Origin of the sequence: Bacillus sp. Cr_A10 (genome assembly GCF_029222665.1) — a bacterium.
Taxonomy (GTDB): Bacteria; Bacillota; Bacilli; order Bacillales_A; family Planococcaceae; genus Psychrobacillus.
On sequence record NZ_JARHXR010000019.1, the window covers coordinates 115,344 to 173,014 of the forward strand.

64 protein-coding genes (2 of these 64 cut by a window edge) are annotated in these 57,671 nt (G+C 37.6%); 58 read left to right on the forward strand and 6 right to left on the reverse strand.

Going from position 1 to position 57,671, the window contains the following annotated elements:
• The 20 genes from P2Q73_RS16865 to murA form a co-directional block, all read left to right on the forward strand.
• Window positions 1-87, forward strand: the 3' portion of a protein-coding gene (locus tag P2Q73_RS16865) for an L-threonylcarbamoyladenylate synthase (protein ID WP_275789267.1). The gene continues 939 nt to the left of window position 1, outside the view; only the last 87 of its 1,026 coding nucleotides appear in the window; its start codon lies off the left edge, out of view; its stop codon occupies window positions 85-87.
• A 221-nt stretch (window positions 88-308) separates the two neighbouring features.
• Complete coding sequence (locus tag P2Q73_RS16870) at window positions 309-812, forward strand: manganese efflux pump (RefSeq protein WP_053590530.1); 504 nt, start codon at window positions 309-311, stop codon at window positions 810-812.
• 100 nt (window positions 813-912) lie between these two features.
• Window positions 913-1,353, forward strand: a complete 441-nt coding sequence (locus P2Q73_RS16875; RefSeq protein WP_275789270.1) for a low molecular weight protein arginine phosphatase — start codon at window positions 913-915, stop codon at window positions 1,351-1,353.
• Between the two features lie 2 nt (window positions 1,354-1,355).
• Window positions 1,356-2,660, forward strand: coding sequence for a methyl-accepting chemotaxis protein (locus tag P2Q73_RS16880; protein WP_053590528.1), 1,305 nt, complete (start codon window positions 1,356-1,358; stop codon window positions 2,658-2,660).
• A gap of 217 nt (window positions 2,661-2,877) precedes the next feature.
• Window positions 2,878-3,315, forward strand: a complete 438-nt coding sequence (rpiB, locus tag P2Q73_RS16885; RefSeq protein ID WP_053590527.1) for a ribose 5-phosphate isomerase B — start codon at window positions 2,878-2,880, stop codon at window positions 3,313-3,315.
• A 28-nt stretch (window positions 3,316-3,343) separates the two neighbouring features.
• Window positions 3,344-3,889: a TIGR01440 family protein gene (locus tag P2Q73_RS16890; RefSeq protein ID WP_056828050.1), complete on the forward strand. Its 546-nt coding sequence runs from the start codon at window positions 3,344-3,346 to the stop codon at window positions 3,887-3,889.
• Window positions 3,890-3,909: 20 nt separating this feature from the next.
• Complete coding sequence (locus tag P2Q73_RS16895; protein ID WP_275789274.1) at window positions 3,910-5,145, forward strand: serine hydroxymethyltransferase; 1,236 nt, start codon at window positions 3,910-3,912, stop codon at window positions 5,143-5,145.
• Between the two features lie 309 nt (window positions 5,146-5,454).
• Entirely contained in the window at window positions 5,455-6,084 is a 630-nt protein-coding gene (gene upp, locus P2Q73_RS16900) for a uracil phosphoribosyltransferase (RefSeq protein WP_053590524.1), read from the forward strand.
• Between the two features lie 252 nt (window positions 6,085-6,336).
• Window positions 6,337-6,555, forward strand: a complete 219-nt coding sequence (locus P2Q73_RS16905; RefSeq protein WP_053590523.1) for an AtpZ/AtpI family protein — start codon at window positions 6,337-6,339, stop codon at window positions 6,553-6,555.
• A 6-nt stretch (window positions 6,556-6,561) separates the two neighbouring features.
• The gene (locus P2Q73_RS16910) at window positions 6,562-6,930 is read left to right on the forward strand and encodes an ATP synthase subunit I (protein ID WP_053590522.1); all 369 of its coding nucleotides are present in this window, start codon (window positions 6,562-6,564) and stop codon (window positions 6,928-6,930) included.
• A 32-nt stretch (window positions 6,931-6,962) separates the two neighbouring features.
• Window positions 6,963-7,676 (forward strand): F0F1 ATP synthase subunit A, encoded by a 714-nt coding sequence (atpB, locus tag P2Q73_RS16915; RefSeq protein ID WP_053590521.1) that lies wholly within the window; start codon window positions 6,963-6,965, stop codon window positions 7,674-7,676.
• 68 nt (window positions 7,677-7,744) lie between these two features.
• On the forward strand, window positions 7,745-7,969 hold the full coding sequence (gene atpE, locus P2Q73_RS16920) for a F0F1 ATP synthase subunit C (RefSeq protein WP_053590520.1): 225 nt from the start codon (window positions 7,745-7,747) through the stop codon (window positions 7,967-7,969).
• Between the two features lie 130 nt (window positions 7,970-8,099).
• Window positions 8,100-8,627 carry a F0F1 ATP synthase subunit B gene (gene atpF, locus P2Q73_RS16925; protein ID WP_275789284.1) on the forward strand — a complete coding sequence of 176 codons (528 nt, stop codon included), beginning with the start codon at window positions 8,100-8,102 and terminating at the stop codon, window positions 8,625-8,627.
• Window positions 8,624-9,160, forward strand: coding sequence for a F0F1 ATP synthase subunit delta (locus tag P2Q73_RS16930; protein WP_056828046.1), 537 nt, complete (start codon window positions 8,624-8,626; stop codon window positions 9,158-9,160). Before atpF ends, P2Q73_RS16930 begins: the two co-directional genes overlap by 4 nt.
• Window positions 9,161-9,187: 27 nt before the next feature.
• A complete protein-coding gene (gene atpA, locus P2Q73_RS16935) occupies window positions 9,188-10,696 on the forward strand; it encodes a F0F1 ATP synthase subunit alpha (protein WP_053590517.1) in 1,509 nt (502 codons plus the stop codon).
• 44 nt (window positions 10,697-10,740) lie between these two features.
• Complete coding sequence (locus P2Q73_RS16940; RefSeq protein WP_053590516.1) at window positions 10,741-11,601, forward strand: F0F1 ATP synthase subunit gamma; 861 nt, start codon at window positions 10,741-10,743, stop codon at window positions 11,599-11,601.
• 34 nt (window positions 11,602-11,635) lie between these two features.
• A complete protein-coding gene (gene atpD, locus P2Q73_RS16945) occupies window positions 11,636-13,051 on the forward strand; it encodes a F0F1 ATP synthase subunit beta (protein ID WP_053590515.1) in 1,416 nt (471 codons plus the stop codon).
• A 24-nt stretch (window positions 13,052-13,075) separates the two neighbouring features.
• Window positions 13,076-13,480 (forward strand): F0F1 ATP synthase subunit epsilon, encoded by a 405-nt coding sequence (locus tag P2Q73_RS16950; RefSeq protein WP_053590514.1) that lies wholly within the window; start codon window positions 13,076-13,078, stop codon window positions 13,478-13,480.
• A 176-nt stretch (window positions 13,481-13,656) separates the two neighbouring features.
• A complete protein-coding gene (locus tag P2Q73_RS16955) occupies window positions 13,657-13,893 on the forward strand; it encodes a DUF1146 family protein (RefSeq protein ID WP_275789289.1) in 237 nt (78 codons plus the stop codon).
• A 333-nt stretch (window positions 13,894-14,226) separates the two neighbouring features.
• On the forward strand, window positions 14,227-15,522 hold the full coding sequence (gene murA, locus P2Q73_RS16960) for a UDP-N-acetylglucosamine 1-carboxyvinyltransferase (RefSeq protein WP_275789291.1): 1,296 nt from the start codon (window positions 14,227-14,229) through the stop codon (window positions 15,520-15,522).
• Window positions 15,523-15,673: 151 nt separating this feature from the next.
• Here the strand turns inward: murA and P2Q73_RS16965 are convergent, their stop codons facing one another.
• Window positions 15,674-16,627, reverse strand: a complete 954-nt coding sequence (locus P2Q73_RS16965; RefSeq protein WP_275789293.1) for a nuclease-related domain-containing protein — start codon at window positions 16,625-16,627, stop codon at window positions 15,674-15,676.
• Between the two features lie 396 nt (window positions 16,628-17,023).
• On the opposite strand from P2Q73_RS16965, the gene spoIID reads away from it, so the two are divergent.
• From spoIID to P2Q73_RS17025, 12 genes are all read left to right on the forward strand, one after another.
• Window positions 17,024-17,986 carry a stage II sporulation protein D gene (spoIID, locus tag P2Q73_RS16970; RefSeq protein ID WP_275789295.1) on the forward strand — a complete coding sequence of 321 codons (963 nt, stop codon included), beginning with the start codon at window positions 17,024-17,026 and terminating at the stop codon, window positions 17,984-17,986.
• A 10-nt stretch (window positions 17,987-17,996) separates the two neighbouring features.
• Window positions 17,997-18,659 (forward strand): M23 family metallopeptidase, encoded by a 663-nt coding sequence (locus P2Q73_RS16975; RefSeq protein WP_053590509.1) that lies wholly within the window; start codon window positions 17,997-17,999, stop codon window positions 18,657-18,659.
• 255 nt (window positions 18,660-18,914) lie between these two features.
• Entirely contained in the window at window positions 18,915-19,190 is a 276-nt protein-coding gene (locus P2Q73_RS16980; protein ID WP_053590508.1) for a sporulation transcriptional regulator SpoIIID, read from the forward strand.
• A 383-nt stretch (window positions 19,191-19,573) separates the two neighbouring features.
• The gene (gene mreB / locus P2Q73_RS16985) at window positions 19,574-20,566 is read left to right on the forward strand and encodes a rod shape-determining protein (RefSeq protein ID WP_053590507.1); all 993 of its coding nucleotides are present in this window, start codon (window positions 19,574-19,576) and stop codon (window positions 20,564-20,566) included.
• A 39-nt stretch (window positions 20,567-20,605) separates the two neighbouring features.
• Entirely contained in the window at window positions 20,606-21,445 is an 840-nt protein-coding gene (locus P2Q73_RS16990) for a flagellar hook-basal body protein (RefSeq protein WP_275789299.1), read from the forward strand.
• Window positions 21,446-21,536: 91 nt separating this feature from the next.
• On the forward strand, window positions 21,537-22,376 hold the full coding sequence (locus tag P2Q73_RS16995; RefSeq protein WP_056828035.1) for a flagellar hook-basal body protein: 840 nt from the start codon (window positions 21,537-21,539) through the stop codon (window positions 22,374-22,376).
• Between the two features lie 24 nt (window positions 22,377-22,400).
• Entirely contained in the window at window positions 22,401-22,667 is a 267-nt protein-coding gene (locus P2Q73_RS17000) for a DNA-directed RNA polymerase subunit beta (protein ID WP_053590504.1), read from the forward strand.
• Between the two features lie 21 nt (window positions 22,668-22,688).
• Window positions 22,689-23,129, forward strand: a complete 441-nt coding sequence (gene fabZ / locus P2Q73_RS17005; RefSeq protein WP_053590503.1) for a 3-hydroxyacyl-ACP dehydratase FabZ — start codon at window positions 22,689-22,691, stop codon at window positions 23,127-23,129.
• A 153-nt stretch (window positions 23,130-23,282) separates the two neighbouring features.
• Window positions 23,283-23,645 carry a hypothetical protein gene (locus tag P2Q73_RS17010; protein ID WP_275789303.1) on the forward strand — a complete coding sequence of 121 codons (363 nt, stop codon included), beginning with the start codon at window positions 23,283-23,285 and terminating at the stop codon, window positions 23,643-23,645.
• Between the two features lie 125 nt (window positions 23,646-23,770).
• Window positions 23,771-24,115, forward strand: a complete 345-nt coding sequence (locus P2Q73_RS17015) for a hypothetical protein (RefSeq protein WP_275789304.1) — start codon at window positions 23,771-23,773, stop codon at window positions 24,113-24,115.
• A 103-nt stretch (window positions 24,116-24,218) separates the two neighbouring features.
• A complete protein-coding gene (locus P2Q73_RS17020) occupies window positions 24,219-24,617 on the forward strand; it encodes a hypothetical protein (protein ID WP_275789306.1) in 399 nt (132 codons plus the stop codon).
• A gap of 98 nt (window positions 24,618-24,715) precedes the next feature.
• The gene (locus P2Q73_RS17025) at window positions 24,716-25,084 is read left to right on the forward strand and encodes a hypothetical protein (RefSeq protein WP_275789308.1); all 369 of its coding nucleotides are present in this window, start codon (window positions 24,716-24,718) and stop codon (window positions 25,082-25,084) included.
• A 22-nt stretch (window positions 25,085-25,106) separates the two neighbouring features.
• Here P2Q73_RS17025 and P2Q73_RS17030 read toward each other — a convergent pair whose 3' ends face one another.
• Complete coding sequence (locus tag P2Q73_RS17030; protein ID WP_275789310.1) at window positions 25,107-25,547, reverse strand: YwpF family protein; 441 nt, start codon at window positions 25,545-25,547, stop codon at window positions 25,107-25,109.
• Window positions 25,548-25,814: 267 nt separating this feature from the next.
• Here P2Q73_RS17030 and P2Q73_RS17035 point away from each other — a divergent pair, with 267 nt between their 5' ends.
• Complete coding sequence (locus P2Q73_RS17035) at window positions 25,815-26,213, forward strand: single-stranded DNA-binding protein (RefSeq protein ID WP_216598626.1); 399 nt, start codon at window positions 25,815-25,817, stop codon at window positions 26,211-26,213.
• Window positions 26,214-26,299: 86 nt separating this feature from the next.
• On the opposite strand, the gene P2Q73_RS17040 is transcribed toward P2Q73_RS17035, so the two are convergent.
• The 3 genes from P2Q73_RS17040 to P2Q73_RS17050 form a co-directional block, all read right to left on the reverse strand.
• Window positions 26,300-29,014, reverse strand: a complete 2,715-nt coding sequence (locus P2Q73_RS17040) for a DEAD/DEAH box helicase (protein WP_275789313.1) — start codon at window positions 29,012-29,014, stop codon at window positions 26,300-26,302.
• Window positions 29,011-30,591, reverse strand: coding sequence for a hypothetical protein (locus P2Q73_RS17045; RefSeq protein WP_275789315.1), 1,581 nt, complete (start codon window positions 30,589-30,591; stop codon window positions 29,011-29,013). The genes P2Q73_RS17040 and P2Q73_RS17045 overlap by 4 nt, the downstream gene beginning before the upstream one ends.
• A gap of 507 nt (window positions 30,592-31,098) precedes the next feature.
• Window positions 31,099-31,491 (reverse strand): helix-turn-helix domain-containing protein, encoded by a 393-nt coding sequence (locus P2Q73_RS17050; RefSeq protein ID WP_056828016.1) that lies wholly within the window; start codon window positions 31,489-31,491, stop codon window positions 31,099-31,101.
• A gap of 169 nt (window positions 31,492-31,660) precedes the next feature.
• Between P2Q73_RS17050 and P2Q73_RS17055 the strand changes: the two genes are divergently transcribed.
• From P2Q73_RS17055 to P2Q73_RS17140, 18 genes are all read left to right on the forward strand, one after another.
• Window positions 31,661-32,047 carry a hypothetical protein gene (locus P2Q73_RS17055; protein ID WP_056828013.1) on the forward strand — a complete coding sequence of 129 codons (387 nt, stop codon included), beginning with the start codon at window positions 31,661-31,663 and terminating at the stop codon, window positions 32,045-32,047.
• A gap of 129 nt (window positions 32,048-32,176) precedes the next feature.
• A complete protein-coding gene (locus P2Q73_RS17060) occupies window positions 32,177-32,632 on the forward strand; it encodes a hypothetical protein (protein WP_056828011.1) in 456 nt (151 codons plus the stop codon).
• A 438-nt stretch (window positions 32,633-33,070) separates the two neighbouring features.
• Window positions 33,071-33,886, forward strand: a complete 816-nt coding sequence (locus P2Q73_RS17065; protein WP_275789495.1) for a flagellin N-terminal helical domain-containing protein — start codon at window positions 33,071-33,073, stop codon at window positions 33,884-33,886.
• Between the two features lie 323 nt (window positions 33,887-34,209).
• The gene (locus tag P2Q73_RS17070; protein ID WP_275789318.1) at window positions 34,210-35,592 is read left to right on the forward strand and encodes a S41 family peptidase; all 1,383 of its coding nucleotides are present in this window, start codon (window positions 34,210-34,212) and stop codon (window positions 35,590-35,592) included.
• A 15-nt stretch (window positions 35,593-35,607) separates the two neighbouring features.
• Entirely contained in the window at window positions 35,608-36,285 is a 678-nt protein-coding gene (locus P2Q73_RS17075; protein WP_275789320.1) for a hypothetical protein, read from the forward strand.
• The gene (locus P2Q73_RS17080; protein WP_275789322.1) at window positions 36,282-37,541 is read left to right on the forward strand and encodes an efflux RND transporter periplasmic adaptor subunit; all 1,260 of its coding nucleotides are present in this window, start codon (window positions 36,282-36,284) and stop codon (window positions 37,539-37,541) included. Before P2Q73_RS17075 ends, P2Q73_RS17080 begins: the two co-directional genes overlap by 4 nt.
• Before the next feature lie 264 nt (window positions 37,542-37,805).
• On the forward strand, window positions 37,806-38,066 hold the full coding sequence (locus P2Q73_RS17085; RefSeq protein ID WP_275789324.1) for a YhdT family protein: 261 nt from the start codon (window positions 37,806-37,808) through the stop codon (window positions 38,064-38,066).
• Entirely contained in the window at window positions 38,063-39,508 is a 1,446-nt protein-coding gene (gene panF, locus P2Q73_RS17090; protein ID WP_275789327.1) for a sodium/pantothenate symporter, read from the forward strand. Before P2Q73_RS17085 ends, panF begins: the two co-directional genes overlap by 4 nt.
• 15 nt (window positions 39,509-39,523) lie before the next feature.
• Window positions 39,524-40,453 (forward strand): DMT family transporter, encoded by a 930-nt coding sequence (locus P2Q73_RS17095; RefSeq protein WP_275789329.1) that lies wholly within the window; start codon window positions 39,524-39,526, stop codon window positions 40,451-40,453.
• A gap of 180 nt (window positions 40,454-40,633) precedes the next feature.
• The gene (locus P2Q73_RS17100) at window positions 40,634-41,314 is read left to right on the forward strand and encodes a hypothetical protein (protein WP_275789331.1); all 681 of its coding nucleotides are present in this window, start codon (window positions 40,634-40,636) and stop codon (window positions 41,312-41,314) included.
• Window positions 41,315-41,708: 394 nt separating this feature from the next.
• On the forward strand, window positions 41,709-42,467 hold the full coding sequence (gene sigI, locus P2Q73_RS17105) for an RNA polymerase sigma-I factor (RefSeq protein WP_275789333.1): 759 nt from the start codon (window positions 41,709-41,711) through the stop codon (window positions 42,465-42,467).
• Window positions 42,467-43,528, forward strand: coding sequence for an anti-sigma factor domain-containing protein (locus tag P2Q73_RS17110; RefSeq protein WP_275789336.1), 1,062 nt, complete (start codon window positions 42,467-42,469; stop codon window positions 43,526-43,528). The genes sigI and P2Q73_RS17110 overlap by 1 nt, the downstream gene beginning before the upstream one ends.
• A 216-nt stretch (window positions 43,529-43,744) precedes the next feature.
• On the forward strand, window positions 43,745-44,779 hold the full coding sequence (gene argC / locus P2Q73_RS17115) for an N-acetyl-gamma-glutamyl-phosphate reductase (protein ID WP_275789338.1): 1,035 nt from the start codon (window positions 43,745-43,747) through the stop codon (window positions 44,777-44,779).
• 45 nt (window positions 44,780-44,824) lie between these two features.
• Entirely contained in the window at window positions 44,825-46,051 is a 1,227-nt protein-coding gene (argJ, locus tag P2Q73_RS17120; protein ID WP_053590480.1) for a bifunctional glutamate N-acetyltransferase/amino-acid acetyltransferase ArgJ, read from the forward strand.
• Window positions 46,014-46,793, forward strand: a complete 780-nt coding sequence (gene argB, locus P2Q73_RS17125) for an acetylglutamate kinase (RefSeq protein WP_275789341.1) — start codon at window positions 46,014-46,016, stop codon at window positions 46,791-46,793. Before argJ ends, argB begins: the two co-directional genes overlap by 38 nt.
• Window positions 46,790-47,914: an acetylornithine transaminase gene (locus P2Q73_RS17130; protein WP_275789343.1), complete on the forward strand. Its 1,125-nt coding sequence runs from the start codon at window positions 46,790-46,792 to the stop codon at window positions 47,912-47,914. The genes argB and P2Q73_RS17130 overlap by 4 nt, the downstream gene beginning before the upstream one ends.
• A 253-nt stretch (window positions 47,915-48,167) precedes the next feature.
• Window positions 48,168-48,623, forward strand: coding sequence for an SRPBCC family protein (locus tag P2Q73_RS17135; protein WP_275789345.1), 456 nt, complete (start codon window positions 48,168-48,170; stop codon window positions 48,621-48,623).
• Between the two features lie 15 nt (window positions 48,624-48,638).
• On the forward strand, window positions 48,639-49,019 hold the full coding sequence (locus P2Q73_RS17140) for a DUF1761 domain-containing protein (RefSeq protein WP_275789347.1): 381 nt from the start codon (window positions 48,639-48,641) through the stop codon (window positions 49,017-49,019).
• Between the two features lie 91 nt (window positions 49,020-49,110).
• Here the strand turns inward: P2Q73_RS17140 and P2Q73_RS17145 are convergent, their stop codons facing one another.
• Complete coding sequence (locus tag P2Q73_RS17145; RefSeq protein ID WP_275789349.1) at window positions 49,111-49,665, reverse strand: helix-turn-helix domain-containing protein; 555 nt, start codon at window positions 49,663-49,665, stop codon at window positions 49,111-49,113.
• 268 nt (window positions 49,666-49,933) lie between these two features.
• Between P2Q73_RS17145 and P2Q73_RS17150 the strand changes: the two genes are divergently transcribed.
• The 7 genes from P2Q73_RS17150 to P2Q73_RS17180 form a co-directional block, all read left to right on the forward strand.
• On the forward strand, window positions 49,934-50,761 hold the full coding sequence (locus tag P2Q73_RS17150) for a transporter substrate-binding domain-containing protein (protein ID WP_275789352.1): 828 nt from the start codon (window positions 49,934-49,936) through the stop codon (window positions 50,759-50,761).
• A 31-nt stretch (window positions 50,762-50,792) separates the two neighbouring features.
• The gene (locus tag P2Q73_RS17155) at window positions 50,793-51,449 is read left to right on the forward strand and encodes an amino acid ABC transporter permease (protein WP_056827977.1); all 657 of its coding nucleotides are present in this window, start codon (window positions 50,793-50,795) and stop codon (window positions 51,447-51,449) included.
• A 21-nt stretch (window positions 51,450-51,470) separates the two neighbouring features.
• Window positions 51,471-52,199, forward strand: coding sequence for an amino acid ABC transporter ATP-binding protein (locus P2Q73_RS17160; RefSeq protein WP_053590472.1), 729 nt, complete (start codon window positions 51,471-51,473; stop codon window positions 52,197-52,199).
• Window positions 52,200-53,041: 842 nt separating this feature from the next.
• Window positions 53,042-55,081, forward strand: coding sequence for a hypothetical protein (locus tag P2Q73_RS17165; protein ID WP_275789354.1), 2,040 nt, complete (start codon window positions 53,042-53,044; stop codon window positions 55,079-55,081).
• Between the two features lie 452 nt (window positions 55,082-55,533).
• Entirely contained in the window at window positions 55,534-56,052 is a 519-nt protein-coding gene (locus tag P2Q73_RS17170; protein WP_275789356.1) for a tetratricopeptide repeat protein, read from the forward strand.
• Window positions 56,049-57,596, forward strand: a complete 1,548-nt coding sequence (locus P2Q73_RS17175; protein ID WP_275789358.1) for an O-antigen ligase family protein — start codon at window positions 56,049-56,051, stop codon at window positions 57,594-57,596. The genes P2Q73_RS17170 and P2Q73_RS17175 overlap by 4 nt, the downstream gene beginning before the upstream one ends.
• On the forward strand, window positions 57,593-57,671 hold the 5' end (the start) of the coding sequence (locus P2Q73_RS17180; RefSeq protein WP_275789360.1) for a Wzz/FepE/Etk N-terminal domain-containing protein. 842 nt of this gene lie beyond the right edge of the window; 79 of the gene's 921 nt are visible here — the first part of the coding sequence; the start codon lies at window positions 57,593-57,595; the stop codon falls past the right edge of the window. The genes P2Q73_RS17175 and P2Q73_RS17180 overlap by 4 nt, the downstream gene beginning before the upstream one ends.

Genomic DNA, 57,671 nt, shown 5'->3' on the forward strand with positions numbered 1-57,671 from the left:
CTTGTACCAGCTTTTCCTAAACATGGTGTTGGAAGTGCGATTATGAATAGATTAGAAAAGGCTGCTAAAGGTAACTGGTATAGTTAATAATCTCTTTGAATATTAGCGATATAGATGTAGAGGAATAGTTTAAAGACTGTAATGAAAACGCTTGTTAGGCGAGGTGCGGAAGCGAATAGAACTTAAGTTCATTTGCTTACAACGAGTGCTAGCAACGAAGAATGAAAGCATTTCTCATACAGTCTGAGTGTATTCTCTCCTAATAGTTTGCATATAGTTAATTATGCAAATGGACGGGGGAGATTTTTTTGTGGCGTGAAATTTTGGCTGGTGTATTAATGTCTGTGGATGTACTAATATTGTTTTCTCTAGTATCTTATAGAAAACAAGTATTTACTCTAGCTGCATGGGTTGCGGCATTACATATGCTTTTTCCTTTAATCGGTTATTACGCAGGGATTATCGTGCAGAATTATCTTCAGCATGCAAGTCCCTATTTATCTGGAGTTCTTCTTTCATTACTGGGATTACAAATGATTCTTACACAATCTCCAAAGCAAGCTCCTCTTTTATCTCCGTTTCTATTGGCAGTCGTAGCAAGCGTTGATACCTTTTCAGTAAGTATTTCATTTGGTATGCTAAAAGTAGAGAAGTTTATATTCATACTCAGCTCGGGAATTTTTTCATTTTTAGCAGTGTTTATTGCGCAAAATATAATATATAAGTATGCAATTATGAACCGAGCTTTCATCATGAGATTTGCGGGATTGATATTATTAATAATGGGAATTTTAACGTTACAAAATAATTAACCGTATTTTGTTGATTCACACAATATAGTCAAAAATAATCATAAAATTTAAAACAATTATAGGACTTTTTATTATATACTAGAGATGGGGAATTAGTACGATGAATATATTATTTGTTTGCACGGGAAATACGTGTCGTAGTCCAATTGCAGAGGCATTGTTGAAAGAGCGTCATTTAAATGGTGTGGAGGTGCGTTCAGCAGGTATTTATGCGATGGATGGAGGTAATATGTCTTCAAATGGGCAAAAAGTATTGGAGAATGGATCTATCCAGTTTAAACATAAATCATCCGCATTAAATGAACAAATAGTTGACTGGGCAGATATCATATTAACGATGACGGCATCCCATAAACAAGCTATCATCTTTGCATTTCCGCATGCGATATCAAAAGTCTACATGTACACAGAGTACGTAACACCCCAAGCTGTACGTGATGTATCTGATCCATATGGTGGAGACTTGCGTACATATGAAGCTACGTATAGAGAATTGAATGTACTAACGGATGAACTAGTGAAAAAACTTCAGGGGGATTAAGGATGAAAGAAAAAAAGAAGAAGTATGCGTTCGGAATACAAAAGAAGATTGTGCTGTTTGTCACTGTTTTAGCTTTAATTACATATACAACAAGTGCTATTTTTATTAATTTTATACAACCGCTTATCTTTGATACTACTACTAAATCTGTACCTTTTGAGATTGCTATGTACGCTTTAGGTATTTTATGGTCTGGTATATTGGCTTACTTTTTTAGTGGATTACTTATTAAGCCTTTATTTAATCTAGAAAAAGTTGCAAATCTTGCTTCAGAAGGAAAAATTGGGGTGGATGTGGAAGTTCCCAAATCCAAAGATGAGATTCAATCCGTTGCAGTAGCATTTCAGGCGATGCTTGTGAATTTAAGAGAAATGGTTCAAGGCATTGAAAAGAATTTTGAGAAGACAAATAATACTGTTCAACAACTATCAGCGCAATCATCTGTGGCATCGGAGCAAGCAGAAGCAATCGCAAGTACGATTGCACAAATTTCACAAGGTGCAGAACAATCAGCGATAGCAGTACAAGAAACAGCAGAATCTGTAGAAGACGTCAGAACGCTTGCTTCAGAAGTAAATAAACGTGCTGAAAAGTCTTCTGTACAATCTCAGGAAATGATTCATGGACTAGCCCAAACTACGCAAGCTATACAATCGCTTGTAAATGGGATCCAGAAGATTGCTTCTGGTAGTGAGGCAGCATTAGGAAATGTGCACCAATTAGAAGAAAACGCAGGAAAAGTCGAAAGTATTATTCAGTTAGTTGGAGATATCGCTGCTCAAACGAACTTGCTTGCATTAAATGCGTCTATTGAAGCTGCACGTGCGGGGGAGCATGGAAAAGGCTTTGCAGTTGTAGCTGAAGAGGTTCGCAAACTAGCGGATGAAAGTGCTAAGGCGGTACAAGGGATATCTGAGCTTATCCTTGCTATCCAAACGGATGTGCAAACTGTCGTTCAACAAATGACAAATCAAGTAAGCTTTGCTGTAGGTGAAGCGAAGCGTGTTTCTGAGACAAACGAGGCAGTAGAAGGTATGTCCAATAAAATACATGAGATGGCCGAATCAGTAGTAGAAATATCTTCATTGGTTGAAAAGCAGTTAACAAATATTGAAAGTACAGCCCAACAATCACAAGAGGTTGCTGCAATAGCAGAAGAAACATCCGCAGGAGCAGAAGAGGTACGAAGTGCTACTGATGAACAAGCACGTTCTATTGAAGAAATCGATCACTTATCAGTTGATTTGAAGAAACAATCTGAAGAACTATATAATGTAATAAGCCTTTTTGATCGTAATACAAAATAATGTATACATTATGTTCGTATAATGAAAAAACCGAATAATAATGTTATAATAATATTTATTGTTCGTTTTTTGGTGAAGAATATATTGAAATAACAAGTATTTTTAAAAAAATGACAGAAATTCGTCAAAAAATACAATTCACTTCGTGTGAATTGTATTTTTTTGTGCAGAATAATGGTATGATGAGTAGGAATATGAACAGAAAAGAGGGAACGATTTGAAAATAGCGATTTCTTCCGATCACGGCGGTAATAATCTCCGTAAAGAAATTATTCAACAATTAGAAGAGCTTGGACTTTCCTATGAGGATTTCGGTCCAACAAACGATGATTCAGTCGATTATCCTGATTATGCAATGCCGGTAGCAGAAGGTGTGGCAAATGGGAAGTTTGATCGTGGTATATTAATTTGTGGTACAGGTATTGGTATGTCGATTGCGGCGAATAAAGTAAAAGGTATTCGATGTGCATTAGTGCATGATGTATTTTCTGCAAAAGCAACAAGATGTCATAACGACTCTAATGTTCTTGCAATGGGTGAACGTGTAATAGGTCCAGGACTTGCTAGAGAAATCGTAGCTACTTGGCTTGCGCAAGACTTTGAAGGTGGACGTCACGAGCGCCGTGTAGAAAAAATTTCGGCATTAGAGAACTAATTTATAAATAGAAGAAGGCGATTATTAGATGGAAGCAAAAAGTTTGTGGAAACAACAAATAGAACAGCTTCTACTCGAGGTTGAGCAGCAAGCGTTCTTAAAAGAGAATGATCTATTTGTTATTGGCTGTTCAACTTCGGAAATTATCGGTGAGAAAATTGGTACTGCTGGTGGCTTAGAGGTAGCAGAGGTTTTATATGAACCTTTGCGTGCTTTTGCTGATCGAAATAAGGTTCATTTAGCATTTCAAGGTTGTGAACATATAAATCGAGCAATAACAATGGAAAGAGAAACCCAGCTTCTCTATCGATTACCAGAAGTTTCGGTTATTCCAGTTGTTCGTGCAGGTGGCTCTATGTCTGCCTATGCGTACACTCAATTTCAAGACCCTGTAGTTGTCGAGCATGTACAAGCACATGCCGGCATTGACATAGGACAAACGCTTATTGGTATGCAATTGAAACCTGTTGCTGTTCCGATTCGCGTGTCCACAAAGCATATTGGGGAAGCGATCGTTACGATTGCGAGAACACGTCCAAAGCTAATTGGCGGAGAACGTGCATTTTACGGATGATATTGGAGGAGGAACTAAGAGTGGAAAAGATTTTAGCACAAGATCCAGCGGTACATGAAGCTATGCTGGCAGAGAAAAAACGTCAACAAGCAAATATTGAGTTAATTGCATCAGAAAACTTTGTATCAGAAGCAGTTATGGAAGCGCAAGGCTCTGTACTGACAAATAAATATGCAGAAGGCTACCCAGGTAAACGCTACTATGGTGGCTGTGAGCATGTGGATGTAGTGGAAAATATCGCTCGTGATCGATTAAAAGAAATTTTTGGAGCTGAGCATGCAAATGTTCAACCACATTCAGGTTCTCAAGCGAATATGGCAGTATATATGACTGCGTTACAACCAGGGGACACAATTTTAGGTATGAATCTTTCCCATGGTGGTCACTTAACGCACGGTTCTCCAGTTAACTTTAGTGGAATTCAATATAACTTCATCGATTATGGTGTGGATAAAGAAACAGAAACGATCGACTATGAAAATGTTCGTGCGATTGCATTAGAACATAAGCCTAAAATGATCGTAGCTGGAGCAAGTGCGTATTCACGTACGATCGACTTTGCTATATTCCGTGAAATTGCTGATGAAGTAGGAGCTTACTTGTTTGTAGATATGGCACATATCGCAGGTTTAGTAGCAGCTGGACTTCATCCGAATCCAGTTCCATATGCACATTTCGTTACATCGACGACACATAAAACATTACGTGGACCACGTGGTGGATTAATCTTAACAACTGAAGAGTTCGCTAAGAAAATTGATAAAACAATTTTCCCTGGAATTCAAGGTGGACCATTAATGCATGTAATTGCTGCAAAAGCTGTAGCATTTGGGGAAGCTCAAAAACCTGAATTTAAAGAGTATCAAGCACAAGTGATTGCAAATGCTAAAACTCTTGCAGATAGCTTAACTGCAGAAGGTATACGCATTGTTTCTGGTGGAACTGATAATCACGTTATGCTATTAGACGTTTCTGTTTTAGATTTAACAGGTAAGGTAGCGGAGCATGTACTTGATGAGGTTGGAATTACAGTAAATAAAAACACGATTCCATTTGATACATCTAGTCCTTTCATTACATCAGGAGTTCGCATTGGTACTCCAGCAGTTACATCACGTGGATTCAAAGAAGAAGAAATGAAAGAAATCGCTTCAATCATTGCAAAACTTCTGAAAAACCATGAAGACGAAGCTGTACTTAAAGAATCTAAAGAACGTGTTTCTACATTAACAGCAAAATTCCCATTATACAATTAATAGTTTAGTATATGAAGGCTACTTTTCTTTGGAAAAGTAGCCTTTTCCGTTGTATACTGTCTAACCTTTCATTTCAACTTGTAAAATGGATGTTCTTATATTTTATTTTTGAATGAATTTAAAAAAAGACTATTGGGCAATATGTGAGGAGTGGGAAAATGAACAAAGGCAATCAATGACAATATATTTACAATCCTATGTTGGCTTAAAATAGACGCAATATTAAGAACGTAGGATTACTAGTATGTAACCATATTCTTTTGTTATAATTAGTAGAATTGCAAATAAAACGAGAAGGAGATACGCCATATGCCAAAAGTATTTGTATTTGATCATCCACTCATTCAACACAAACTTACATATATCCGTGATGTAAACACTGGAACTAAAGAGTTTCGTGAACTTGTAGACGAGGTTGCGACACTCATGGCGTTTGAGATTACACGTGATTTACCATTAGAGGAGACAGAAGTGGAAACTCCTGTACAAAAAACAAAATCAAAAGTACTTGCTGGTAAGAAAATAGGGATTGTTCCTATTCTGCGTGCAGGTATTGGAATGATTGATGGAATCTTGAAACTCATACCAGCTGCGAAGGTTGGACATGTTGGTCTTTATCGAGATCCAGAAACATTGCAACCTGTTGAATATTATGTAAAGCTTCCCGCAGATGTTGCAGAACGTGATTTCATCCTTGTAGATCCGATGCTTGCAACTGGAGGTTCCGCAATTGAAGCAGTTAACTCTTTGAAAAAGCGTGGTGCAACAAGCATTAAATTTATGTGTCTGATTGCTGCTCCAGAGGGTGTAGAAGCATTGAAAAAAGCTCATCCAGATGTAGATATTTATATTGCAGCTTTAGATGAAAAGCTAAATGACCATGGCTATATTGTTCCAGGGTTAGGCGATGCAGGAGACAGACTATTCGGTACGAAGTAATTGGGTAAATAGAATCATTTATCGTTTTTTAAGAAAAAGAAGTAAATTGACTCTATTAAATTTGTCGATAAGATGTCAATTGTGAAGTATATGTGAAGAATTTCACTACTTCTAATTGACATCAAATTGCCCCTATTGTATGCTTACAAAGGATATCAATGATAGGGGTTTCATGCTCGAAACACTTGTCGTATCAACTTTCTACTAGTTTCACAGTTTTTACTTAAATAGGAAAAACGTGAGGACTCTTTTATGCGTCGAAATAGACGTCCGTTACAAGGGATAGCGATGTATTCTGCGATTCTCTCACAGCTTGTAGGTTCTATCTTAATAGGTATATTCACAGGAATGTGGATAGACGATACTTTTAGAACCACTCCAGTATTTTTAGTAATATGTTTACTCGCTGGCCTTACGGTTGGTGTGTTCGCCATTATTACTACCATTCGAAAATATGATTCAGGAGACTGAAGACCCATGCAGGAAATGCAACGTATTTATACGAAGCAGAAAAAGTACATATTTTTTTTGCTCGGAGCATGTGCGCTAGGTTGGGGATTTACCCCATATTCGCCAATTTTTGCGGGCTTAGCACTAGGTTCTTTATTTGGTCTGTATAATTTCTGGATTCTAGTACGTAGAATGGAGAAATTTGATCGAGTGTTGACAAATGGAAAAGGACGAGCAGGTCTCGGCACAACTTTTCGCTTCGCATCAGGCGTTGCAGCTGTTGCAATTGCCCTTGCCCTTCCAGAGTACATACATCTGATCAGCACAGTTATCGGATTAATGATTCCCTATGTTCTACTAATAGTAGAAAGAATTGTGTTTCATGCAAGACATTAACTATGAGATTGTGAAAGAGAGGTGAATGAATCGTGGAACATGCAAATCCAACGTTCAAGTTTTTAGGACTGTATGGAAACTGGTCAAACATTTTAATGCTTGCGGTAACTACACTTATCGTTTTCTTAATTGCTTATATTGCGACAAGAAACTTAAAAATGAAACCGACTGGTATGCAGAACTTCATGGAATGGATTATGGATTTTGTGAAGGGGATTATTAAAAGTAACTTCGACTGGAAAACAGGTGGGCGTTTCCATGTACTTGGGATTACACTAATTATGTTTATTGCAGTAGCAAACGTATTAGGTCTTCCATTTGCCATCACGTATGATGGGGTACTTTGGTGGAAATCTCCAACAGCAGACCCAACCATCACCATGACATTATCCGTTATGATCATCGTTTTAACGCACTACTACGGAATTCAAATGAAAGGTTTTAAACAATATAATGTTGATACTTATTTAAAACCACTTCCATTTTTATTTCCATTAAAAATTATTGAAGAATTCGCAAATACGTTGACACTTGGTCTTCGTCTTTACGGTAATATCTATGCGGGGGAAGTTCTTTTAGGACTGATCGCAGGATTAGCAACTTCTAGTATTTTCGGCTTTGTTGGAGCAATTATTCCAGCAATGGCATGGCAAGGTTTCTCCCTATTTATAGGTGGGATCCAAGCATTCATTTTCGTTATGTTAACAATGGTTTATATGTCACATAAAGTGTCGTCAGACCATTAATATAACTGTTTAGGAAACTAGGCAGAAATAAATAAAAAAAAACAACATTCCAAGGAGGAAATTACACAATGGTAGGTTCAGTTGGTCTTTTAGCAGCAGCTATAGCAATCGGTTTAGGTGCACTTGGTGCAGGTATCGGTAACGGTTTAATCGTTTCAAAAACAGTAGAAGGTATTGCTCGTCAACCAGAAGCACGTGGAGCTTTACAAACAGTTATGTTCATCGGGGTAGCATTAGTTGAGGCGATTCCAATTATCGCAGCAGTTATCGCTTTCATCGTATTAAACAAATAAGAACCACTTACAAAATCTATAATGGCGGGTTTTTATCCGCCATTCTCTTTATGAATTAGAAAACAATAAATACATTTATACATTATAGAAGCAAGATCTCTTATTAGCGTTTGAAAGGAGTGAAACAATCGTGTCTTTTGATTACCTTGTACTTGGTGCTGAAGCAGCCCATAGTGGTTTTAACACTTGGGATATCTTTGCTACATTATTCTTCTTTATTTTACTTCTTGTACTTTTAAAGAAAGTAGCTTGGGGTCCATTAATGGGGATTATGACTCAACGTGAAGAATTAATCGCAAGTGAAATTGAAGCAGCTGAATCTAGCCGCCAAGAATCAGAACGATTACTGGAAGAACAACGTGACTTACTTAAAGAAGCACGCACGGAAGCACTAGCGATTGTAGAAAATGCGAAAAAGCAAGGCGAAGCGTCTCGTGAAGAAATTATCACAACTGCTCGTTCTGAAGCAGCGCGTTTAAAAGAATCTGCTATCCGTGAAATCGATACAGAAAAAGAAAGAGCGATTGCGGCAGTACGACAAGAAGTAGTTTCACTTTCTGTACTTGCAGCGTCCAAAGTTCTTGAAAAAGAAGTTTCGGAAGAAGATAATCGTGCGCTAATCGAGGCAACGATTGCGAAGGCAGGCGAAGTTAATTGAGTAAATCAACTGCAGCACAGCGTTACGCAATCGCATTGTTTGAACTAGCACAACAAAAAAACGAGCTTCAATCAGTAGAAAATGATTTACGTGAACTTAAAGTTGTCTGGAATGGCAATAAAGATTTGAAAACTCTATTCACATCTCCAAAGCTTTCTTTAGACAAGAAAAAAGACTTGATTCGTGAAGTTTTTGCTAATGCAAATCCTATCGTTATCAATACACTTTTAGTGCTAATTGATAAAAAGAGATTAAACGAAGTTTCAGACATTATTTCTGAATTTATGACACTTTCGAACGAAGCACAAGGTATTGCAGAAGCGAAAGTATATACTACACGTGATTTAACAGAAGAAGAACGTGCAAGCGTTTCATCTGTATTTGCAAAAAATGTAGGTAAACAATCTTTACGTATTCAAAACATTGTAGATCCATCTATTATTGGTGGAATTCGTGTTCAAATCGGAAACCGCATTTACGATAGCACTCTAAGTACTAAATTAGATCGCTTAAAACGTAACTTGATCGGTTAATATTATGAATTTTGAGAGGTGACATACATGAGCATCAAAGCTGAAGAAATCAGTGTCTTGATTAAACAGCAGATTGAGAATTATGAATCTGAGATGAAAGTTAGCGACGTTGGTACAGTAATCACAATTGGTGACGGTATCGCGCGTGCTCATGGCCTCGACAACGTCATGGCTGGAGAGCTTTTAGAATTCTCAACTGGTGTTTTAGGTATGGCACAAAACTTGGAAGCGAACAACGTTGGTATCGTTATCCTTGGACCATACACAGACATCAAAGAAGGCGATGAAGTACGTCGAACAGGCCGTATTATGGAAGTTCCTGTTGGTAAAGAATTGATTGGCCGCGTTGTCAATCCACTTGGCCAACCAGTTGACGGACAAGGTCCTATTGCAACTACAAAAACTCGTCCAATCGAAAGTCCTGCACAAGGGGTTATGGCACGTAAATCTGTACATGAGCCACTTCAAACAGGTATAAAAGCGATTGACGCTCTTGTACCAATCGGACGTGGACAACGTGAGTTAATCATCGGTGACCGTCAAACAGGTAAAACATCTGTTGCGATTGATACAATCCTTAACCAAGCAGACCAAGATATGATTTGTATCTATGTTGCTATCGGTCAAAAAGAATCGACTGTACGTAACGTAGTAGAAACACTTCGTAAAAAAGGTGCTTTAGATTACACAATCGTTGTAACTGCATCTGCATCTGCACCAGCTCCATTATTATACCTAGCACCTTATGCTGGTGTAACTATGGCAGAAGAATTCATGTTCGAAGGTAAGCACGTACTGATCGTTTATGATGATCTATCTAAACAAGCTGCTGCATACCGCGAACTTTCATTACTTCTTAAACGTCCTCCAGGTCGTGAAGCATATCCAGGGGATGTATTCTACTTACACAGCCGTCTACTTGAGCGTGCTGCGAAGTTAAATGAAACTTTAGGTGCAGGTTCAATCACTGCATTACCATTCGTTGAAACACAAGCGGGAGATATCTCTGCTTACATTCCAACAAACGTAATCTCGATTACAGATGGTCAAATTTTCTTACAATCTGATTTATTCTTCTCTGGTGTACGTCCAGCGATCAACGCTGGTTTATCCGTATCCCGTGTAGGTGGATCAGCTCAAATTAAAGCAATGAAGAGTGTTGCGGGTACACTACGTCTTGACTTAGCTGCTTACCGTGAGCTTGAAGCATTTGCTCAATTCGGTTCAGATCTTGACGCTGCAACTCAAGCGAAACTTAACCGTGGTGTTCGTACAGTAGAAGTATTAAAACAAGACTTGAACTCTCCTATTAAAGTAGAAAAACAAGTTATGATTTTATATGCTCTAACACGTGGCCATTTAGATGATATCCCAGTTAAAGATATCAGTCGCTTTGAAGCAGAGTTATATAGCTGGTTAGATACAAACCACACAAACGTTTTAGATCATATTCGCACGACTAAAGCTCTTCCTTCAGATGAAGATATGAACAATGCTATTTCTGCATTCAAAAAAACTTTCGCAATATCTGAATAATATCTTTGTCGATGTGAAAAAAACAATAAGGTGGTGAAATACCAGTGGCATCATTACGCGACATTAAAAGCAAAATTACGTCAACTAAGAAAACAAGTCAAATTACAAAAGCTATGCAAATGGTTTCTGCTTCTAAGTTGAACCGTGCGGAGGAGAATGCAAAAGCATATGTTCCTTACATGGGTAAAATTCAAGAGGTAGTCGGTGCAATTGCTTCAGGTACAAGTGATAGTGGACATCCAATGTTAACTACCCGTCCTGTTAAAAAGACTGCATATCTTGTCATCACTTCTGATCGTGGTTTAGCTGGAGCTTACAACAGTAACGTTATTCGAGCTGTTGCCAATGCAATAGCACAACGTCACGCTTCAAAAGATGAGTATGTAATTCTGGCAATTGGTCGTATGGGACGTGACTTCTTCGTAAAACGTGGTTCTAATGTAATCGGGGAAGTTATAGGTTTACCTGACCAACCAGCTTTTTCTGATATTAAAGAAATTGCGCGCAGAGCTGTTGGTATGTTCACGGATGGTACATATGATGAACTTTATATGTACTATAACCACTTTGTCAGTGCCATCTCCAGTGAAGTAACGGAGAAAAAGGTACTGCCACTTACGGATATTGCAGTAGAAAAAGGCACAACTGCTTCTTATGAATTTGAACCTTCAAGTGAGGCGATTCTAGAAGTGTTACTTCCTCAATATGCGGAAAGCCTAATTTTCGGTGCATTACTCGACGGTAAAGCAAGTGAACATGCTTCGCGTATGTCTGCGATGAAATCCGCGACAGATAACGCAACTGATTTGATTAGTAACTTAACATTAGTATATAACCGAGCACGTCAAGCTGCGATAACGCAAGAGATTACGGAAATTGTCGGCGGTGCATCGGCTCTAGAATAGGTAAAGAAAGAAAGTAAGACAGGAGGGAACAGTAGTGAACAAAGGACAAGTACTACAAGTAATGGGTCCAGTTGTTGACGTAAAGTTTGACAACGGCCACTTACCAGCTATCTATAATGCATTGACTGTAGCTATTGAACGTCCAAACGAAGCTCCTACTACGTTAACGTTAGAAGTAGCTTTACACTTAGGGGATGATTCTGTTCGCACAATCGCAATGTCATCTACTGACGGACTTAAACGTGGTGCAGAGGTAATAGATGCTGGTGCAGCAATTTCTGTTCCGGTTGGTAATGTAACTTTAGGACGCGTATTTAACGTTCTTGGTGATGTAATTGACTTAGGAGAAGAAATTCCGACTGAAGAGCGTCGTGATCCAATTCACCGTCAAGCACCAACATTTGAAAATCTTTCAACAGAAGTTGAAATTCTTGAAACAGGTATCAAAGTAGTAGACCTTTTAGCTCCATATATCAAAGGTGGTAAAATCGGTCTATTCGGTGGTGCCGGAGTAGGGAAAACAGTTCTTATTCAAGAACTTATCAACAACATTGCTCAAGAACATGGTGGTATTTCGGTATTCGCTGGTGTTGGAGAGCGTACACGTGAAGGAAATGACTTATTCCACGAGATGAGCGATTCTGGCGTTATTAAGAAAACAGCAATGGTATTCGGTCAAATGAATGAGCCACCTGGTGCACGTATGCGTGTAGCTTTAACTGGTCTTACAATGGCTGAATATTTCCGTGATGAGCAAGGTGCAGACGTACTTTTATTCATCGACAATATCTTCCGTTTCACTCAAGCGGGTTCTGAGGTTTCGGCTCTTTTAGGTCGTATGCCATCAGCAGCTGGTTACCAACCAACGCTTGCTACTGAAATGGGTCAATTACAAGAGCGTATCACGTCTACAAATACTGGTTCTGTTACATCTATCCAAGCGATTTATGTACCTGCCGATGACTATACGGATCCAGCTCCAGCAACAACTTTCGCTCACTTAGATGCGACAACAAACTTAGAACGTAAATTATCTGAGATGGGTATTTACCCAGCGGTTGATCCGTTAGCTTCTTCTTCTCGTGCGCTTTCACCTGAAATCGTAGGACAAGAGCATTATGATGTAGCACGTCAAGTGCAATATACATTACAACGCTACAGAGAGCTTCAAGATATTATCGCGATCTTAGGTATGGATGAATTAGGGGACGAAGACAAGTTGGTAGTAAACCGCGCACGTCGTATTCAGTTCTACCTATCTCAAAACTTCCATGTTGCAGAACAATTTACAGGTCAAAAAGGTTCTTATGTTCCAGTTAAAGAAACTGTTGAAGGATTCAAACAAATTCTTGAAGGAAAATATGACCATTTACCAGAAGATGCTTTCCGTCTAGTGGGACGCATTGAAGAAGTTGTAGAAAAAGCGAAAAGCATGGGCGTAGAAGTATAATAATTCGGACCAGGAGGAAAAAATATGAAGACACTTATAGTCAATATTGTCACTCCCGACGGCCCGGTATACGATTCTGAAGTAGACATGATTATCGCTAAAACAGCATCTGGTGAAATCGGTATTTTACCTGGCCATATTCCAATGGTTGCGCCACTTGTAATCGGTGCAGTTAAATTGAAAAAAGATGGAAAATCAGAGTATGTAGCAGTAAACGGTGGATTTGTTGAAGTTCGACCTGAAAAGGTAACGATTTTAGCTCAATCTGCTGAAGTTGCTTCAGATATCGATGTAACTCGTGCAAAAGAAGCGGTGAAACGTGCAGAAGAACGTCTTCAACATAAGCAAGATTCAACTGATTTCAATCGTGCTGAACTTGCTTTGAAACGTGCGATGAATCGTATCAACGTTTATGAGGGTAACATTTAAACCTTATTATTTCTGTGATAAATAAGGACTGCCTCCGGTGAATGTCACGGATTTTATTTATCGTGCAGGCAATTTTGATTTTAACTGATTTAACAAGCGGGCAGAACTAGTTCTGTCCGTTTTTTTCTTATAGGGCTACTTTGCTACTAATCTAGTTTAAATGTAGGAGGACGGAAATGTTTTTATTAAATGGCCAACAGGCAATCATTGCTATCTTAGCAAATATATTTTTTATCGGTATATCATTTTATGCACTTCAAGCAATTATGATTGAAAAGGTAATTAAAAAAAATAAAGTTTTCCAGGCACAGCTGTTATTTATTTTAATAAGTATAATGATCGGTTCAACTGTTGCTAATTTTTTCTTAAATCTAACGAATTGGTCAAATCAATTGCCATTTCTATTTAATTAATGGAAAAAGATTCTTTATGCTCATGCAAATAATGGAGTAGTTTGTATGAGCATGTAGAATCTCCTCTTATTTCCTGGGAAATATTTTGTCGATTAGGTTTTATGTGAAACACACTGGGGTAATTTAAGATTATCTACACGAAAAGACTGGGTATAACGTATACTATAGCAATGAAAATGAACTAAATTAGCAGTAGAAAATAGTGTTTTTGATGCTTGTATATACTCGAAATTCGTTGTATGATGTATATTGTTTTGTAATTCCTAATAATGACATCATACATATTTTCGATTATATATGAGCAAATGAGGATAAGAACGCGGAGGGAAAGAAGTGGATAAAATCGTTGTTAAGGGCGGTCAAACTTTAAAAGGAAATGTAAGAGTGGAAGGCGCGAAAAATGCTGTTCTACCAGTTCTTGCTGCTGCTTTACTTGCCACCAAAGGACAAAATGTAATCAAAGATGTACCTACACTAGCAGACGTTTTGACAATTAATGAAGTGTTAAAAAGTTTAAATACACAAGTTATATACAATCCAGAACTAAATCAAGTAATAATTGATTCTCAAGAGAGACTTTCAAGTGAAGCACAATTTGAGTATGTGCGTAAAATGCGTGCATCTATACTTGTAATGGGTCCAATTTTAGCGCGCAATGGTTTTGCACGCGTTGCTCTTCCAGGTGGTTGTGCAATAGGCTCACGCCCTATTGATCAGCATTTAAAAGGCTTTGAGGCGATGGGCGCTGAAATTTCGTTCGGACATGGCTTTGTAGAAGCAAAAACAAATGGACGCTTACAAGGTGCAAAAATCTATTTAGACGTACCGAGCGTAGGAGCAACAGAAAATATTATGACTGCTGCAGCGCTTGCTGAAGGCATCACGATTATCGAAAATGCTGCTAAAGAGCCGGAAATTGTCGATTTAGCTAACTTCATCAACGAAATGGGTGGAAGTGTCAAAGGTGCCGGTACAGATACAATACGTATTGAAGGTGTATCTGAATTACACGGAACAGAGCACCATATCATCCCAGATCGTATTGAAGCAGGAACATTCATGGTTGCAGCTGCAATTACAAAAGGCGATGTGCTAATCGAAAATGCTGTACCTGAGCATATGACAGCACTAATTTCTAAATTGCAAGAAATGGGCGTTGAAGTAACTGAAGAAAATCAAGGCTTACGTATACGTTCTTCAGAACCATTAAAATCAGTTGATATTAAAACAATGCCACATCCTGGTTTCCCTACAGATATGCAATCACAAATGATGGCATTGATGATGACTGCTCATGGAACAGGAATCATTACAGAAACTGTATTTGAAAACCGTTTTATGCATGTGGAAGAATTCCGACGGATGAATGGCAACATGAAAATCGAAGGACGTTCCGTAATTATGGAATCACCATCTAATTTACAAGGTGCAGAAGTCGCAGCAACGGACTTACGCGCAGCAGCAGCACTTATTATCGCTGGTCTTGTAGCTGAAGGTATTACACGTGTAACTGAACTTTATCACTTAGACCGTGGCTACGTTGATTTCGACAAAAAACTTGCAGCACTTGGTGCGGATATTGAAAGAATCGGTACCGAAAGCCCAGAGAAAGCAATTCAACTTGTATAATATATGTAAAGCACTGTGCATTCATACATGCATGGTGCTTTTTTTGTCGAAGGATATTTTTGGTCTTGTTTACTTAGGATATGGTTGCTAATATAGTGGAATTGGTCTCGACTTTGAGTTATTTTGTCTCGAAGTGCTAAAAAATGGATTTTCATTTAGGGGATCTAATGCTATATTTAGTATTTCTGGATTGACCAGTTTTTATTAGCATCGTGTTTTTTAATATTCTTGTAGCTTGATGTTTGTTATCGAGTTTTAAAAATTGCTGGCATTCTTTGTTAGACATCGTATTTTTGTAAATCAAAAAATAGTCTTTCAAGGCTTTTTCATGTGCATTTCTTTGATAGTTTTTGCATTTAGGGCAAAACCAATTGTGCTGCACTTTTTTCATTCCAATTAAGTTGCAATTACTGCACTCGACCCCATGAATGATTGAATCAGGATTAATGGAGAAGTATTTAATTAATGGAAATGGCCGAAATTCCTTATGTGCATTCAAAATATAGTTTTTAATAAGATCTAGTTCATTATTTGAGAGGAATGGCCTTTCAATATTCATTTCTCTTAAATAAGGTTTGATTTGTTTTCGTGTTAATATGGTTGTTTTTGATGGAGAGGCTTGGATATGGCTTGTTGAGAATGCAAATACAATTGCTCCGAAGACTGGCAGGGGAATATTATTTTTTTGGAAAACAAGGTTCAGTTGATATTCATATTCCTCTAATTGTAATGAGGGACAATCAAATACATTGATTTTTCCATTTTCAAGCCGCCGAACAAGCTGTGAAGGATTTGTTGTGAATGTTAATTCTCCCTTTAGGTTTTTTACTTCAAGAATCAACGCGTAATAGGGTGAAATAATAAGAATGTCTAATTGAATTAGAGATTCGGAAAGTAGTGAAATATTGTGGAATGCATAGAACCTGTAAGGCAACTTTACTTGTTCAAGGAAACGCATCACTGCTTCTTCTCCAATGTCTCCAGCAGTTTTCTGTAGTATTTCTTCTTGAATATTTAAGTACTTTGGATGATTTTTTTTCAATCTCTTTTTTAGTGATTGTAATGCTACCATGTATGGTGTTGTGGAATATTTTTTTGCTATCAAATTATCACCTCAAATTAAGATTATCATATTTTCTATAGAGTGCATAATTCCCATTTTAGTATGTGTTTTTGGTCAGTTTTAGCATTTTTTGACTCCAAAATTCAATTTTGGGATAATATATCGTTCCAAAATCAAATTCTTGTTTAGCATGAAATAAAAAATTATTTTCTATCTCATTAAGCTAGCTCTTTACTCAGAGAAATGGTCTCGGATATCGCCAAATTGGTCTCGTTCTGTTTGGAGATAGTCTCGAGTTTATGTAAAATAGTCTCGTTCAACGCACAATTAATCTCGAAGTGCCACATTACGTTATTTAATGTTAAATAATTCCTTCATAAGTTTCCCTATTAAAACTACTTGTTCATTTTCCCTCTCTGTCTAGCATATAGTACCTCTATGAAACAAAACATACTCTTATTATTCATTGTCATATGCCTCCTGTTACTACCGTTCTTATTAATCAAAGAAAAGCATGACTCAAAATCACCACCTGCATTGGAACTAGATTTTGAAATTGAATGTCCAATACTAATCGAAGTGAAAGGGGAACAACAGAAGATTCCTCTCGAAACGTACGTTTTAGGAGTTGTAGCTGCGGAAATGCCTATTTCCTTTCATGAAGAGGCTTTAAAAGCACAATCTATCGCTGCTCGGACGTATGTGTTACGCGAGACGAATTATGGGGAAACACCTATTGAAAAAACGGTGCAAAAACAAGTGTATGTAAGCGAAGAAGAACGAAAGAAAAAATGGGGATCTTCCTTTGAGGAATATGAGGAAAAACTCCGTAACGTCGTCGCTTCTACCGAAGGAGAAATCATTGTTTATAAGGATCAGCTGATCACGGCTATGTTCTTTTCGACTAGTAATGGACAAACAGAGAGTGCGGAAAATTATAGTGGGTATGCGATTCCGTACTTAGTTTCTGTACCAAGTGAAGAGGAAGAGCTGTTTGCGCCAAATGTAAATAAGCAATTCGAGTATACAAAGAAGGAATGGGCAAATGCTTTTGGATTAAAATGGTCTGAAAGTATAGCGAAAACATTTCAAGTGACGAAGACAGATTCTAATCGCGTAGAGTCGGTACAAATAAACGGTAAAACGTGGACAGGCCGTGAAGTTCGTACATTACTCGGACTCCCCTCTACGGATTTTAAAGTTACATTCAAGAATGATAAGGTGATAGTAGATACGGTCGGATATGGGCATGGAGTAGGAATGAGCCAGTACGGTGCAGAGGTGCTGGCACACGATTCTGTAGGTGCACATGACATTCTTCTTCACTATTATAAAGGAACAGAAATAAAAAGTTTTTCAACGTGTTTAAAATCTCCTTCAAATGCAAATAATAGCAATTGAGGTGATGAAAATGAGAGAAGAACAATCAAACAAGCCTTCTCAGAAGAATAAAAATCCGAAGAAACCGTGGTTTTGGCCACTAATTTATGCGGGGTTTTCGGTAGCATTCGTAGGAATGATTTGGGGGTATAACGTGTTTGTTGACACGGATACAGCAGGAGAGTCCAAATGGACCGATGCTAGTAAGGATCCTGATAAAGTAACTATCGAAACGAATGCACAAGCAGAATCTATGAAATATCCTTTCAAAGAAACTTTGTTGGATAGCATGGAAGTCGTACAGCACTATTATGACATGGAAGCAGATGAAGCGACACGTGAAAAATCATTACTCGTGTTCAATCAAACCTATGTAGCGAATACGGGTGTATCCCTGTCGATGAATGGAGAACCATTCGAAGTAGTTGCAGCAATGAGTGGAAAAGTAGAAGCAGTCAATGTAGATCCTTTTGTAGGAGATGAAATCGTCTTATCTCATGCAAATGGTATGCAAACAAAATATCGCTCTGTCACTGGCATTCTAGTAAAAGTAGGAGATGTTGTGGAGCAAGGACAAGCACTTGCAACTTCATCTGAAAATGAATGGAACCCTACTGCAGGTGTTCACTTGCAATTTGAGGTTTATAACGAAGAGGGTATCCTAGTCAATCCGGAATCATTACTAGCGTTTTAAACATTATTTATTTAAATTTTAGCGTGAATATGCTGAAATATGGAATTCCGGTGACGCCTGAGTTCCAAGCATCCAGTGGACTTAAAGCCTCCAATGGATGTACAGATTTCGTTTGGACTACATTGAATAAATTCGATGTAGTCTTTTCTGCGTTTTGCAGAAGTAACACCTTAAGTCGAATTTGAAATTCATAAAAACCGATACGAATGCATAAAGTGATGAAAAGTGTTCCTTTACTAACGAAAGGAAGAGTTAGTGCACGAAACGATACGTCATAGATGCATACGTTTAGGGGAAATGGTAATTGAAACAAAGAAAACTGTCCGTGCCATCGCGAGCACGACCGGTCACTCTAAAAGCACTGTTCATAAGGATTTGACGGAGAGGCTCCATTTAGTGGATCCGCAATTGGCGAAAGAAGTCAAAGAAATACTTGCGTATCATAAATCGGTCAGGCATTTACGCGGTGGAGAGGCAACGAAACGAAAATGGAAAACAAAAAAGGAAGATGGGAAAGGTCGTGATTTGTAATAAATCACGGCTTTTTTCTTTTAAAATAGTTGCCTTTTGCTACTCTTTTTTATGAGCAATGTTCTCGAATGGAGGATAATTGGTCTCTGTTTAAACGAAATTGGTCTTGTTTTCTCATTCTGTAAAATTCTTTTTTTTGCCCTTCTGAATGGAATGGTTAAATAGAAAATAATACCGTTACTCAAATGATATAGAACTAGTTATAAAGTTCTAGTATATTACTCCATTTACTGAAAAAAAAAACAAAAAGAAGGAAAATAGTAAGGGTTTATTTGTCAATAAAAAAAGTGTTTTTATGACAAAACTATGATAAAATTATAAGTTAGAGACGTATGGAATTATACATATAAAATGGTTTAGATAGGGAAGGAGAAACATTGTTAATGTTTGCGAAGGATATAGGAATCGACTTAGGAACAGCGAACGTATTAATTCATGTAAAGGGTAAAGGGATTGTTTTAAATGAACCATCCGTAGTTGCTATAGATAAAAGCTCAAACAAAGTGCTTGCAGTTGGAGAAGAAGCACGTCAAATGGTGGGCAGAACACCAGGGAATATTGTTGCTATTCGCCCACTAAAAGATGGAGTAATTGCTGATTTTGACGTGACAGAAGCAATGCTTAAGCATTTTATTAACAAATTAAACGTAAAAGGATTTCTATCTAAGCCTCGCATTTTAATTTGTTGTCCTACTAACATTACAAGTGTAGAACAAAAAGCAATTCGAGAAGCAGCAGAAAAATCGGGCGGTAAAAAAGTATACTTGGAAGAGGAACCTAAAGTTGCAGCAATTGGAGCAGGAATGGATATTTTCCAACCAAGCGGTAATATGGTTGTCGATATCGGTGGAGGTACTACAGATGTTGCAGTACTTTCAATGGGAGACATCGTTACTTCTGAATCTATTAAAATTGCCGGAGATGTTTTTGACAACGACATCCTTCAATATATAAAAAAAGAGTACAAGCTTTTAATAGGGGAACGTACAGCGGAAAACATAAAAATTACGATAGGTACTGTATTTCCAAATAGTCGTAATGAAGAGATGGATATTCGTGGACGTGATATGGTAACTGGTCTTCCAAGAACCATTACCATTCGTTCAGAAGAAATTGAAAAAGCATTACGCGAATCAGTTTCTGTTATTGTACAAGCAGCGAAAAATGTTTTAGAAAAGACACCGCCTGAATTATCGGCCGATATAATTGACCGTGGCGTAATCATTACTGGTGGGGGAGCACTTTTACATGGAATGGATCATCTTCTTGTAGAAGAATTGAAAGTGCCAGTATTTATAGCAGAGAGCCCTATGGATTGTGTAGCGATAGGCACGGGAATCATGTTAGATAATATTGATAGAATCTCAAGAAGATAACTGGCTGGTTCTGCAGCTGGACAAAGAGGAGGCATTCTAATGTTTCGTGGATTTCATACAGTTGCATCTGGAATGATTGCGCAACAGCGTAGAACGGAATTACTGACAAATAATATGGCAAACGCAAATACGCCTGGATATAAAGCGGATCAATCAGCGATTAGATCATTTCCTGAAATGTTTTTATCCAAATTAGGTCCTTCCAATATTCCAACGGATGCTCCTATCAACGGAAAGTATGCTACAGGTGTTGGAGCAGTAGGTACTGGTGTTTATATGCAAGAAACAATCGCTTTGATGCAGCAAGGTCAGCTGCAAGAAACGGGCTTGAATACGGATATTTCTTTGATTGATGGTTTACTACCAGAAGATGCAGAAACGGGTCAATCAGGTGCCATTTTTTATCGCTTACAGCATCCAGTGGAAGGAGAAGCATACACTCGCAATGGGAGCCTCACATTAGATGCAGAAGGATTTTTAACAAATCCTCAAGGTCTGTATGTTCTTGATTCAAATGGGCAACGTATTCAGCTTCAAAATGACGATTTTCGTGTTGCTGGTGATGGGCAGATTTATGTAGATGATGCCGCAATCGGGCAAATAGGTGTTTCTTTTTCCACCCAACCAGAAACGTTGATCAAACAAGACAATGGTTTATTTAAAACTGCGGATGGCACAGACTTGCCTTCAGCTTACGATACGGAAAACGTTAGTTTTTCGATGCAACAAGGATATATTGAACGTTCCAACGTAGATACTGCTAAAACAATGACGGAAATGTTAACAGCATACCGAGCTTTTGAAGCAAATCAAAAAGTACTTCAAGCATACGACCAAAGCATGCAAAAAGCAGTCAATGAAGTAGGACGGGTAAATTAGAAATACTTAAGGCAGCAGAAGCCGGAAGCTAGACAGTAACAATATAGAAAAATTTATTCTTCTTTCTAAATTTAAGAGGAGGCACCCATAGATGTTACGTACAATGGTTACAGCTACGAATACAATGTCACAGCTTCAAAGTCAAATGGACATTATTGGAAACAACCTTGCGAACTCCAATACGCATGGCTATAAAGCGAAAGATGTAAAATTTCAAGAGCTATTATACCAACAATTTAACAATGACAAGTTGGACAAAGTAGATCGTCAATCACCAGTAGGAATCCGTTATGGTGTTGGAGCATCACTTGCGCAGGCATCCATGAACTGGAAGCAAGGAAGTCTCCAATCTACGGGACGTGATTTAGATTTTGCTTTTCAGGAACCAAAGCAATATTTTAATGTTTTAATGCCAGATGGAGAAAATGGCCAACAGACGGCTTATACTCGTCAAGGTGCATTTTATGTTTCGCCAATGGAAAATGGTAACTTAATGCTCGTTACAGGAGATGGTTATCCTGTGGCTGATGCAGCTGGACAAGCAATTACTATTCCAGATAACGTTTCAAGTTTTTCTGTAAACGAGTCTGGTGTACTAACAGCAAATTATCCAGATGGTTCTACTGTCCAAAGAGAATTAGCTGTTTCTGTTTTACAAAAACCACAGTTAATGGAACAGCTTTCTGAGACGTACATTGCATTGCCGAACAATTTGGCAGAGTTAGGGGTCAATGCACAAGATGTGATAATTGACCTTCAAGGTGCTGAACGTGGTGAAATAGCTTTAACGAATCAAGTATTGGAAATGTCTAATGTAGATATGTCAAAAGAAATGACTGAGTTAATGACTGCTCAGCGTTCTTACCAATTCAGTGCAAGATCAATATCGATAGCAGACCAAATGTTGGGTCTAATAAATGGGATAAGATAATCTTTTCCGTAAGGAGTTGGGCTCATGACAGAAGAAGTTAAAATTTCTGGCAGACAACAACGAAAAATAGAAAAAGCGCAAGAAGCTAAAACTGAAACGAAAAAAATCAATTGGGTCCAAATTCGCATGTTCCCCATATGGCTGCGTATACTAATAGTTATCGCACTCCTTGTAGGAGCAGCTGCAGCTGGTTTAATGGTTGGATACGGGGTCCTTGGAGAAGGATCTGCGAAAGATGCACTCAAATGGGAAACGTATCAGCATATTTTAGATATAAAAGACGGTAAATAGGGACATATCGGAGGGAAAAACATGTTAACAACAGAGCAAGTTCAAGCGATTTTACCTCATCGTTATCCATTTTTAATGATTGATCGAATTCTTGAAGTAGAAGAAGGTAAACGAGCAGTAGGACTTAAAAATGTCACGATAAATGAAGAATTTTTTAATGGGCATTTCCCAGGATACCCAGTGATGCCGGGAGTATTAATCGTAGAGGCGTTAGCGCAAGTTGGAGCAGTAGCAGTTCTTCAAATTCCTGAAAATAAAGGAAGACTCGCTTTTTTCACTGGTATTGATAATTGCAGATTTAAACGCCAAGTTAAACCAGGTGATCAATTAAAGCTGGAAGTAGAACTAGTTAAACTTCGTGGAGCTATGGGCAAAGGGCATGGAATCGCAACAGTAGACGGTGAACTTGTTTGTGAGGCTGATATCCTCTTCGCATTAGGACCAGTAGTAGACAATCAATAATAGTATTCCGCTCTAGAAGAGTGTTATACTTTATTTATTTTTTAATCAAAAAAACAGGCAGGAATGCCATAGGATAGTTCCTTCCTTTCTGGACAATCTATTGTAAATCACCATAGTGTGATGAACATTAACCAGAAAAGGAGGAATTTTTTTATGTGGAAAAAAGCTGTTCCTGCTTTAACGTTGAGTGCCTTTTTATTGGTTGGGTGTAATAATAATGATAATGCAGCACCGAATAATAATGAAACACCAATGGAAGAAGTTGGGGAGGATGTTAACGACCTCGTACCTGATATGAACGACCTTACACCTGAAAATGATAACAATGGTAATGGAATGAATGGAATAGGCGGCACTAATACGAATGAAAGTGGATATAATGGTGGTGCTGGAGACAACGGTCTCGATGATGTAGTTCCAAATGAAAACAAAGGAATCAATGAAGACTTAGTTCCAGATGCAAACAACGATACTGGTCAAACGATGCAACAAGAAATAAAAGAAATAACGAAGTAATCGCAATCTGATAATAAATGAAAAAACAGGCATTTATGCCATGGGATAGTTCCCTCCTTTCCTGGACAATCTATCGTAAATCACCTTAGTGTGATGAACATAAACCAGAAAGGAGGAATTTTTTTATGTGGAAAAAAGCTGTTCCTGGTATAGCATTAAGCGCTTTTTTATTGGTTGGATGTAATAACAACGATAATGCAGCTCCGAATAATAACGAAACACCAATGGAAGAAGTTCAAGAGGATTTGAATGACCTCACACCTGATATGAATAATAACAATGGCAATGGAATGAACGGCACAGATGGAACAAATACGAATGACAATAATAATGGCCAAAACAATCCAGCTGGCTTTGATGGTGGCGCAGGTACAGGTACTAACAATGGTGTCAATGACGAGACTGTTCCAAACGCAAACAACAATAATCGTCAATCGACGAAACAAGAAATAAAAGAAATAACGGAGTAAAAAACAGGCATTTTTGCCATGGGATAGTTCCTTCCTTTCATGGATAACCTATTGTAAGTCACCATAGTGTGATGAACATAATCCAGAAAGGAGGAATTTTTTTATGTGGAAAAAAGCCGTTCCTGCTGTAGCATTGAGTGCATTTTTATTGGTTGGATGTAATAACAACAACAATGGTGTTCCAGATGATAATGAAACTCCAATGCAAGATGTTCAAGAGGGTGTAGATGAGATCACACCTGACATGGATAATAACAATAATAATGGTACAAACGGAAATGGTATGGGTGGATCAAATACTAATAACAATAACGGTTTAGACCTCGATGATGGCGTTGATCACGGTGACGATGGCGAAATCGGCGAAAACGACAACAACGGAAACAATGGCCTTAACGGTAATAATGGCAACAACGGAAACAATGGCCTAAACGGTAATAATGGAAACAACGGTAACAACGGTAACAACATGGATGGAATAATAAACGACAAGGATCAATGATTAGATATAAAAATATCTAATTAATTTGCATAACAGCCCAAGGGATAGTTCCTCCCATCTTGTAATCGTTTAATGTAAATAAAAAGGAGGAATTATTTATGTGGAAAAAGGCAATTCCTGCAGTAGCAATGAGTGCTTTTTTATTAGTTGGATGTAATAACAACGATGAAGGTGCTTTTCCTAACGATAATGACACACCATTGGACGATGTTCAGCGAGGTGGGGACGATGTATCACCTAACGGGAATAATAACAATGGAACGAACGATTATGGCGGGACAACGGGACCAAACGGAATGAATGGAACAGGTGGAACGAATGGGACAAATAATGGATACCAAGATACAGTTCCAAATCAATCGAATGGTTTTAACGGTGTTAATGACGATGTAGTTCCTGAAATGAATGGGGCAAACAACGAAGCGGGACAAACGATTAAACAAGATATTAAAGAGAGAAATGAGTAAAAAAAGTGCTGACTCCATTGAGTCAGCTTTTTTTTATTTGGTCTGTTTTTAGCTTAGGTCTTGTTTTCATGTACTTTTCAAATTTGGCTAGTAGTTCTTCTCCAGTTAGTCCTTCTTGTATCAATTCTTCAAGGAGAGATTCTGCATATTTTCTTCGTACGTGCTTTAATGTACCTTTTAACAATACAGAAATGTGTTGTCCAATTTCTTTCACTGAATATGTAACAACTTCAAAATTAGCAGGTTCGTTTTCAGGATAAGAAATAATAACCTGCACATTCAGGATTTCATTGGTTGATTGAAATTCTTGAAAAAGATTCTCATATTTTTTATCGATAAAAAGCTCCAATATCCAAGAACGGCTTGTATTTTCTTGATTAATCACAATACCATCTTCAAGAGAAATAGGAACTACCTCATCTTCGTGTATAATATCAATTGAAATCATTTTAAAAGTTTTCATCTGCATTCTCCTTATGAAGGATTTGATTAAACCATATTATAACATAAGAAGGATGCACGGATAGGTGGAACTACTGGCAAAAAAATAAAGAAATGCGAAATTTCCATTTTTGATTTTTATAAAGCTTGGATTATGAAGGTTTCAGAAAAATGAATGCTACCAGAATCGCATTTTGAATGAAAAAACGAGCCAAAAATGCCATTTTCGACTTTTGCTAACTATTTGGAATAGCTTTATGATGGTGCTAATCAAATAGAAGGAGGTGAAATGGTGAACACAGTTTCATTAATCGGACGAATGACAAAAGCTCCACAGCTCAAATATTTATCCGAAGGAAGGGTACAAACAAGTTTTGTAATTGCAGTAAATAAGGGATATAAAACAGATGAAGCGGACTTTGTGCTATGCACGATTTGGGGAAAGCTCGCAGAAACGACCGTAAAGTATTGTGGGAAAGGCTCACTTGTCGGGATAGCAGGTAGGCTTAATACGAGGTCATATGAAAAAGGAGAAGGGAGAGTGTTTGTAACTGAAGTAGTTGTGGAGGACATCCGATTTTTAGTAACGAAGAAACGAGATGATCAAGAACCACATCAACCAAACGAAAAGAAAATAGAATCAGACTTCGAATTTCCAACATCACATACAAATCAACTTCCAGTATAAATACTTATTAGACCGCACGCATTACCGCTGAATTATGAGAGAAAAACCTGACCGAAGAAGCACGGTCAGGTTTTAGTTTCTGTAGATTAGATCGATAAAGTCAGAAGATCCTTTAGATCGGTATCGGACATTTCAGTAATCCATTGGCTAGAATGAATCAATTCTTCTGATAATGCTTGTTTTTCAACAAGAAGTTTGTCTATTTTTTCTTCAATTGTACCGATTGTAATAAATTTATGCACATGAACAAAGTTCGTTTGTCCGATACGATAAGCTCGGTCAGTTGCTTGATTTTCAACAGCCGGATTCCACCAACGATCGGCGTGCAATACATGGCTTGCTGCGGTTAAATTTAATCCAGTTCCACCTGCTTTTAATGATAAAAGAAAGACTGGAAACTCTTTAGCTTGGAACGCTTCAACAAGATGGTCACGTTGATTTTTTGGCATACTGCCTGTTAAGAACGGAGCATCAATATCATATAGCTCTGTCAGGCAATGCTGCAACAAGTGGCCCATTCCAATATATTGAGTAAAGATTAAACACTGCTCTCCACTAGCGGCAATTTCTCCCGCCATTGTCACAATACGTGCAAGTTTTTCGGAACGATCGAGCATATCCTCTGCATCATCAAATGGCTCTTTTAAATAAAGGGCAGGATGATTACATAGCTGTTTAAGCTTGCTTAGCATTTTCAATATAAGTCCTTTTTTCTCAAAGCCGCTGAGCGTATCAAGTTTACTAACCGTTTCTTGTATTAGCGATTCATATAGAGCAGCCTGCTCAGTAGTTAAAGCACAATATTCCCGTTGCTCCAGTTTTTCAGGCAAGTTAAGAAGCAATTCAGGATCTTGCTTCGTTCTTCTTAATAAGAACGGTTGAATTTTTACACGTAACTTATGCTTAATGGATTCTGAATTATCGCGCTCAATCGGCACAATGTAATTTTCTTGGAACTTACGGAAAGAGCCTAAGTACCCTTTATGAATAAAATCAAAAATAGACCAAAGCTCAGACAATCTATTTTCAACAGGTGTTCCAGTTAGCGCAATATGATGTGCACCATTCAGTTTACGAATGGCACGTGATTGTTTTGTATGCATGTTTTTAATATTTTGAGCTTCATCCAGTGTGACACTAGCCCACACGATTTCTTCTAAAGACTCGATATCTTGCATTGCAGTACCAAAAGTCGTGATGACAACATCCGCTGTCATATCAATTTCTTTCGTACGTCCAGATCCATAATGTGTCTGTACTTTTAAAGATGGTGCAAACTTTGCAAGCTCTTTTTGCCAGTTCCCAAGGACAGATGTAGGACAGATGATAAGAGACGGAGTTGGCTGTTCTTCCTTTTCATGTACATGCAATAAGTATGAGATCAACTGAACTGTTTTCCCAAGTCCCATATCATCGGCCAAACAAGCTCCGAATTTTTCATTTCGCATAAACACTAGCCAGTCAAGACCAAGCTGTTGATAAGGACGCAATGTTGTCAACAAATTTGGCGAAATCGGGATTTCAGGAAATCCTTTTTTCTCTGATAACTGATCCATCAATGATTTCAAAGACTTTTGCATTTCAAATTCGAATAAAGGATCTTCATTTGACTCATCATTATCATCATCTAATGCAAGTGCAATTTCTTCTGGTATCTCTCGGAATAAAAGCTCTTTAACGGTCCAGTTTTCATCCTCCGATTTCTTCATGAGTTCTCTGATTTCATGCATCCATGCTGCATCGATACGGAACCATTCATTGCCTGCTTGAATATAAGAACGATTTTCATTCACTAGCGTTTGAAAATCCTCTGCAGAAATTTCCTGCCCATTTAAAGAAAAGCTCCAGTTAAATTTTAGGATCTCATCGAGACCAGCAGCTGTTTTGTACGTATTTGCTGTTTGAGCAATGGTTTTTACACGCATTTTTGTTTCTTTCACTGCTTTCAACCAAGCAGGAAGGATAACCTCGAATCCAAGCGCCTGTAATTTCACTAAGTCATCTCTAAGGAAGACACGTACTTCCTCATCAGCTAATGGGGAAGAAAAGAAAATGTCTAAGTTAGATGGGTCAATAGAAGATATGAGCGAAAAGATTTTAGCTTGTGTCTCAGCAATATATTCACTAAAAGCATTCCATTTGTCTGGTAAAGCATCCTTAATTGGCAAAGTTTTTTTCCGAAAGGAAGGTGTCCAATACACGCTGCTTTTTTTGCCACGAACTACTGTTTCCAACAACCATGTATCATCAAACTCATCAGGTTCAGATAACCGTATAGCCACCATTAAGCTTGGATGAGTAGCCTGAGATTTAATTGGCCATCCACCTTGCTGGAAGAAAGGAACAAGCGATGGGACATCTTCCATTGTCAGTCCTGCTTGAAAAAGCTTTTGTTTGACAGCATTTGCAATAAGTATTTTTCCTTTTTCCTCGAGAGGTGCATTTACTTCAATGTTAACTCCATCAATATTAAGCTGGCTCCATAAATCAGGTGAGGACCAAGTAGTTGCCGCTTCTTTAAAAGTTCGAAGCCACTCATTAGAATCATAATTATCACCTGTAAACGTTATAAAAGGATGGGCTTTCCCTGAGAAAATCTCCATCATTTCAACAGGAGTAGCAATCAGAGCATTCTCTTCGATTTGTGCCTGCAGTCCAAAAAAACTTTGGCGATGATTGATATATAAGGAAGGAACCCATTGTTCAGCTGATGTACCAATAGATATTAAGCGAAAGTTCCTGTTTTCTGTCACATTTATTTTCAAGGGCAGCTCTTTTGTAATAGATAAAGGTTGTATCATAATGGCAAATTTCCTTTCTCTATTTCTTGTTGTAATGCACGTAGACGGCGATATTTTTCCCGGATAGTATCTACATATTGATTCCAATAATCCGTGTCATTTGTTTTTTTCGCAATTTGCTTCATTTTCTTCCAAATTCGTACCGCTTGTTTATAACTATAGCGGTTTTTTTCCAATAGAAAGCGCATCGCATAATGATGATAGAGCGGTAATAATACTTCAGGTGCCTCTTCTTTGACGATTGGAAGGCCACAAGCTTCGGCATACTCCAGTGACGAGTTAGCAGAATGATGGAGAGCCATCCAGTCCTGGTATCGTCTTTCTTTTATTAATAAATTTGAATACGCTTGAACTCCATATAGGCCAAATGATTGGTATAGTTTCTCCATTTCGTTTGTGTCTAATTGAATCGCATCAAAAAGCAATTCCAATCTACGAATTAACATCACTCTGGATGGATTTTGAGCATATTCATTTAAATAAGAAGGTATGTGTGACAATAACTTTCGAGCAAGCTGGTTAGCAAGTTCTTTGTTGGAAGAATGAAGTGCCTTCTCGCAAACTTCGACCCATTCCAACAGCTGTACTGTCTCCATTTGTTCAGCAGCATTTACTAAATCGTCCATTCGAGACAATGTGAGATAAAAATAGGGAAGAACCATATTTAGATGAATATCATCTTCTGTTTTATCGAGTGCTTGCAAATATGCTACTTCCTTTTCACGAGTAACCTTATCTGTCACAAGGGCATCCCAAAAAGACAAATAGACATGCTTTCGATAACTCATCAGTGTTTCCATTTCAAAATAGAAATGGCGAACTCGCTTCATTAATTCGTCGTAAAATGAATCTGCAGCAAATAATCTTGGCTTAGAAGCAAGCTGAGAAAGTGAGTCATCTAAATCCTCTATATATTCGTTCAGAAAATGAAGCACACGATTTCGCATATTGGACTCTGCAAATGGTTCTAAATACGGCCAAACCTTCATTAAGACGACAAAGTTAACATACACATCGAAAATCGGCTGCCATTCCCGTTCAAAAGGTCGAGATTTGCGAATTTGCGTCTGTAAATCATGCACAGCGAACTCTAAAAGATAAAAGCTATTCGGTGGATAACTGGAAATAAATTTACGGAAAAAGTTCTCAATCAGAATATCCCAGCTTCTTGGACTTCGCTCGTCTCTCAGTAGCTTTAATTGTTCCTGATCCGTAGTAGAACGCCAATTAGAAATCCATGTCGATAATGACTCATTTTGCTGATACAAATAAAAAACTGCCGCTACAATATGCCGACATGGCTTATGCATGGGACACGGACAGTGAAAAGTATCTTCTAAAATATTGTAAGAGACCTCTAAACTGCTGACATCCCTCACGATAAAATCCACCCGGTGATCTTGTGGATAAAAATTCGTCACCAGTACAGCATTGTTACGAACAAAAAAAGCAGCACGACGAATAAGCTCCTCATCCTCTAAAATGGCAGGATGAAACTTCTTCTCAAACGTCTGCATGGACTCCTCGATATTTTTTTTATAATGGTTTGCTAGTTTTTGGGAAGAAGTAAGGTTCAAACAAATCTCTCCTAAGAAAAAAGGCTTTCCTTCCATTATACGTATAAACCGTCATTAATAAAAGGCATAGCTCCAAACCTCGGCAAAAAGATGAGTGGATGGCCAAAAAAGAAGGGGGAACTTAAATGACCAGTAAATGTCAGAACGAGACCATTTCCACTGGAAGCGAGACCAAATTATCACTAACCGAGACCAATCCAGCTTGGACCGAGACAAATTGAGTGCTAGGCGAGACTATTTCTCATAGTAAAGAGTTAACTTCATGTAATGAAGAATATTAAATTAATTAGGCATTATTTGACAGAAAGAGACTATTTCCACTAGAAGCGAGACCAAATTATCGCTAACCGCGACAAATTCAGCTTGGACCGAGACAAATTAAGTGCTAGGCGAGACCAATCTAACTAGAACCGAGACTATTTTCCAAACATAAGTCAGTAATATAACTAAACAAAAAAGCTTTTGCTGTTATATTCCACAATTTTTGCAGAATAAGTAGCATAAGCTTTAATTATTTTTTATAGCTTCAGTTAAAAGTTTCTTCGCTTCTTTTTTGTCTAAAGCATTTAATTTAGACATAAAAAGTCGAAACTCTTTTGAATTCATAATGTATGGCATGTATTCATTTTGTAGAGCAGCAGCATAACGAATCTTGTTTTCTCTTGCCTCTAAGCCAGGATTTCTACTTTTACCAAGTTTGTCTTCCAGCATATCTATAAATTTTTCCTTAGGAATAGCATAAACTCTTCGAATGTCTGGCAATAAATCGAGGGGAATCGCCAATTTACCTAATTCATATTTAGATAAAACGGAATGATCAATGCCTAAACGCTCAGCTGCTTCGATTTGTGTGATTTCTAATTGTTCCCGATATTCACGAATATGTTCATGAAAAGGCATCCGAGTACCCCCTTATCATTGAACCTAGAATATCTAATTAATGAAAGTGAAATATGAAAATCGCCAAATTGGCGATATTAATAAAACCATTCAATTAATAAGGTATAAAGATAACATACATCCTATTACAATGATGTAAATATTAGGTATTAATACAATAAGAAAGGAAGTGAGTGGTGTAAATAAAATACAGTTTTACATACCTTCATTGCTTGATTTTCTAGATCATGAGCGACAACAGTGGTTGGAAGAAGTAAAAATAGTCGGTGTTAAAACAAGTGATATTAAGTATTTTATTGGTTATCCTACTCAAGAAACGACACGTATTGAACAGATAGTAGCAGATGATTTTACAATTTATGATTTGCATTTAAACTTCAAAACTAAAATACTTTCCTTTTACTTAGAGAGTGAAGAAATGCCACAAGAATCAGTAATTCTTCAAAAAGTGTTTCAAACATTTGCTGTACGCTACAATGAAAGAAAAGTAGGCTACTTACTATATGGTTCTGGAAGAAATAGACCACAGTCAGCTAAGGTTTTGTCATTGAAATAATATAAGGAAATAAGAAGTGCGAATACATAATAATGTGTTCGCTTTTTAGCGTTTTGCACTACACGTAAATCATAAAATATGATAAACTAATATAAGTCAGAAAATTCTAAACATGAGGGAGGGGATGAAATGTTACTAGTACAGTTAATGAAACCATTTTATACAAAGCACGAGGCTGGAAGAATAAAATTAGTGTTTGCCTATCAATATTTTTCCATTCGAAAAGAAGATGAACTATTTCACTTTATACCTGTAGAAGGAAAAGAAATAATAGTAAATGCTACAACGCTGCAAGTAGAGAATTTATCCGAAGTATTCGTTTTCCAAAAAGGAAACCGATTCATTCGTCTTCCACTTTACCAACTATTACTTGTTTCTGATATTCATATCCACTTACTGTCAATAATCGAGGCAACGAATAATGATTCTGTCTCGACTTCAATAGAAGGTGCTGAAGAAATCATCCAGCAACTAGAACAAGAAAACTATAATAGAATGATTGATTACTCTTTACTCCATAGAAACGAAGCATTATTCCATGAAATCCAAGAAATAAAGAACACTGATGGAGGATGCCACCTTTGAACCTAATAGCCAAATAAAAAACACCTAACGAAAAAAGTAAATTTTCGATAGGTGTTTTTATGTATTCAAAAAGTTAAAAGGAAGTAAAAAAGTAGAGAATTAATACGAAAGCGCTCGAACCAAATAATCCAAACAAAATATCCCCCCAGCTTAAACCTATGAATTTGTCGTTTTTCATGTCATTTGTCCTCCATATTTGTAGATTTCCCGGGAAATATCACTAAAGTATAAATGCAAAAAATAATATAAATATAACTTTCCATAGTTTACCCATAATAGTTAAATATAATCATCAAAATACAACAATATTTCTGGTTTATTACAGGGTTGTTACTGGTGCCAGGCACCAGTAACAACCCTGTAATAAATTTACTAGAAAACTTGAAAATATTTGGAAGAAGACGATATATATTAAAAGGGGCTTCGGGGGATGATCAGATGCTTGGAAAGTGGAATTCTACTGGGTTGTCGATAATAAGAAATATGAACGCCCAGTGGGCAATTGCAAATAAGTCCATGGAGCGAATAACTTCAGGATACCGTATTAATCGAGCTGCAGATGATCCTGCAGGTCTTGCTATATCCGAGAAAATGAGAGCGCAGATTCGTGGTCTCGGACAAGCAGCAAGAAATATTCAAGATGGGATATCACTGGTTCAAACAGCAGAAGGTGCGTTAAATGAAACCCACTCCATCCTACAAAGATTGCGAGAGCTTAGTGTCCAAGCTGCAAATGATACGCTAACAGACAATGATCGAGAACAACTAGGCATCGAATTTGAGGAATTAAAAAAAGAAATTACTAGAATATCTACAGATACCGAATTTAATACGAAAAAGCTACTCGATGGCTCCCAAAGTTCATTAAAAATTCAAGCAGGAGCAAATGCAGGACAACACATCGAGCTAACTTTTGGAAATATGGGAGCAGTTAGCACAGGAGTTAATGATCTTTCGATTTCAACAAGAGAAAAAGCAGATGAAGCGATTGGAGAACTAGACAAAGCGATTAACAAAGTGTCTAGTGAGCGTTCGCGCATGGGTGCATATACGAATCGACTGGAACATGCATATAATAACGCGGTAAATATGGAAGAAAATTTAACAGCAGCAGAGTCTCGTATACGAGATGCGGACATCGCAAAAGAAATGATGGCGTTAACAAAAGCTAATATCTTAATGCAAGCTGGCCAATATGTGCTAAGACTCCACATGCAACAAGCCCAATCTATCTTGCAACTATTAAAACAATAGACCAGCCCACTTCTAGGCAAAACCTAAAATCATATAACACACTAAACAATCGTGAAGAGCTATCCTTTCACGATTGTTTTTAATTCTAGAGATACTTACGTTTTAAGGTTCATGTATTATTAAGGGGATGTTACAGGTGCCAGGCACCAGTAACATCCCTGTAATAAACCCTGATAATTTGGAATATGTTGTATTTTGTGCACTTCCATTGATTGGTTTTTTCATATTGTATATTTTTTCGTAATATATCTGTAATAAATTTACGGCAGAATGGAAGATTTTCGGTTATGATAGGTTTATAAGCTTTAAAAGGGGGAAATGGAATGAAGAGGTTTTCTGGTTTTGCAATTATTCTATTAATTTTTAGTATATTGGTTGCTCCAGTTTCCGCTCTTAGTGCTCCACTTGATGAAGTGAAGCAAATTGTGCGTGAGGATTATAAGGGAGAAGTTCCGACTAATCTGCAAAGCGCCGCTTCGATTGATGACATTATGAATCAATTGGATCCTTATTCTACATATTTTACAAAGGAAGAATACGAAAAGTACACAAATTCCATCAACAATACGACAACTGGGATAGGTGTTGTCATTGAAGAGCATGAAAAAGGGATTCAGGTTGTTAGCACGTTTGATGGTGGAGCAGCTGCTGGTGCTGGTATAGTATCGGGAGACATTATTTTAGAGGTGAACGGTACTTCTACTGAAAAAATGTCTATACAACAAGCGTCATCGATCATTACAGGTAAAGAAGGAACGACGGTTCGATTAATCGTTTTAAAAGAAACGAATAAAAAAGAATCGTATACGTTAACACGCAAAAAATTCCATGTACCTGTTGTGACAAAGAAGCTGCTTTATGGAAACACAGGCTATATCGCAATTAATTCATTCTCCGAAAATGGAGCAAAACTCGTTCAAGATGCAAAAAATGCATTGCAAAAGCAGGGTGCTACTTCATATATTCTTGACTTAACAAATAATGGCGGGGGGTATGTGCCTACTGCTGAGGAACTTATTGGGTTATTCCCAAATAGCCCTCATGCGTATTATCTTGAAACGAGAGGTCCTTCTGGGCTTGTGGAATCTGTACAGCATGCGTCCTTATTTCCAAAAAATACAAAGGTTCTTGTAAATGGATATAGCGCAAGTGCTTCTGAAATGACGGCAGCCGCTTTACTGGACCAAAAATCTGCAAAACTTTATGGTCAAAAAACGTATGGAAAAGGAACAATGCAGACATTTTATGAGTTGTCAGATGGATCTTTCTTGAAGTTGACAGTAGCATCTTTTACTGGACCAAAAGGAACAATTATCAATAAAACAGGTGTCACTCCAAATGTTGTGACGGAAGCAGGAAAGGAGCTTTCCCAAGCGCATTTAGACACAATTTTAGAAACGAACAAAACGTATAAAAAAATTCGTACACTTTCGAACATACCAGCAACAAAAGAATTTACAGTTACATTTTCGAAAGAAATAAAAAACAATAAGGACCAAAAGAATATTGAGTTAGTAAAGCTTGGTGAAACCAACGGCGTGCCTATAACGATTAAACAAAAATCATCCAAGCAGTTCGTTGTAAAACCAAATGCACCATTAGATAAAGGAGCAGCATACTTACTACTCATCCATCCTAATTTTCAACCGAAAAATGGGACCGCGATGAAAAACGGTGCTTATGTGGAAGTAACTGTTCAACCATAGAGGGGGAACAAAGGAATGTTTTTTGAATTTCGATTTTGGAAATATCTTTTCAACAGAAATGAATTAATTGATTCGCTTAAGACTAACACGATGCGTAGCTTTGAGAAACGAGTATGGTTTATCGCACTTTTAGGTGTTCTCCTGTTCGCACTTCAAGATATATGGGGAATGAATACAGAAGCACTTACCTCTATTTTCGCGAATGGATATGAGGACACTTATTCGGTAGCAAGAATTGTCTCCTTGATCGGTGTATTCATTTGGGCAATCTTATATATGGCATTTCATTTTTTTGGAATTGCCTTTCTCTTACATAAAATAACTAGTATTGATTTATCTAAAGTGGCGGTATTGCAACTATTCGTTGTCGCTTTACTATTAATCGAAAAAGCCTTAAACTTTTTCATTTATGCTATAGTTGGCTACACAACCGAATTTTCAATTTTGTCTTTTGGACCACTGGCAGCAACGTTTTTAGATAATGAATTTTTCATTCATTTCTTTAATTATTTAACGTTAATCACTGGACTGATCATCGCGATTCAGTTTCATTTTCTGCGTTCGTTCACAGAAATGTCTACTCGTAAACTATTGATCATTTTAATAGTTATCCAAATCGTACTTGCTCTCGTTTCAGCAGGATTTCATATAATCCCATTTGAAACTTGGTTTGAAGGGGGGCAATCTGTATGAATAAGGGATTTACTATAGGTATAGCAATTGTTGTCTCTACATTTATTGCTGCAAATGCCATTCTTTTATTCTCAGAAAAAAGCCAATTGGCTAGAAGCTATTATATAGAAGAATACGACAGAGCTCAGGCGAATACGTATGCGCAAGAGATAGAAAAAGAATCGCTAATAGTTCCGGCGAAAGAAACGGTTGTTACAATTGAAGCGGAGGCAGTTAGTGATTTCAAAATTGCTGAAGGGGATATTGTCCAACAAGGGGCAGAACTTGCGCAATTAAAAACAGAATCTGCCGATAACCAGCGTACCCTTTGGGAAGCAGAGCAGCAAGCATATATGCAGGAGCAGTCACAGCTTCAACAAATTATAAGCTCACTTGAATCGGAACGTGCAGGATCGGATGCCACTTCCTATGGCGAAGGCTCCACAACAGGCACGACGAACGATGACGTGATTGACGTCAATGTCCAAGTAGATGTGAATGTTCCGCAAGATGGTAACTACGCTCAAGCAATCGCTGAAGCGGAGCAAAAACTTGCGGAAGTTGATCGCAAGCTACAAATTGTCACAACGCAGCTTAGTCAAGAAACAGGAGATCTCTCATTATTAAGTCCGATTGATGGAAGTGTGGCGAGCATGGAAGAACGAGACGGTCATTATTTCATTCGTATATATACGAATGAAAAGTCGGTACTCACATTCGCCAATGAAAAAGAATGGCACGAGATCATGGAAGGCCAAAAAGTAATGAACTACTCCACACATCGAGAAGGTGCAGCGGAAGGTAGTATACTTACGAAGTCAGCAGTGCCTGCCAACAAGTCAGAATGGCTTAAAGCATACAAACAATTAGACAATAAAACTAAAGAACCACTATACGAAGTAAAAATTCAATTAAATGAGCAGCCTGAAGAATTGCCATTTGCCGCAAACATAAATTCCGTCATCACAACAGATGAAGTGGAAAACGCAGTGCAAGTAAAGTCAAAATGGCTTCTAAACAGAGCAGAACAAAAAGCTGAAATATACACATTAACAAATGAAGGTCGTATCGTGCGCACTCCAGTAACAGTACCATTTGACTTAAAACAATATGCTATTCTTTCAGAAGGGTTAGAGAACAACATGGTAATCCTGAATGCAGACCTAAAACGGGATGACTCAACCGCATTCCTACCATTCCCTATGGATCTTCCAACTTGGAATAGCATTAAAGCAGTCGGCTGGAAAGACTACATCAGATACTTGACTTATAAATAAGAAATGTAAGGTGACAAGTACTTTGTGACAAGTGCCAGGCACCCAAACATTCATGTTAGTTTAAACAATCGCGAAAGTTTCAACTTTCGCGATTGTTTTATTTTTCGTGTTTTTCACGTTTTTCGTGTTTGTTTGGGTGCCTGGCACCAGTAACACTGTTGTAATATTTAGAAAGTCTAAGTTTCTGGTATTAACTTGTTAACAAGTTAATTTAACTTCGCTATACTGAAGTAATGAATGGAAATGATAGGGGTTGATGGAAAGATGGATCCTCGTTTTAAAATTGCACATCGGGAAGCACTAATTGGAGTTGGACTTGCGATTGCTCATTTTATATGGTGGTTTGGATTTGCATATGGGCTTGGATCTCGACCGGTAGAAGAGTATTCTTATATTCTTGGTTTTCCGGATTGGTTTTTCTATAGCTGTATTGTTGGTTTTATTCTCATTTGTGTAACGGTTATTGTATTGGCGAAATTTGTTTTGAAGGATGTTTCGTTTGAAGAAGAGGAGGAAGAGCTGTGAATATAGGCGTTATTATCCCTCTTATTATTTTTCTCGCAATTATTTTTATCATCGGATTTTGGTCTAGTAAAAAGCTGGAATCATCTACAGGAGGATTTTTGCAGGAGTACTTTTTAGGTGGAAGAGAGCTTGGCGGCTTTGTTCTGGCAATGACGATGGTTGCAACGTATGGAAGTGCTTCAAGTTTTCTGGGGGGACCAGGAACAGCATATACAATGGGGTTTGGTTGGGTTTTGCTTGCGATGACCCAAGTAGTGACAGGTTACTTTGTCTTACTTATTTTAGGGAAGAAGTTTGCAATTTTAGCTCGACGATATAATGCCATCACGTTAATAGATTTCCTAAAGGTTCGTTATAACAGCACAGCCGTTGTGTTGCTTGCTGCAATTAGTATGATTATCTTTTTATTTTCAGCGATGACGGCACAATGGGTCGGTGGTGGCCGCTTAATCGAATCGTTGACTGGTATGAAATATACAACAGCCTTATTTATTTTTGCAGTGTCCGTATTGGTTTATGTAGTAATCGGAGGTTTCCGAGCTGTTGCGGTTACCGATGCTGTGCAAGGTGGAGTTATGGTAATTGGTACACTCGTGTTATTAATCGCGGTAGTTATTGCTGGCGGAGGCGTGCCGAATATAATCCAGGACCTGCTTGCTGAAAATCCAAACCTGGTAACGCCATACGGCAATGAAGGGAACCTATCCGCAGCGTATGTTTCCTCCTTTTGGATACTTGTCGGAGTAGGAGTCGTTGGACTTCCGCAAATGGCAGTACGTGCAATGTCCTATAAAAACACTCGCTCTATGCACAGAGCACTTGTAATCGGAACGGTTGTAACTGGTTTTATTATGCTGAACATGCATTTAATCGGTATTTTTTCACGTACAATTTTACCTGGTGTGGAAGTTCCGGATACGGTAATTCCACTTGTAGCACTAAAGGTACTTCCTGCTTGGCTTGCAGGGATTGTACTTGCTGCACCACTTGCCGCGATTATGTCGACAGTTGACTCCCTGCTTATTCTAGTGAGTTCTTCTATTGTAAAGGATGTTTATATTAACTATCTGAATCCGAACGCAAGCGAGAAAATGGTTAAAAATCTAAGCTTTGGGGTGACGACTCTATTAGGGTCTGTTGTATTTTTATTAGCATTGAATCCTCCTGACTTACTTATTTTCTTAAACCTTTTTGCGTTTGGTGGATTAGAAGCAGCCTTTATTTGGCCAGTCGTCCTTGGACTTTATTGGTCTTATGGCAATAAATACGGAGCGGTAGCATCCATGGTCACAGGAATTGTTTCATATATTGCTTTGCATTTTTACAATCAATCAAACGGCAATTTATTCGGTGTGCAAACGGTCGTCGTGCCAGTTATCTTATCGCTACTTGCATATGTCGTGTGTAGTTTATTAATAAAAAGAACAAAATACCAATTTTAAAAAGGAGTTCCTCAAATGAAGCAATGGAATATATATTTAATGCTCGTGTTCGTCATGTTCGTTTGGGGAGCAAACCTACCGATACTTAAATATTTAGTAACAGTAGTGCCCCCAGTTACCCTAACAGCTTTTCGGATTTTAACAGCAGGTCTAGTAGTGCTGGTCATTTTATGGAAAATGAATCTCCTACGAATGCCAACGAAACAAGAATGGAAATACATATTATTAGGGGCGCTCTCCAATGTAGTGCTCCATCATTATTTTTTAAACATGGGGCTTGCGATTACAAGTGGAACTCACGGAGGTCTAATCTTAGGGACGGGTCCAATGCTTACAGCCATTTCAGGTGCGATAATATTAAAATATTTCCCATCACGATTTCAGTGGCTCGGCCTTTTACTAGGTCTATCTGGGGTGACAGTATCCATCTTAGTAGGAGGTGGAGAGTCTAGCGGTGCCAACCTTGGGGACTTCTATGTGTTCCTCGCAATTTTAGCGCAAGTACTGAGCTATATGGTCGTAAGTAAAGCAGCGAGAACACTTGACCCAAGATTGCTCACTGCCTATATGCTACTAATCGGAGCAGTTGTGCTAATAGTTATCAGCTTAGTGCAAGAACCAAGAGGTATCTACACATTTACTGAAACAAAGCCTCTTTTTTGGGTTCTATTTTTAGCATCTGCCGTACTTTCGACAGCGATAGGACATCTCATGTACAATTACGCAGTAGGTAAAGCAGGAGCAACAAAATCGGCTATATTTATGAATTTAAATCCATTATTCTCTTTGATTCTATCTGCCATCTTCTTAGGTGAAATACTAAACTATCGCCATTTCATCGGGCTCTTCCTAATCGTAGCAGGTGTAATGCTAGGATCCGGTGCAGCCGAGGATATATGGAAAAAACATAAAAAGAAAAAAATGCAACAACCTAAAAGCAGTTAAAACCGCTTCCTTACTATATACTCCTTAAATATATTACAGATGTGTTACTGGTGCCAGGCACCAGTAACACATCTGTAATATTATTTTTTTGTCTTCACCCCCACAAGATATGAATTTATTACGAATAATATAGTGTCCGAACATAGTACGGGACAAAATTCTATCCGAGGTGATTCTAAAATGCAGATGAAATGGAAGAAAACAAGTGCAGCATTATTAGTTGCAACAATGACAGTAACAGGCGCAAGTTATGCATGGGCGAATGAAAATTTGTTCGATACGGTGAATTTAAAAGATTTGACTAAAGAAACAGAGCAAACTACGGCAACAGCTCCAGTTTCTACAGGAGACACTGTTGGGGGAGTAGTTACTACAGGAGACACTGTTGGAGGAGAAGTTACTACAGGAGATTCTATTGGAATTGAAATTCCTGAAGGTTACACTGCTGGAAATCTAGCAGCACTTTCAAAAGCATATGAAAATGCTGGAAGTGAGACTGCAAAAGCAGCAATTAAACGTAATGCTGAAAGAGCAATCGCTAAATTTGAAGCTGCACAAAAAGAAGCTGAAGAGCCTACAGTAGAAGAACCGAAAACAGAGGAACCTGTAGTTGAGAAACCGGTTGAAGAAAAACCTGTAACAGTTGAACCTACACCAGTAGAGGAAAAACCAGTAGCTGAAAAACCTGTTGTAGAAGAACCTGCAAAGGACTCTGCAAAAGAACAAAGCAAAGCTCTTAAAGCTGAGCAAAAAGAAGAGCGTAAAGCACTTCAAACAGAGCATAAAGAAGAAAGAAAAGCTTTAAAAGAAGAACAAAAAGCTGAAAAACAAGAAAATAAAAAAAATAAAGAAGACAAATAAATCCTCTTTATCAATACACTATTTTAATTTTATTTAACCCAGTACTTTAGATGAAGTAAAAACGTGTAGATACGTATGATTTCGTCTATTATTTAAGGGAAACAAAACAACTGCAAAAAGGAGGTTCCTAAGAGCCTCCTTTTTGTTAAATGTATTATCTTCAATCAATATAAAAAACTACTATTTATATTTCTACATAAAAATTATCCTCTAGCCACCCCCACAAATGTATCATGACGAACGAATAATATAGTACTAGAGCAATAATAGAATAACATCGCTAGTACTATAATAATGACGAAGATTGAACTATTTATAGTTTAACCGCTTTTCATTCTCCAATCAGCCAGTTACAATGATAGGCTAAGGGAAAGATGAGAACGGGAGGGTATGTATGCTTTTGTCCATTATTCAAGGGATTTTTAAAACGAAAACAAAACAAACAGAAATAACGACTGAACTTGCTCAAATGGCAAAAGCAGGGAATGAGGAGGTTTTAAATGACCTTCTTTTTGCCTTTACCCCATTTATGAAAAAAACAGCATCCTTTGTTTGTAAACGATCAATTGATGAACATGACGAAGAATTTAGTGTAGCTATGAATGGATTTCATGAAGCTATCATGAGCTTTAACCCGAGTGAAAATGCATCGTTGCAAACTTATGCACACTTAATTATAAAGAGACGTATCATCGATTTTATTCGCAAAGAATCTGTCCGAAAAGAGAAAGTTCTTTTAATACATGCATCAAGAGAAGATGCAGCAACGGAGCACCAACTGTTATTCGACGCTCAAGCGCTTGATTCCTATTCAAAAGAACAGCAAGCAGAAGCAAGAAGAGAAGAAATTTCTCGCTATACTAAACTACTGGCAGATTTCGGGTTATCATTTGAAGATTTAGCAAAAGTTGCTCCAAAGCATGAGGATGCGAGAAAAACAGCATTTCAAACTGCGCAAATTATCGCTGAGACAGAAGAATTCTATGAATTTCTTATAAAATATAAAAGATTACCATTGAAAGAAATGGAAGAAATCGTCGAGGTCTCACGAAAAACTTTAGAACGGCATAGAAAATACATAATAGCAGTTGCTTTACTGTTAAAAAGTGACTTCGATTATATAAAAGAGTATGTAAAAGGAGAAATCATATGATGCGCACTTATAAAGGCATTGTTTGCGAAAAGAAAACTAAATATATGATTTTTCTAACGAAGGAAGGTAAATTTCTTCGAGGCGTTCCCATCATTTCGAATCCTGAAATTGGACAAGAAGTTGAATTCCGTTTAATGGGGGTAACTACGCTTAATAGGAAATGGACAAAACCTTCTTTTCTTGCTCCGGTTATTGTTGCAGCAATGTTTCTTCTATTTGTGATAGCATCCTTTATCCCAAACCCAGGAACAGCACAAGCTTATGTTCAATTGGATGCAAACAATTCAGTAGAATTAGGGGTTGATCAAGAGGGATTAGTAGTGACGCTTCGGTCGCTAAATGATACCGCTCCTATCATGCTCGAAGATTGGGAGGGGAACCCAGTGGACATCGTATTGTCAAACATAGTAAAGCAACTAAGTCCCCTTGCAAAAGAAATAGCAATAACAACTATATACGAAAATAATAAAGAATCATCTGATATGAAAGAAATTATAGAAGTAGCAGTTGAAGAAGTACAAAGCGAGCACACCGACAAAAACTGGATAGTTAATGAAAGTACCATTGAAGAACGTAAAGAAGCTGACAAACACGACATATCCATTCAAAAGTTAAAAGAAGTAGAGAACGAAAATAAAATAAAAGATAATCTTAGAAACAATGGTATTCCAGTTAACCAAGAGAATAATATACAAAAGATACCATCCAGCAACGACCCAAACAATATAGACGAACAATCCAATAAAGAAAAACAACAAGAGCAAAAAGAAAAAATCGAACAAAAACAGCAAGAGCAACATGAAAAAATTAAACAGCAACAAGAAAAGATAATTGAAAAGCAAGAATTACAAAAAGAAAAGCTTCCGGAACAAAAAGGAAATCAACAAAATAACAACGTTAAGCCTACCGAAAACCAAGCAAAAGAAATGAATAAAGAAAAAGAAAAACAGCAAAAAGATACAGAAAAAACACAAAAAGAAAATGAAAAATCCCAAAAGGATCAAGAAAATAACAATAAAGGCAATGGTAATGGTAACAATAACGGAAATGGAAACAACTAAACGACAAAGGAGCGAATCCCTCAATTCGCTCCTTTTTCTATGGTAAAAATGTGTTACAGAGGTGTTACTGGTGCCAGGCACCAGTAACACTTCTGTAATATTATTCTTCCTGTATTCATAAATCTATAAAATAATCAAAAAAATTATAAAAATACGATTGACTTTATATTTATGCAGTATTATAATAGATTCTAACTTACTGAAGAGGTGAAGAAAATGAAGGTTGGAATTATTGGTGCAACTGGCTATGGTGGGCTTGAGTTAATTAGATTTTTGCATACACATCCTGAAATAGGGACACTGGACTTGTTCACTTCTTCAGATGAAGGAAACGTGTTTTCGAATAAATATACACATTTGTTGAATATTCATGACCAGCCGTTATTAAAAATAGAGCCTGATAGATTAAAAGAGTATGATGTGATTTTTACGAGCACTCCCTCAGGGGTATCGAGCGAGTTACTTCCATCATTAATAGATAAAGGTCCAAAGCTCATTGATTTATCTGGTGACTTCCGTCTGAAGGATCCAACCCAATATGAGCAATGGTATAAAAAAATACCAGCTCCTATTGAAGCTATTAAGAAAAGCGTATATGGTCTGACGGAATGGAACGAAACCAACATTCAGCAAGCTGATATAGTCGCAAACCCAGGATGCTATCCGACAGCGGTTTTACTCTCATTACTTCCTCTCTTGAAAGAAAACCTTATCGACGTAAAACATCTTATTATCGATGCGAAGAGTGGAATATCCGGAGCGGGTAACAAGCCGGGGCAAATGACACATTACAGTGAAACGAATGAAAATACTGCCATATACAAATTACATCAACACCAACATATCCCGGAAATCGAGCAAGCAATTAGCCTCTTTGCCAATCAAAATTCAACGATCACGTTCACTACTCATCTTGTACCGATGACAAGAGGAATTCTTTCAACAAGCTATGCTCCCGTAAACGAAGGTGTAACAGAAAAACAACTAATCGATACATTAGAAGAAACTTACGCAAATCATCCATTCGTTCGAATAATAAAAGAAACTAACAAATTCGGAACAAATCAAGTATATGGCTCCAACTTCTGCGACATTCATGTCAAGGTTGATCCGCGCACAAACCGCGCGACCGTAGTATCGGTTATCGACAATCTGGTCAAAGGAGCTGCTGGTCAAGCGATTCAAAACATGAACGTTCAATTTAACTTCGATCAAACAACTGGCCTCAAGCACGTCCCATTATTCATTTAACATTAATTAGTTCAGCGTAAACGCTGATTAGGAGGAATAAAATAAATGGCTATAACCACCATGGCAATGAAACGTATTTCATATAAAAATATAGCATCACCAAAAGGATTTAAAGCGACTGGCATTCACTGCGGCCTTAAGCATAAGAAAAAAGACCTCGCTCTGCTAGTCAGCGAGGTTCCAGCAAGCGTTGCGGGTGTATTCACGACGAATGCTATTAAAGCGGCGCCACTACTTGTTACAAAAGATGTGGTGTACCAGACAGGTAAAATGCAAGCAATCATCGTCAATGCCGGTAATGCCAACGCATGCACAGGCAAGCAAGGAATGGCAGATGCCTATACAATGCAAAAACTAACTGCCGAAAAGCTAGGGATCGATCTGAATCTAGTTGGAGTTGCATCAACAGGCGTCATCGGCGAATTGATGAAAATGGATCCTGTAACAGAAGGAATCAAACAATTGGATCCAGTAGATGAGTTAGAAGGGGCAATGTCCTTCTCTCAAGCAATAATGACGACAGACACCGTTACGAAAAACACTTCCTATCAAACAATGATTGATGGAAAAGAAGTGATTGTCGCTGGAACTGCAAAAGGCTCTGGCATGATTGAACCAAACATGGCGACGATGCTTGGCTTCATTACAACGGATGCAAACATTGAATCCGAACATTTGCAATCAGCACTAAAATCAATTACTGACGTGACGTTCAATGCTATTACTGTCGATGGCGATACATCAACTAATGACATGGTAATTGTCATGGCAAACGGAATGGCAGAAAATGAAACACTTACTCCTGAGCATCCTGATTGGGAAAACTTCGTTCAAACCTTACACATCGTGTCCCAAGAATTGGCGAAAATGATTGCAAAAGACGGAGAAGGTGCAACAAAACTTATTGAAGTAGAAGTAAAGGGAGCAATTACTGACGCAGAAGCTCGCAAAATAGCTAAAACAGTTGTCGGTTCGCCACTTGTGAAAACAGCTGTGTTCGGAAACGACGCGAACTGGGGACGAATAATCGCAGCAGTTGGCTATAGCGGAGCTACCCTTGATCCTAACGCAATCACGATTCATATTGGGACTTCAAAAGTTGTAGAAAACGGTGAACCTGTCGCTTTCTCAGAGGATGACTTGATCGTCTATTTAAAACAACCAGAAGTAAAAATCTTCGTAGATATACATCAAGGCGATGGCCAAGGAACTGCATGGGGGTGCGATTTGACATATGACTACGTCCAAATCAACGCAACCTATCGCTCCTAAACGTATTGTCATCAAACTTGGTGGAAGCATGCTGGAGGGGTTAAATGAAAACTTCTTCACCAATTTCAAAAAACTCCAAGCTGCTGGCAAGGAGATAATCATCGTCCACGGCGGAGGCCCTGCGATTAATAAAGAACTCGCAAAAAACAATATAACGTCAACCTCTATAAACGGCATTCGAGTCACATCTGAAGAAGCAATCGGAATCGTCCAGTCGACCCTAGTCGGTCAAGTCAATCCAACACTTGTTCATCAGTTGAATAAAAGCGGGATTGTAGCAATTGGCTTAAGCGGATATGATGGCAATTTATTAGAATGTACGTTATTAGACAAAGAAACTTACGGCTTTGTCGGAGAAATAAATAAAGTAAACTGCTCAATGCTAGAAATAATACTAGCAAACTGCATAACACCAGTGATCTCGAGCATAAGCTGCACCGAGAATGGCACACCACTCAACATTAATGCTGATACAGTAGCAAATAAAATAGCACTCGCAATAAAAGCGGAAAGTCTCCAGCTCGTAACAGATACACCTGGCATTAAAATTGCAGGGGAAGTGCAACAAGTTGTAACTTCCTCTGCAATTGCGGAATGGATTACATCTGGAGAAATCTACGGAGGAATGATTCCAAAAGTGACTGCAGCACTCGATTGTTTAGCTGCAGGTATTCCTTCCGTTCAAATTGTCGGGGAGCAACTAGAAGGAACAACCATTTTACATCAGGGGGTACTAGTGTGAGTTCTTTATTTCAAAATTACGCACGTCGACCAGTTCATTTAGTGCAAGGGAAAGGGACGCTTATCGTAGATGATACAGGGAAAGAGTATCTCGACTTTACAAGTGGTATCGCAGTGCTAAGCCTCGGTCATGCACATCCGGCGATTGTTGAAGCAATTCAACAACAAAGTGAAAAACTATGGCATACTTCGAATTTATTCGAAAGTCCTGGACAGGAACAGCTAGCTGCAACCTTAGTAAAAGATACGCATTTAGCACACGCATTTTTCTGTAACAGTGGAGCCGAAGCGAATGAAGCGGCAATCAAGCTAGCTCGCAAACATACTGGAAAACACGTTATCATCACATTTGGAAAATCATTCCATGGACGTACATTTGGTGCAATGTCCGCTACTGGCCAAGACAAAGTTCGAAATGGATTCGGACCTTTGCTGGATACTTTCCGAACAGTACCGTTCAATGACATCGAGCAACTGGAGTCGGCTATCGACGACAAAGTAGCGGCGATCATGCTTGAAGTGATCCAAGGGGAGGGTGGAGTTAACCAAGTAACGCCTGAATTCGCTCAAGTAATCGCTGACATTTGCAAATCCAAAGGAATATTATTAATAATCGACGAAGTGCAAACAGGCATCGGCCGCACAGGAACTCGCTATGCATATGAGCAAACTGTACTCAAACCTGACATTATGACGTTAGCAAAAGGACTCGGAGGAGGATTTCCGATCGGAGCAATGCTTGGAACGAGTGCTTTACATGACTCTTTCGGCCCTGGAACACATGGTACAACATTCGGTGGCAACCCATTAGCAGTAGCAGTAGCACAAACAGTGCTAGACAATGTTTTTACTACAAAATTTTTAGATGAAGTCAATGAAAAATCTAACTACTTTTTGGATAAACTAAAAGTAGCGCTACCTGAATATCCGGTTGTGGGCTCGGGATTATTACTCGGTATCGTTTGCAAAGAGGAAGCAGCACCGTATATAACGCAAGCTGAAGAAGCCGGACTACTTCTAGTTGCAGCAGGACCAAACGTCATTCGACTCCTACCACCACTCACCGTTTCATTGGAAGAAATTGACCAAGCGGTAACTATACTTGCTTCTATCTTAAAATAATACACCTTGAATTAAAGCGCTCTGCGAACCGCTATTCACAAATTAGGACCTGCCTATTAGGCAGGTCCTTTAAATTTCCTAAAATATGGCGGAACGAGACAAACTAAGCCGTGAACAAGACATACTCCACATTGAAAGCGACAAACACCCCTGCGAACACGACAAACCTATTGTTTCAACAAATTTCTATGGTACGCTTTAGGTAATTAGCACCAAATCTTATTTACCACTACTTTTGAAACGGGGTAAACAAATGCTAACTTGGAACAAAGAAATTATCATCCCTGCACCAATCGAAACTGTATGGAATCTCTTTCAGCTAGAAAACATCCAGAGGATAATGCCAAATATAGTGGAACACAAACCTTTAGAAATAAAAGAGGGAGTTGTCGGTTCAACATATGAGCAAACCTATAGAGAAGGAAAAAGAACCGAAACTTACATCGTGACGGACATAGAGCACGAAAACACGGACCAAAAAAAACACAACAAAATTGAATTTACACTTGCGAAAACCTTTAAAATTCAAGCGGCGTATACACTCATCAAGCTAGATAAACAATCCACAAGGTTCATTTATACCGGACAAAATGAAGGAATTAACCTCATGGGGAAAGCGTTTATTAAATTAGGTCCAAAGAAAAGCAATGAAAAAGTAGTTGACGGATTCGTGGAATTGGTTCGTACTGAAGCATTGAAAGATTTATAAGCTAGGAGGATTTTCATGTCTATTGACTGGAGCAATTTAAACTATGTAGCGATCATTATTGGCGGACTTTTGTATATGATCTATGGAACAATCTATTATTCGATTTTACTAGGAAATAAGAAAGTGAAACAAACAGAAGGTCCGTTAAAATACATTTATTCGGTCATCAATGCATTCATCAGTTCTTTTTTAATAGCGATTCTTATAAACACAACCGGTGCAGAAACTTTACTTCAAGGAGCCCTAATCGGTTTCATCATTGGAGTTATCATCAAAATGGTATATGTGAAAAATTCGTTGTTTGGTTTGATTTCGAAAAAATCAACACTAATAGCAATATGTGATCACCTTGTTATCTTTACATTACTAGGCGCTTTACATGGTTGGTTGGCATAAATATCAAAAAAGCTCTTTGAGTCAATCAGAGAGTTTTTTTTTCACATAACAAAAAAAGCCCCCGCCTAAGCGAGAAGCCTCCCATCCACCTTTAAAAACTATGCGTCATCGCCCAAATAGCCACGGCATTCTCATCCCCAACATTCGTAAACCTGTGCGGCAACGAGCTATCAAAATAAATACTATCTCCCTCGTGAATCGTATGTATCTCACCTTCTACCTCAATACGTAAACTTCCAGCCAGCATAATTCCACATTCTTCGCCAGAATGATACAAAAGTGGAGTTTCTATATCTTCTCCAGGCTCCACGATCATCTTGAAAAAGCTCATCTGCTTACCAGAGCTTGGCGACAACAGTTCATAGCTCACATTGGGGCGTACACGTTTAATGTTCTTCGCTTCTCCTGCACGGGAAATCGTCACGGCGTTTGTTTCTTCTGTTTCGAAAAAAGAAAATACCGGTACATTCAAGCTATGACTCAATTTCCAGAGTGTCTCAAGCGATGGAGACACCTGTCCACGCTCTATTTGAGAAATCATGCTTTGACTTACTCCGGCAAGTTTCGCAAGCTCGTCCGATGTGAGTCCTTGCAATCTCCGTAAATATCTAATTCGTTTACCAACTTCTTCTTTTGGAAATTCCAAAAAAACACCCCTTTTGAATAAATATTCAATTAGCAGAATAATTAAACATGCTAATCTATTTTGTAATAAAACACCAACAAACCTAATAAACTCTTAATATGAAGAATATTTATACTCTATTTTGCATCTTTTTTCCAATAGATGCAATAATAAAAATATTATACCAAATTATTTTTTATGTAGACATGTGAATATTAATAACTTATACTTTTAATAATTCAGTAGCTTAATAGGGGATCTGAAGAAAATATAAATGGGGGTAAAGGTTATGAAAAAATGGTTGGCAGCACTACTTATGATTACCGTTTTAATTATTGCGGGATGTAGTAACGATTCTGGAGGCGGAGTTTCAACAGAGAATTCGACAATCCAAAAGGCATTAAAAGACAAAAAATTAATTATTGGGATGTCACCAGGGTATTTCCCGTTCGATATGAAAGATCCGAATGGAGACTTCGTTGGATATGACGTAGACACTGCAAACGCACTTGGAGCAGCACTTGGAGAAGATATTAAAGTAGAATACAAACAATTTACATTTGATGGACTAATTCCTGCACTTCAAGCAGGAGAAGTAGACATGGTTTTCGCTGGTATGACTATTCGTGGTGACCGCGCTCTAGCAGTAAGCTTTTCAGACCCATACTTCCAAACTGGTCAAGCAGTTATGCTTCCTACATCGGATACAGCAACAAAAACTTGGCAAGAGCTTGATGTAAAAGGTAAAAAAATTGCGGTAGGGATCGGAACAACTGGGGCACTACTTGCAAAAGATGTATTTAAAAACGCGGAAGTATTAGATTTCGAAGAATTCCCATCAGCAGCGGCAGCAATGGCACAAGGTAAAGCAGATGCAGTAGTATATGATGAGCCTGCTATTGCAGTTTGGAAATTACAAAATGGAGACCAAGTTCGTCAATTAGAAGGTTTAATCTCATCTGAGAACTTAGGGATTGCTCTGAAGAAAAATGATTTCGAAACAGTTCAATGGGTTAACTCATTCCTAAACAGTTACATTGGAAGTCCAGCAGAACTAGCTTCTCGTAATAAATGGTTTGAAACGTCTGACTGGTTAAGTGAAGTTGTAGACGAATAGAACACTCTAGCAGCTTAGGGGAGGAACAGCTATGATATACGACTGGAGTGTTATACCGCGCAATATGGATATCTTTATTGACGGTGCACTAAAAACATTAGAGATTTCCTTACTAGCAATTCTTATAGCGATACCAATAGGTATTTTATTTGGATTGGGACGTATCTCAAAAAATAAAATAATACAATTGATTTCTTCTATATATGTAGAAATTATTCGTGGTGTTCCACTGCTTGTATTACTTATGTGGATTTACTTCGTGCTCGGACAATATTATAAACTTGGATCATATTGGGGAGCAATCATCGGACTTGCGATATTTGCCGGTGCGTTCATCGCCGAAATCGTGCGATCTGGGATTCAAGGTGTTCCAAGAGGACAAATGGAAGCAGCGCGTTCTCTTGGTATGTCCCATACGAAGGCAATGACTCATATTATTTTGCCACAAGCATTTAGAAGAGTACTACCACCTTTAGCATCTCAATTTATTATGCTAATAAAAGACTCATCTCTTGTATCCGTAATAGCGGCAACAGACTTAACGCTTAACGCGAAAAACCTAGTGGCAACATCTTTCCGTTCTATTGAAGTGTGGACATTTGTTGCATTAATCTATTTCATCATGACATTCAGCTTATCATTAATCATTCGATATTTCGAAAAACGATTACTGAAGAGCGAAGCATAACGGTAGGGAGGGTGTATCATCATGATATCAATCAAAAATGTCAATAAAAGCTTCGGCGATCACCACGTCCTAACCGACGTCTCGCTCGAAGTGCCAAAATCAAATGTAGTCGCACTCATCGGACCAAGTGGAGCGGGTAAGTCTACACTAATCCGTACCATTAATGCTCTAGAGCCAATCGACGATGGAGAAATCACGGTCGATGGTGTATCCATTCACAGTAAAAAAACGGATATTAACGCAGCTCGTACGAACATCGGCTTCGTATTCCAAAGCTTCAACCTATTTCCGTTTTTAACTGCATTAGAAAACGTAACAATGGCACCACTTAAAGTAAAAGGAATGAGCAAAGAAGCAGCCGAAGCGCGAGGGAAAGAACTACTAACATCTCTTGGTCTTGCTGATAAATTCGATGCCTACCCTAGCAGGCTTTCCGGTGGTCAGCAACAGCGTGTAGCTATCGCACGTGCACTTGCAATGGATCCACACGTCATGCTATTTGACGAACCAACATCTGCACTCGACCCAGAAATGGTAACCGAAGTGCTCGATGCCATTCGAAAACTAGCGAAAGACGGCATGACCATGGTAGTCGTAACGCACGAAATGGGCTTTGCTAAAGAAATCTGCGATGAAATCGTCTTCATGGCTGATGGCAAAATAGTCGAACGTGCAGCTCCTTCCAAATTCTTTACCAATCCGGATACGCAACGTGCCCAGGATTTCCTATCAAAAGTCCTAAACCACTAGAAATTTCTAGTGGTTTTTTCTTTTCTCTACTTTCAGTTTCTTTACAAATCTATTTCGAAAGCGTTTTCAATAGGTAGATTCTTCATTTTTTATATTACAGCAGTGTTAAAAAGGCGTGGGGGTCGTAACATAGATGTAATATAATTAATGTCAGATTTATGACTACGAAATCTTTTTACCTACATTAAAATAAACAAACATATGAAAGTATGAAATATAAACTAGAACTAGAAGGTCAAATGAGTTCCAGTATTTTTCATTTCTGATAGATCTGGATAGTAGAATAACCTCTGAAAACAAAAAAAGGGTTTTGGCCAGTAGACCAAAACCCTTGTAAAATAAGAAAAGAAGCATCCGATGTTCAGATGCTTCTTTTCTTGAGCGATAAAACGAAGGAAGTAGAAGGCTGCACACTAATGAATGTACAAACAAGTTTACGGCGTTACACATCTATAAGTAACCTTCTATACTGTAAATCATAACACATAATTTTAAAATTGCACGCATTAAATTAAATAAAATTAAAATAAATTTTAAATAGTTGTATTAAAGAAAATTTAAGTAAAATCTATAAAAATAAAAATAGTAAGAAATATTCATAAAAAAAAGCTAGCGTCTTTGGTAATGTTGCTGTAATATGGAATATGTAATGTTGTCCTTGGTGCTTTCATACAGTCATCCTTATAAAAAACTGGTAATCTTTGAAGATATTAGTTGATTTTAGCATATGAGTTTTGTATACTCATATATTAGTTAGGGTGACGATATTGGACGCTATCAAGCGACCGGTGTTACACACTAAAAAAAATTGCAACACACAAGCGAAGGGAGATCACAAGTTTATGAAGAAAAAAGCTATCAAAATTGCAGCTTCAACTGCAGTAGCAGCTTCAGCATTCGTTGCAGCAGCGCCAGCACAACAAGCAGACGCAGCAACTAATGTAAACCAATTAGTAACAGACGCACAAAACGCAGGTACAGTATTAAAATGGGCTATCTCAGTAGAAGGTTCTGCTAACTTCACTACACGTCCATACGATGAGTTCAATGCAGCTAAGAAAGCAATCGCAGCAGCAGAAGCAGCAGCTTCAAAATTATCTTCATCTGAAAGATTGAGCATTAATGCTAAATTAGTAGATGCAAAAATCCAGGTGAAACGCGCAATGGCTTACATCGATGCAATCACTTCAAGTGAAAAAATCAAAGCTGATTCAGCAGCACTTGATACAGCTATTAAATCTAATGATATCGAAAAAGTAGAAACAGCTTACCACAAAGCAACTGGTGAATACCGTAAGCAAGCTGCTCTTTTAGACCGCGTATATGGTCAAACAACTCGTGACGGTATCCGTAACGCAGTTAAACCAGCGATCGAAAAATTAGTAGCTTCAGTTAAAAACGAAGTTACTGTAAACATGCTTGTTAAAGCAGCAGCAGCTGACGTTAAAGCTGGTAAAATTGCAGATGCAACTTTAAAACTTGCAGAAGCACAAGCTATCATCGATGCAAATGCTCTTAAATGGGAGTCTGCTCTACAAAAATCAGCTGATGATGTAACAAAATCATTACCAGCAGACAATGGTAACATTACTGTAGATACAGCTGCGTTCCATGGTGAAGTAGGTCAAACTCAAGCAGTTGTAGCTAACTTTAAAACTTCTTCTGGTGCAGCTTACAACGGACCAGTGAAAATTGCTTTCACAAATGGTAAAAATTCAGCTGGGGCTACTGTTACTGGAAGCTCTGCATATAAAGTAGTTACTGTTAATGGAGCTCCTGCTTCTGGTGATACAGTATATCCTGTTAATGGACAATTAGTTCTAACAGTTACAACTACTGCTAATGCACCTGCTAATGCAGTTGCTGGCGGTAAAGTAGAATTTGTAACATATCCAAACGGCGTATCAGGTTCTGCAGCTGATGTTAAATATTCAGGTACTATGAATTTCTATAATAAATTTACTGGTACAAATCACGTTCTAAACACAACTAACGGAACTGTTAAATATGCTGATGCAGCTAATAACTATTTCGTAACTACTGATCTTAATAAATATGTATTACCAACTTCAGGTAATGTATACCAAGACACTAACAATGCAGTTATCACTTTAGATGCTTTCAAAGCTAAATTAACTGCTGGTGATGTTGTTACTGGTGAATATAACTACGGAAGTGGATCAACTCTTAAATTAGCACTTGATTATCAAGCACAAGCTGAATTTACTTTAGATCAAGTAGATAAATTAGTTTCTGGTACATCTGCTTACCGTGTAGAAGGAAATACAGTTACTCTATCAGGTAAAGGTGACGCTGGTAAAGTTGTATCTATTTACAACGCTAACATCGGTGGAAACCCAATTGCACAAGTACAAGTTGCTTCAAACGGATTATGGTCTGTTAATGTAGCAGTACCTGTAGATACTACATTTGTAGCTCGTCAAGCTACTTCTGTAAATGATGTTGCACCTGCTTATTCTGCATCATTATCAACTGTAGACAATACTTTACGTGTTGCTCCAGGGAAATTCATCACTACTCCTGCAGCTGGTACTGTAACTTCTGACAATTCTTTAACTGGAGACACATTTGCATTCAATGCAACTAATCCATTAGACGCAACTAACACTGCTCTTGTAACATCAAGTGCTCAAGTTACATTACTAGATGGTGATTTAACTAAAGCTACTTTTGTTAACGGTGTAAATGGAACTGTAATCACTAAAACTGCTTCTGGTTTCCAAGTTAAATTTGGTGCTCCTTCTACTATCTCAGGAGGAAATGGTGTATTAAACGGATCATTAACAGTTAATGATGTAACTGGTGTTACAAACGCATATGAATTAAAAGCTAATGTAACTGGATCTATTACTTCTTATTAATTTAAATAAGTTTTAGTTTCACAAAACTGTTTCCCATTTAAATGGGAAACAGTTTTTTTATTTTTTTGAAGATTACTATAGTTAATCAATATTTGTTAGATTACTTAAAAAGTACATACCACTTATTGATTTGAACTAATAAATATTAGTTTTAGATATATTGCTTTTTCTTATGAGTTAATTTCAGTTGCTTTTTAAAATTTAAAAATTTCATGAAAAGTCATCGTTCGGTGATATTAATCAGAGTTACATATCAAACGGTAATAAAACATTTAAAGAAAAAATATAGGAAAAGTATAATAAATTAGCTAAGAAAAACACGACAAATGATTAGATATTTCGAAATAGTGTGATTGGCTGCTAATCTTTACCACAATACTGAAAAATATGTCAAGAAACATTTAATTTATGGTATAATTTTAAAGGTATATGTCGTAATGAGGGGAAAAAAAATGAAACAAAGAAAACTACTAGTAAAAACTAAAAAAAGTTATACCAATTATATCTTAGTTATTTTCATTTTGGTCACGTGTATTGTGCTGTTCTATGTAGACAATAAGGGTAGTAAACAAGATGAACAGTTGTTGAATGGTAACATTTTATATCATGAAACGGATGTATTATTGCAGGAAGGAAATTACGAGAATGCAATAACATTATTAGAAGAATTGCATACTAAATACAATGATGATTACAACATTACATTTAGATTAGGATATTCCTATTTAAGTATGGAACAATATACTTCAGCTTTAACAATGTATACAAGGGCATTAGATTTGAATCCCTATTTAGTAGAAAATAAGGAGTTTATGTATCAATACGCAATAACACTTGCTAACTGTGAACAAGTAGACAATGCACTTACGGTCGTTGACAGATTGTTAACACTTCCAATGGATGAAACGTTTGAAGCGACAGTATTAGAATTAAAAGATTCTATTAGTAATATGAAAGGAACGACAACATGAGTGGATTAAAGGGAAGAAGTATTCATATTATTAGAGATGAAAAAGAGGATGAAGCCTCTATTATAAAGACGGATCGTGTAATATTTTGGTTATTTCTCGGAGCATTGACATTAATACCTTTAGCTATTGGTGCAAAGTCTAAGTTATTTATTAGTCCAGTGGTTTCAGGGGCAGGGATAATGGCGGCAGGATATCAATTAGATTTCTTCACCTATTTTAAATTTATATTATTACTATTTTTCACTATTAGCACTTTGATTCTATTCCTATACAAAATACTCTTTCTTAATTATCAATTAAAATGGAATCTAATTTCGTCGTCTATAGTAGTCTTTGTTATTGCGCTTATACTCTCGTTAGTATTTGCAGAATACAAATCTATAGCATTGTGGGGACTTGCTAACCGGCATGATGGAGCTATGACATTTCTATCTTATGCTGTTTTGATGTTTATTGCACTTAATATTACCTATCCGAAAAAAGCAATACATAAATTAGTTTATACATTATATCCTTTCGTATGGATTAATGTAATTATTTCTTTGTTGAATTTATACGGAATAAACATAATTGGAAATGATACGTTTCATAAATTATTCACAATATTTTTAATGGATGAAATGTCGATAAGTGAGGGCTCAGTACTAACTGGAACATTGAATCAATGGAACTACATGAGTGGTTACTCTGCTGTGATGGCAATAATCTTTTTAACTCTAGCTGTATTTAAGGGAACAGTGAAATTAAGAGTAGTGAATCTGTTAACTGCAATTGCTGCATTTTCTACGATTCTTTCATCCATTTCGACAAGTGGTTTTATAAGTTTGTTAATAATGATTCTGTTTTTAGTTGTACTAATATTTATAAAGGAAAATAAGAAGAAATCAATAATGTGGCTTGCCGGATTTATAGTTATTGCATTTGTTTCTACTGGGATATTATCCAAACACAATCCACAAGTGTGGGCAGAGTCATTTGGATTTTTTACAAAAACAAACCCTTTTGTTCAAGCAGAGGGAGCGCTACAACTTTCGATTTTTGAAACTAGTAAAGCTTCTGCGGCTGACTCGGAATTGAAATTACCAAATTTACCGGAAAGAACTTTATCTGGAGGAACAGGACGTATATATATTTGGGAAAATATGATGCCTCTAATTAAAGAAAGACCTTTGTTCGGATATGGACTTGATACACTTACATATCATTTCCCACAGAATGATATTAATAAAAGAGATGGATTCTTGGATGAAAATGTAATAATTGATAAACCACATAACCTATATATTGGGGTTTTATATGGAACTGGCATATTAGGATTCTTAAGCTTATTGAGTATTCTAATCATTTACACAGTTACACTAGGTAAATGTGTTTTTAAGGATAGACTATCAACTATTATTCTGGCATTTGTATTGGGATGGGGAGCATTTCTCATTCAGGCAGTATTCAATGACTCAGTGATAGGGGCAACGATTGTTCCGTTACTAGCCACTACAATTGTATACGAAATAACAAATAGAAAAGTCGAAGAGGAGATATCATGAGCGAAGAAACGATTGAATTAAGAGAATTATTTGAGACAGTCTGGAAAGGGAAAACTATAATAATCATTTCAATAA

Bases quoted from the DNA above. Each gene is read 5' to 3' on its own strand.
- P2Q73_RS16875 (WP_275789270.1), top strand. From the start codon at position 913: ATGAATATATTATTTGTTTGCACGGGAAATACGTGTCGTAGTCCAATT.
- P2Q73_RS16880 (WP_053590528.1), top strand. From the start codon at position 1,356: ATGAAAGAAAAAAAGAAGAAGTATGCGTTCGGAATACAAAAGAAGATT.
- P2Q73_RS16890 (WP_056828050.1), top strand. From the start codon at position 3,344: ATGGAAGCAAAAAGTTTGTGGAAACAACAAATAGAACAGCTTCTACTC.
- upp (WP_053590524.1), top strand. From the start codon at position 5,455: ATGCCAAAAGTATTTGTATTTGATCATCCACTCATTCAACACAAACTT.
- P2Q73_RS16905 (WP_053590523.1), top strand. From the start codon at position 6,337: ATGCGTCGAAATAGACGTCCGTTACAAGGGATAGCGATGTATTCTGCG.
- P2Q73_RS16910 (WP_053590522.1), top strand. From the start codon at position 6,562: ATGCAGGAAATGCAACGTATTTATACGAAGCAGAAAAAGTACATATTT.
- atpE (WP_053590520.1), top strand. From the start codon at position 7,745: ATGGTAGGTTCAGTTGGTCTTTTAGCAGCAGCTATAGCAATCGGTTTA.
- atpA (WP_053590517.1), top strand. From the start codon at position 9,188: ATGAGCATCAAAGCTGAAGAAATCAGTGTCTTGATTAAACAGCAGATT.
- P2Q73_RS16950 (WP_053590514.1), top strand. From the start codon at position 13,076: ATGAAGACACTTATAGTCAATATTGTCACTCCCGACGGCCCGGTATAC.
- P2Q73_RS16955 (WP_275789289.1), top strand. From the start codon at position 13,657: ATGTTTTTATTAAATGGCCAACAGGCAATCATTGCTATCTTAGCAAAT.
- spoIID (WP_275789295.1), top strand. From the start codon at position 17,024: ATGAAACAAAACATACTCTTATTATTCATTGTCATATGCCTCCTGTTA.
- P2Q73_RS16975 (WP_053590509.1), top strand. From the start codon at position 17,997: ATGAGAGAAGAACAATCAAACAAGCCTTCTCAGAAGAATAAAAATCCG.
- mreB (WP_053590507.1), top strand. From the start codon at position 19,574: ATGTTTGCGAAGGATATAGGAATCGACTTAGGAACAGCGAACGTATTA.
- P2Q73_RS16990 (WP_275789299.1), top strand. From the start codon at position 20,606: ATGTTTCGTGGATTTCATACAGTTGCATCTGGAATGATTGCGCAACAG.
- P2Q73_RS16995 (WP_056828035.1), top strand. From the start codon at position 21,537: ATGTTACGTACAATGGTTACAGCTACGAATACAATGTCACAGCTTCAA.
- P2Q73_RS17000 (WP_053590504.1), top strand. From the start codon at position 22,401: ATGACAGAAGAAGTTAAAATTTCTGGCAGACAACAACGAAAAATAGAA.
- fabZ (WP_053590503.1), top strand. From the start codon at position 22,689: ATGTTAACAACAGAGCAAGTTCAAGCGATTTTACCTCATCGTTATCCA.
- P2Q73_RS17010 (WP_275789303.1), top strand. From the start codon at position 23,283: ATGTGGAAAAAAGCTGTTCCTGCTTTAACGTTGAGTGCCTTTTTATTG.
- P2Q73_RS17015 (WP_275789304.1), top strand. From the start codon at position 23,771: ATGTGGAAAAAAGCTGTTCCTGGTATAGCATTAAGCGCTTTTTTATTG.
- P2Q73_RS17020 (WP_275789306.1), top strand. From the start codon at position 24,219: ATGTGGAAAAAAGCCGTTCCTGCTGTAGCATTGAGTGCATTTTTATTG.
- P2Q73_RS17025 (WP_275789308.1), top strand. From the start codon at position 24,716: ATGTGGAAAAAGGCAATTCCTGCAGTAGCAATGAGTGCTTTTTTATTA.
- P2Q73_RS17030 (WP_275789310.1), bottom strand. From the start codon at position 25,547: ATGAAAACTTTTAAAATGATTTCAATTGATATTATACACGAAGATGAG.
- P2Q73_RS17035 (WP_216598626.1), top strand. From the start codon at position 25,815: ATGGTGAACACAGTTTCATTAATCGGACGAATGACAAAAGCTCCACAG.
- P2Q73_RS17040 (WP_275789313.1), bottom strand. From the start codon at position 29,014: ATGATACAACCTTTATCTATTACAAAAGAGCTGCCCTTGAAAATAAAT.
- P2Q73_RS17050 (WP_056828016.1), bottom strand. From the start codon at position 31,491: ATGCCTTTTCATGAACATATTCGTGAATATCGGGAACAATTAGAAATC.
- P2Q73_RS17060 (WP_056828011.1), top strand. From the start codon at position 32,177: ATGTTACTAGTACAGTTAATGAAACCATTTTATACAAAGCACGAGGCT.
- P2Q73_RS17065 (WP_275789495.1), top strand. From the start codon at position 33,071: ATGCTTGGAAAGTGGAATTCTACTGGGTTGTCGATAATAAGAAATATG.
- P2Q73_RS17070 (WP_275789318.1), top strand. From the start codon at position 34,210: ATGAAGAGGTTTTCTGGTTTTGCAATTATTCTATTAATTTTTAGTATA.
- P2Q73_RS17075 (WP_275789320.1), top strand. From the start codon at position 35,608: ATGTTTTTTGAATTTCGATTTTGGAAATATCTTTTCAACAGAAATGAA.
- P2Q73_RS17080 (WP_275789322.1), top strand. From the start codon at position 36,282: ATGAATAAGGGATTTACTATAGGTATAGCAATTGTTGTCTCTACATTT.
- P2Q73_RS17085 (WP_275789324.1), top strand. From the start codon at position 37,806: ATGGATCCTCGTTTTAAAATTGCACATCGGGAAGCACTAATTGGAGTT.
- P2Q73_RS17095 (WP_275789329.1), top strand. From the start codon at position 39,524: ATGAAGCAATGGAATATATATTTAATGCTCGTGTTCGTCATGTTCGTT.
- P2Q73_RS17100 (WP_275789331.1), top strand. From the start codon at position 40,634: ATGCAGATGAAATGGAAGAAAACAAGTGCAGCATTATTAGTTGCAACA.
- sigI (WP_275789333.1), top strand. From the start codon at position 41,709: ATGCTTTTGTCCATTATTCAAGGGATTTTTAAAACGAAAACAAAACAA.
- P2Q73_RS17110 (WP_275789336.1), top strand. From the start codon at position 42,467: ATGCGCACTTATAAAGGCATTGTTTGCGAAAAGAAAACTAAATATATG.
- argC (WP_275789338.1), top strand. From the start codon at position 43,745: ATGAAGGTTGGAATTATTGGTGCAACTGGCTATGGTGGGCTTGAGTTA.
- argJ (WP_053590480.1), top strand. From the start codon at position 44,825: ATGGCTATAACCACCATGGCAATGAAACGTATTTCATATAAAAATATA.
- argB (WP_275789341.1), top strand. From the start codon at position 46,014: ATGACTACGTCCAAATCAACGCAACCTATCGCTCCTAAACGTATTGTC.
- P2Q73_RS17135 (WP_275789345.1), top strand. From the start codon at position 48,168: ATGCTAACTTGGAACAAAGAAATTATCATCCCTGCACCAATCGAAACT.
- P2Q73_RS17140 (WP_275789347.1), top strand. From the start codon at position 48,639: ATGTCTATTGACTGGAGCAATTTAAACTATGTAGCGATCATTATTGGC.
- P2Q73_RS17150 (WP_275789352.1), top strand. From the start codon at position 49,934: ATGAAAAAATGGTTGGCAGCACTACTTATGATTACCGTTTTAATTATT.
- P2Q73_RS17155 (WP_056827977.1), top strand. From the start codon at position 50,793: ATGATATACGACTGGAGTGTTATACCGCGCAATATGGATATCTTTATT.
- P2Q73_RS17160 (WP_053590472.1), top strand. From the start codon at position 51,471: ATGATATCAATCAAAAATGTCAATAAAAGCTTCGGCGATCACCACGTC.
- P2Q73_RS17165 (WP_275789354.1), top strand. From the start codon at position 53,042: ATGAAGAAAAAAGCTATCAAAATTGCAGCTTCAACTGCAGTAGCAGCT.
- P2Q73_RS17170 (WP_275789356.1), top strand. From the start codon at position 55,534: ATGAAACAAAGAAAACTACTAGTAAAAACTAAAAAAAGTTATACCAAT.
- P2Q73_RS17175 (WP_275789358.1), top strand. From the start codon at position 56,049: ATGAGTGGATTAAAGGGAAGAAGTATTCATATTATTAGAGATGAAAAA.